At 63.8% G+C, this 56357-nt stretch carries 58 protein-coding genes, 1 pseudogene and 1 riboswitch; of the genes and pseudogenes, 52 read left to right on the top strand and 7 right to left on the bottom strand.

The features are described 5' to 3' along the window. Nucleotides 1-428: 428 nt before the first annotated feature. The 4 genes and pseudogenes from FJ979_RS17130 (at nt 429) to FJ979_RS17115 (ending at nt 2916) form a co-directional block, all read left to right on the top strand. Nucleotides 429-809, top strand: a complete 381-nt coding sequence (locus tag FJ979_RS17130; RefSeq protein ID WP_140582350.1) for a hypothetical protein — start codon at nt 429-431, stop codon at nt 807-809. Then, nucleotides 802-1197 carry a hypothetical protein gene (locus tag FJ979_RS17125; RefSeq protein WP_140582347.1) on the top strand — a complete coding sequence of 132 codons (396 nt, stop codon included), beginning with the start codon at nt 802-804 and terminating at the stop codon, nt 1195-1197. Before FJ979_RS17130 ends, FJ979_RS17125 begins: the two co-directional genes overlap by 8 nt. Beyond that, nucleotides 1154-1813: pseudogene (locus FJ979_RS17120) on the top strand (terminase family protein); the annotation flags it as partial. The gene FJ979_RS17125 and the pseudogene FJ979_RS17120, both read left to right, overlap by 44 nt. Nucleotides 1814-2160: 347 nt before the next feature. Continuing rightward, nucleotides 2161-2916 (top strand): terminase family protein, encoded by a 756-nt coding sequence (locus tag FJ979_RS17115; protein WP_140582344.1) that lies wholly within the window; start codon nt 2161-2163, stop codon nt 2914-2916. A 100-nt stretch (nt 2917-3016) separates the two neighbouring features. Here FJ979_RS17115 and FJ979_RS17110 read toward each other — a convergent pair whose 3' ends face one another. After that, nucleotides 3017-3388, bottom strand: a complete 372-nt coding sequence (locus FJ979_RS17110; RefSeq protein WP_140516300.1) for a nuclear transport factor 2 family protein — start codon at nt 3386-3388, stop codon at nt 3017-3019. 150 nt (nt 3389-3538) lie between these two features. Between FJ979_RS17110 and FJ979_RS17105 the strand changes: the two genes are divergently transcribed. Beyond that, entirely contained in the window at nt 3539-4108 is a 570-nt protein-coding gene (locus FJ979_RS17105) for a hypothetical protein (protein ID WP_140582342.1), read from the top strand. Nucleotides 4109-4345: 237 nt separating this feature from the next. On the opposite strand, the gene FJ979_RS17100 is transcribed toward FJ979_RS17105, so the two are convergent. Next, nucleotides 4346-4960, bottom strand: a complete 615-nt coding sequence (locus FJ979_RS17100) for a methyltransferase domain-containing protein (RefSeq protein WP_224519113.1) — start codon at nt 4958-4960, stop codon at nt 4346-4348. Nucleotides 4961-5219: 259 nt separating this feature from the next. On the opposite strand from FJ979_RS17100, the gene FJ979_RS17095 reads away from it, so the two are divergent. Next, complete coding sequence (locus tag FJ979_RS17095) at nt 5220-6998, top strand: portal protein (RefSeq protein ID WP_140582340.1); 1779 nt, start codon at nt 5220-5222, stop codon at nt 6996-6998. Next, the gene (locus FJ979_RS17090; RefSeq protein WP_140582339.1) at nt 6995-7318 is read left to right on the top strand and encodes a hypothetical protein; all 324 of its coding nucleotides are present in this window, start codon (nt 6995-6997) and stop codon (nt 7316-7318) included. The genes FJ979_RS17095 and FJ979_RS17090 overlap by 4 nt, the downstream gene beginning before the upstream one ends. Before the next feature lie 259 nt (nt 7319-7577). Here the strand turns inward: FJ979_RS17090 and FJ979_RS17085 are convergent, their stop codons facing one another. Continuing rightward, complete coding sequence (locus FJ979_RS17085) at nt 7578-7892, bottom strand: YMGG-like glycine zipper-containing protein (RefSeq protein ID WP_140521524.1); 315 nt, start codon at nt 7890-7892, stop codon at nt 7578-7580. Nucleotides 7893-8196: 304 nt separating this feature from the next. Here FJ979_RS17085 and FJ979_RS17080 point away from each other — a divergent pair, with 304 nt between their 5' ends. The 12 genes from FJ979_RS17080 to FJ979_RS17025 all read left to right on the top strand — a co-directional run bounded on the left by FJ979_RS17080 (nt 8197) and on the right by FJ979_RS17025 (nt 22526). Further along, nucleotides 8197-9108 (top strand): hypothetical protein, encoded by a 912-nt coding sequence (locus FJ979_RS17080; protein ID WP_140582336.1) that lies wholly within the window; start codon nt 8197-8199, stop codon nt 9106-9108. Nucleotides 9109-9153: 45 nt separating this feature from the next. Further along, nucleotides 9154-10143 (top strand): Coat protein, encoded by a 990-nt coding sequence (locus FJ979_RS17075; RefSeq protein WP_140515933.1) that lies wholly within the window; start codon nt 9154-9156, stop codon nt 10141-10143. A gap of 177 nt (nt 10144-10320) precedes the next feature. Beyond that, complete coding sequence (locus FJ979_RS17070; protein ID WP_140582333.1) at nt 10321-10932, top strand: hypothetical protein; 612 nt, start codon at nt 10321-10323, stop codon at nt 10930-10932. Next, nucleotides 10932-13388 (top strand): hypothetical protein, encoded by a 2457-nt coding sequence (locus FJ979_RS17065; protein WP_140582329.1) that lies wholly within the window; start codon nt 10932-10934, stop codon nt 13386-13388. The genes FJ979_RS17070 and FJ979_RS17065 overlap by 1 nt, the downstream gene beginning before the upstream one ends. 292 nt (nt 13389-13680) lie before the next feature. Next, complete coding sequence (locus tag FJ979_RS17060; RefSeq protein ID WP_140582327.1) at nt 13681-14334, top strand: hypothetical protein; 654 nt, start codon at nt 13681-13683, stop codon at nt 14332-14334. Between the two features lie 2 nt (nt 14335-14336). Beyond that, on the top strand, nt 14337-14840 hold the full coding sequence (locus FJ979_RS17055; protein ID WP_140582324.1) for a hypothetical protein: 504 nt from the start codon (nt 14337-14339) through the stop codon (nt 14838-14840). Then, the gene (locus FJ979_RS32570; RefSeq protein WP_181168638.1) at nt 14840-17368 is read left to right on the top strand and encodes a hypothetical protein; all 2529 of its coding nucleotides are present in this window, start codon (nt 14840-14842) and stop codon (nt 17366-17368) included. The genes FJ979_RS17055 and FJ979_RS32570 overlap by 1 nt, the downstream gene beginning before the upstream one ends. Nucleotides 17369-17424: 56 nt before the next feature. Next, nucleotides 17425-17802, top strand: a complete 378-nt coding sequence (locus FJ979_RS17045; protein WP_224519111.1) for a hypothetical protein — start codon at nt 17425-17427, stop codon at nt 17800-17802. 297 nt (nt 17803-18099) lie between these two features. Continuing rightward, nucleotides 18100-18573 (top strand): hypothetical protein, encoded by a 474-nt coding sequence (locus tag FJ979_RS17040; protein ID WP_140499943.1) that lies wholly within the window; start codon nt 18100-18102, stop codon nt 18571-18573. A 28-nt stretch (nt 18574-18601) separates the two neighbouring features. Beyond that, the gene (locus FJ979_RS17035; protein ID WP_140582322.1) at nt 18602-18787 is read left to right on the top strand and encodes a hypothetical protein; all 186 of its coding nucleotides are present in this window, start codon (nt 18602-18604) and stop codon (nt 18785-18787) included. Nucleotides 18788-19199: 412 nt separating this feature from the next. Continuing rightward, nucleotides 19200-19391 (top strand): hypothetical protein, encoded by a 192-nt coding sequence (locus tag FJ979_RS17030; protein ID WP_140582320.1) that lies wholly within the window; start codon nt 19200-19202, stop codon nt 19389-19391. 561 nt (nt 19392-19952) lie between these two features. Further along, the gene (locus FJ979_RS17025) at nt 19953-22526 is read left to right on the top strand and encodes a hypothetical protein (RefSeq protein ID WP_140582317.1); all 2574 of its coding nucleotides are present in this window, start codon (nt 19953-19955) and stop codon (nt 22524-22526) included. A 181-nt stretch (nt 22527-22707) separates the two neighbouring features. On the opposite strand, the gene FJ979_RS17020 is transcribed toward FJ979_RS17025, so the two are convergent. Continuing rightward, a complete protein-coding gene (locus tag FJ979_RS17020; RefSeq protein ID WP_140582315.1) occupies nt 22708-23535 on the bottom strand; it encodes a class I SAM-dependent methyltransferase in 828 nt (275 codons plus the stop codon). Between the two features lie 184 nt (nt 23536-23719). Here FJ979_RS17020 and FJ979_RS17015 point away from each other — a divergent pair, with 184 nt between their 5' ends. The 6 genes from FJ979_RS17015 (at nt 23720) to msrA (ending at nt 26194) form a co-directional block, all read left to right on the top strand. Further along, the gene (locus FJ979_RS17015) at nt 23720-24457 is read left to right on the top strand and encodes a glycoside hydrolase family 108 protein (protein ID WP_181168639.1); all 738 of its coding nucleotides are present in this window, start codon (nt 23720-23722) and stop codon (nt 24455-24457) included. A gap of 2 nt (nt 24458-24459) precedes the next feature. Next, nucleotides 24460-24660, top strand: a complete 201-nt coding sequence (locus FJ979_RS17010) for a hypothetical protein (protein ID WP_140499933.1) — start codon at nt 24460-24462, stop codon at nt 24658-24660. Next, nucleotides 24657-24896: an ABC transporter permease gene (locus FJ979_RS17005; protein ID WP_140561069.1), complete on the top strand. Its 240-nt coding sequence runs from the start codon at nt 24657-24659 to the stop codon at nt 24894-24896. The genes FJ979_RS17010 and FJ979_RS17005 overlap by 4 nt, the downstream gene beginning before the upstream one ends. Next, the gene (locus tag FJ979_RS17000; protein WP_140561068.1) at nt 24881-25081 is read left to right on the top strand and encodes a hypothetical protein; all 201 of its coding nucleotides are present in this window, start codon (nt 24881-24883) and stop codon (nt 25079-25081) included. The genes FJ979_RS17005 and FJ979_RS17000 overlap by 16 nt, the downstream gene beginning before the upstream one ends. Nucleotides 25082-25181: 100 nt before the next feature. After that, nucleotides 25182-25493 carry a hypothetical protein gene (locus FJ979_RS16995; protein ID WP_140561129.1) on the top strand — a complete coding sequence of 104 codons (312 nt, stop codon included), beginning with the start codon at nt 25182-25184 and terminating at the stop codon, nt 25491-25493. Between the two features lie 182 nt (nt 25494-25675). Beyond that, on the top strand, nt 25676-26194 hold the full coding sequence (gene msrA / locus FJ979_RS16990; RefSeq protein ID WP_140582312.1) for a peptide-methionine (S)-S-oxide reductase MsrA: 519 nt from the start codon (nt 25676-25678) through the stop codon (nt 26192-26194). A 139-nt stretch (nt 26195-26333) separates the two neighbouring features. Here msrA and FJ979_RS16985 read toward each other — a convergent pair whose 3' ends face one another. Beyond that, entirely contained in the window at nt 26334-26651 is a 318-nt protein-coding gene (locus tag FJ979_RS16985; protein ID WP_140515911.1) for a hypothetical protein, read from the bottom strand. A gap of 218 nt (nt 26652-26869) precedes the next feature. Further along, nucleotides 26870-26983: riboswitch (TPP riboswitch) on the top strand. Here FJ979_RS16985 and FJ979_RS16980 point away from each other — a divergent pair. The 4 genes from FJ979_RS16980 to FJ979_RS16965 all read left to right on the top strand — a co-directional run bounded on the left by FJ979_RS16980 (nt 26974) and on the right by FJ979_RS16965 (nt 30215). Continuing rightward, nucleotides 26974-27582, top strand: coding sequence for a YkoF family thiamine/hydroxymethylpyrimidine-binding protein (locus FJ979_RS16980; protein ID WP_140561066.1), 609 nt, complete (start codon nt 26974-26976; stop codon nt 27580-27582). (Overlaps the previous riboswitch by 10 nt.) 35 nt (nt 27583-27617) lie before the next feature. Continuing rightward, on the top strand, nt 27618-28436 hold the full coding sequence (locus FJ979_RS16975; RefSeq protein ID WP_224684792.1) for an ABC transporter permease: 819 nt from the start codon (nt 27618-27620) through the stop codon (nt 28434-28436). Next, the gene (locus FJ979_RS16970) at nt 28433-29200 is read left to right on the top strand and encodes an ABC transporter ATP-binding protein (protein WP_140500163.1); all 768 of its coding nucleotides are present in this window, start codon (nt 28433-28435) and stop codon (nt 29198-29200) included. The genes FJ979_RS16975 and FJ979_RS16970 overlap by 4 nt, the downstream gene beginning before the upstream one ends. Continuing rightward, nucleotides 29193-30215, top strand: a complete 1023-nt coding sequence (locus FJ979_RS16965) for an ABC transporter substrate-binding protein (RefSeq protein WP_140582309.1) — start codon at nt 29193-29195, stop codon at nt 30213-30215. The genes FJ979_RS16970 and FJ979_RS16965 overlap by 8 nt, the downstream gene beginning before the upstream one ends. Nucleotides 30216-30382: 167 nt before the next feature. Here FJ979_RS16965 and FJ979_RS16960 read toward each other — a convergent pair whose 3' ends face one another. Then, nucleotides 30383-32785 (bottom strand): tetratricopeptide repeat protein, encoded by a 2403-nt coding sequence (locus tag FJ979_RS16960; RefSeq protein WP_140582306.1) that lies wholly within the window; start codon nt 32783-32785, stop codon nt 30383-30385. Nucleotides 32786-33209: 424 nt separating this feature from the next. On the opposite strand from FJ979_RS16960, the gene FJ979_RS16950 reads away from it, so the two are divergent. The 16 genes from FJ979_RS16950 to FJ979_RS16875 all read left to right on the top strand — a co-directional run bounded on the left by FJ979_RS16950 (nt 33210) and on the right by FJ979_RS16875 (nt 47892). Further along, on the top strand, nt 33210-33374 hold the full coding sequence (locus FJ979_RS16950; protein ID WP_023757858.1) for a DUF3309 family protein: 165 nt from the start codon (nt 33210-33212) through the stop codon (nt 33372-33374). 479 nt (nt 33375-33853) lie between these two features. Next, nucleotides 33854-34579 (top strand): GntR family transcriptional regulator, encoded by a 726-nt coding sequence (locus tag FJ979_RS16945; RefSeq protein WP_140499919.1) that lies wholly within the window; start codon nt 33854-33856, stop codon nt 34577-34579. A gap of 3 nt (nt 34580-34582) precedes the next feature. Then, nucleotides 34583-35635 carry an ADP-ribosylglycohydrolase family protein gene (locus tag FJ979_RS16940; protein ID WP_140499917.1) on the top strand — a complete coding sequence of 351 codons (1053 nt, stop codon included), beginning with the start codon at nt 34583-34585 and terminating at the stop codon, nt 35633-35635. Continuing rightward, nucleotides 35632-36615: a PfkB family carbohydrate kinase gene (locus FJ979_RS16935; protein ID WP_140521544.1), complete on the top strand. Its 984-nt coding sequence runs from the start codon at nt 35632-35634 to the stop codon at nt 36613-36615. The genes FJ979_RS16940 and FJ979_RS16935 overlap by 4 nt, the downstream gene beginning before the upstream one ends. 39 nt (nt 36616-36654) lie before the next feature. Further along, nucleotides 36655-37716 (top strand): ABC transporter substrate-binding protein, encoded by a 1062-nt coding sequence (locus tag FJ979_RS16930; RefSeq protein ID WP_140499914.1) that lies wholly within the window; start codon nt 36655-36657, stop codon nt 37714-37716. A gap of 65 nt (nt 37717-37781) precedes the next feature. Beyond that, entirely contained in the window at nt 37782-38651 is an 870-nt protein-coding gene (locus FJ979_RS16925) for an ABC transporter permease (RefSeq protein WP_140499913.1), read from the top strand. After that, nucleotides 38651-39439, top strand: a complete 789-nt coding sequence (locus tag FJ979_RS16920; RefSeq protein WP_140499911.1) for an ABC transporter permease — start codon at nt 38651-38653, stop codon at nt 39437-39439. The genes FJ979_RS16925 and FJ979_RS16920 overlap by 1 nt, the downstream gene beginning before the upstream one ends. Further along, entirely contained in the window at nt 39439-40503 is a 1065-nt protein-coding gene (locus FJ979_RS16915; RefSeq protein WP_140582303.1) for an ABC transporter ATP-binding protein, read from the top strand. The genes FJ979_RS16920 and FJ979_RS16915 overlap by 1 nt, the downstream gene beginning before the upstream one ends. A gap of 58 nt (nt 40504-40561) precedes the next feature. Then, a complete protein-coding gene (locus FJ979_RS16910) occupies nt 40562-41812 on the top strand; it encodes an aconitase X (RefSeq protein ID WP_140582300.1) in 1251 nt (416 codons plus the stop codon). Continuing rightward, the gene (locus tag FJ979_RS16905; protein ID WP_140521548.1) at nt 41809-42255 is read left to right on the top strand and encodes a DUF126 domain-containing protein; all 447 of its coding nucleotides are present in this window, start codon (nt 41809-41811) and stop codon (nt 42253-42255) included. Before FJ979_RS16910 ends, FJ979_RS16905 begins: the two co-directional genes overlap by 4 nt. Nucleotides 42256-42501: 246 nt before the next feature. Further along, on the top strand, nt 42502-43098 hold the full coding sequence (locus FJ979_RS16900) for a thioredoxin family protein (protein ID WP_140515885.1): 597 nt from the start codon (nt 42502-42504) through the stop codon (nt 43096-43098). A 27-nt stretch (nt 43099-43125) separates the two neighbouring features. After that, nucleotides 43126-44751, top strand: a complete 1626-nt coding sequence (locus FJ979_RS16895; protein WP_140582297.1) for an FAD-binding protein — start codon at nt 43126-43128, stop codon at nt 44749-44751. Then, nucleotides 44748-45074 (top strand): ferredoxin family protein, encoded by a 327-nt coding sequence (locus FJ979_RS16890; protein ID WP_140582294.1) that lies wholly within the window; start codon nt 44748-44750, stop codon nt 45072-45074. The genes FJ979_RS16895 and FJ979_RS16890 overlap by 4 nt, the downstream gene beginning before the upstream one ends. A gap of 13 nt (nt 45075-45087) precedes the next feature. Next, the gene (locus FJ979_RS16885; protein WP_140499899.1) at nt 45088-45924 is read left to right on the top strand and encodes an ABC transporter ATP-binding protein; all 837 of its coding nucleotides are present in this window, start codon (nt 45088-45090) and stop codon (nt 45922-45924) included. 12 nt (nt 45925-45936) lie between these two features. Continuing rightward, nucleotides 45937-46836: an ABC transporter permease gene (locus tag FJ979_RS16880; protein WP_140582292.1), complete on the top strand. Its 900-nt coding sequence runs from the start codon at nt 45937-45939 to the stop codon at nt 46834-46836. Nucleotides 46837-46872: 36 nt separating this feature from the next. Beyond that, entirely contained in the window at nt 46873-47892 is a 1020-nt protein-coding gene (locus FJ979_RS16875; RefSeq protein ID WP_140582289.1) for an aliphatic sulfonate ABC transporter substrate-binding protein, read from the top strand. A gap of 51 nt (nt 47893-47943) precedes the next feature. On the opposite strand, the gene FJ979_RS16870 is transcribed toward FJ979_RS16875, so the two are convergent. Further along, entirely contained in the window at nt 47944-48972 is a 1029-nt protein-coding gene (locus FJ979_RS16870; RefSeq protein ID WP_140557930.1) for a LacI family DNA-binding transcriptional regulator, read from the bottom strand. 459 nt (nt 48973-49431) lie between these two features. Between FJ979_RS16870 and FJ979_RS16865 the strand changes: the two genes are divergently transcribed. From FJ979_RS16865 to FJ979_RS16835, 7 genes are all read left to right on the top strand, one after another. After that, nucleotides 49432-50529, top strand: a complete 1098-nt coding sequence (locus tag FJ979_RS16865) for a Gfo/Idh/MocA family oxidoreductase (RefSeq protein WP_140582286.1) — start codon at nt 49432-49434, stop codon at nt 50527-50529. A 42-nt stretch (nt 50530-50571) separates the two neighbouring features. After that, nucleotides 50572-51486, top strand: a complete 915-nt coding sequence (locus tag FJ979_RS16860) for a sugar phosphate isomerase/epimerase (RefSeq protein ID WP_140567567.1) — start codon at nt 50572-50574, stop codon at nt 51484-51486. 55 nt (nt 51487-51541) lie between these two features. Beyond that, a complete protein-coding gene (locus FJ979_RS16855) occupies nt 51542-52486 on the top strand; it encodes a substrate-binding domain-containing protein (protein WP_140561048.1) in 945 nt (314 codons plus the stop codon). A 43-nt stretch (nt 52487-52529) separates the two neighbouring features. Next, the gene (locus FJ979_RS16850) at nt 52530-53549 is read left to right on the top strand and encodes an ABC transporter permease (RefSeq protein WP_181168640.1); all 1020 of its coding nucleotides are present in this window, start codon (nt 52530-52532) and stop codon (nt 53547-53549) included. A 2-nt stretch (nt 53550-53551) separates the two neighbouring features. After that, entirely contained in the window at nt 53552-54328 is a 777-nt protein-coding gene (locus FJ979_RS16845; RefSeq protein WP_140499887.1) for an ATP-binding cassette domain-containing protein, read from the top strand. Nucleotides 54329-54332: 4 nt separating this feature from the next. Next, nucleotides 54333-55514 (top strand): aldose 1-epimerase family protein, encoded by a 1182-nt coding sequence (locus tag FJ979_RS16840; protein ID WP_140515871.1) that lies wholly within the window; start codon nt 54333-54335, stop codon nt 55512-55514. An 85-nt stretch (nt 55515-55599) separates the two neighbouring features. Then, nucleotides 55600-56357, top strand: a 758-nt coding sequence (locus FJ979_RS16835; protein WP_140582672.1) for a fatty acid desaturase, incomplete at its 3' end; no start/stop codon positions are given.

Genomic DNA, 56357 nt, shown 5'->3' with positions numbered 1-56357 from the left:
TCATTAGTTGGGCTGATCCTGTTCGCCCATGCCGTGAAGGCGTGCATTCGCTGCGCGGGGATGCCTAAAGCCGATAAGGAATTTTTTCCTAAAAGCTGTTGACGGGGTGAAGGCAACTATGCTATGTTTTTATCTATGGTGCTGAGTTGCGCCGATGACCCGCCGCCGAGGCGGGTTTTGTGTTTTTGGTTTTGCTTTTCTCCTCGAATGATGGCGCTCTACGGCGCCCCCCTCTGGCCTGCCGGCCATCTCCCCCACGGGTGGGGAGATCGGCTGTTGTCCCGGCTTTCGCCAATCGCCAACGTTGTAGAAAAAAGCGAGGCGCCGAAGCTGCGATCTTCCCCCTCGTGGGGGAGATGTCCGGCAGGACAGAGGGGGCGCGAAGGAATGCGACGTTTCGAACCTGACGATTATCCGCGAGAAATCCCATGCCACGCTATGCCACCATCATCACCGGGGATGACGGCCTTGAGGTCGTCAGCGCCATTGGCGAATTCGAGGGTGCGGCGCCGCAGACGCGGCTCGGCCGGATCGAGCAGGTCGCAACCGGCGTGCTGATCGGCATGGTGCGGGACGCGGCCGGCGGCTTCGCTTTCCCGCAGGCGACAATTCATAGCGGCGCCATCGGCCTCGCCATGGCGGGCCTGAAGGATCTGCCGGGCGTCGCAAAACCTGCCCGGCGGCCGAAGGGCGCCAGGAACGTCAGGAGGAAATCCACCCGCTCGAAGAAGAAGCGGGTCCGGTCGGTCAAGTCCGTGCCGTCGAAGGCCAAGGCCGGCGATGCCGAGGCGGTGACGGGCCATGGCTGACGAGACCGCCGCAGTGCCGGCGCGCGGCAAGGGGCGCAAGCCGGCCGCCGGCCGGAGCGCAAGCCCGGAGGCCGCGCCGGAGACCCGCCGCAAACGCCCGAAGAAAACGCTGGGCGACGACTTTCTCGCCGCCGTGCGCGCCGATTTCCGCGCTCATGGCCCCGGCGTCATCGCCGAAGTGCGGGCCGACAAGCCTGACCAGTATTTGAAGATCGTGCTTTCGGTGCTGCCCAAGGATTTCGATGTCGCCGTCAACCATCTGGATGCCTTGAGCGATGAAGAGATCCGCAGCCGCATCCGCGCGCTCGAAGCCGCGGTCAAACCGTTCCTCGAAGACATCGCCGATGGCGGCGAGGGCGGAATATCTGGCGCTGCTGGCGGAGCTTGACCGCAGGCGCCGTACCAACCAGCTTGCCGCCTACCGGCCCTATGCCAGGCAGGCGGCGTTTCACGCGGCAGGCGCCGCCAACCGCGAGCGGCTGTTCATGGCCGGCAACCAGCTCGGCAAGACCCGCGCTGGCGGCGCCGAATGGGCCATGCACCTGACGGGCCGCTATCCCGGGTGGTGGCAAGGCAAGATTTTCGATGCGCCGGTGCGGCTGTGGGCCGCCGGCGTCACCGGCGAGGGCACGCGCGACAATCCGCAGCGCGTGCTGGTCGGCCCGCCGCAGCAGCAGGCGCAATGGGGCACCGGCATGATCCCGGCCGATGCCATCGTCGACACCATGATGGGCCGCGGCGCGCCGGGCGCGCTCGACAGCGTCGTGGTGCGCCATGGCGGCGGCGGCGATGTTCAGGCCGGCGAGAGCGTGCTGTCGTTCAAGAGTTTCGAGAAAGGCCGCGAGAAATGGCAGGGCGAAACGCTGCACGGCGTCTGGTTCGACGAGGAACCGCCGCTCGACATCTATTCCGAGGGCCTGACCCGCACCAACGCCACCGGCGGCATCACCATCGTCACCTTCACGCCGCTGCTCGGCATGTCCGATGTGGTGCTGCTGTTTTTGTCGGCGGCGGAGGTGGAGGGGATGGGGAAGGGGTGATGGAGAAGAAACTGATTGGGGACGAGCGGCATCGCACTTGGCGCTTGCTCGCCTTCGTCGGCGCTGCCCCTCATCCGGCTGCCGCCACCTTCTCCCCGTAATGACGGGGAGAAGGGAGCTGGCCGCAATCTCGGCGCCGATTCTTGAACGTTCGCGATTGGCGAAACCGTCGACAACAGCACCCCTCTCCCCGTCACTATACGGGGAGAGGATGCCGGCAGGCAGGTGAGGGGCGGCGCGACGTTGGTCCGAAAAACGTAGCCTTCACAAGACGCTACATCGATTATCTCGAAAGTGATTCAGGATCCCCCATGTCCCGTCACGTCACCTTCATGACCATAGACGACGCCGAGCATTATTCGCCCGAGGAGCGCGCGGCGATCGTTGCCGCCTATCCCGCGCATGAGCGCGAGGCTCGCGCCCGGGGCATTCCGGTGCTAGGGTCCGGCCGCATCTTTCCGGTGGCGGAGGAGCTGATTGCCTGCGCGCCGTTCCGGCTGCCGCGCTACTGGCCGCGCATCGGGGCGCTCGATTTCGGCTGGGACCACCCTTCCGCCGCGGTCGAGCTCGCCTGGGATACAGAGGCCGACGTCGTCTATGTCGCCAAGGCAGTGCGGGCCTCGCAGCAGACGCCCGCCATGCAGGCGCTGACCCTGAAACCCTGGGGCGAATGGCTGCCCTGGGCGTGGCCGCGCGACGGCCGCCGCGAAACGCTGGAAGGGGCGGGCACCGCGCTCGCCAAGCAATATGCCGCGCATGGGCTCAACATGCTGACCCGCCACGCGCAATTCCTCGACGGCTCTGTCTCGGTCGAGGCCGGGCTGATGGAGATGCTCGACCGCATGCAATCCGGCCGCTTCAAGGTGTTTTCGACGCTTGTCCCCTGGTTCGAGGAGTTCCGGCTCTACCATCGCAAGGACGGCCAGGTGGTGAAACTGCGCGACGATTTGATGGCGGCGACGCGCTACGGCGTGATGATGCTGCGCGAGGCGATGGTGGATCCGGCGGAGTTCAGGGCGGCGAGGCGGGCGAAGGGGCAGAGCGATCCGCTGGGGGCGTTCAGGTGAGGGCGGAGGGCTCTTCGGAGCGTCGCGGCAGCGCAATTCCCGCTGGAGGAAACGGGCGCTCCGGCGCCGGCCCATGACCCTCGCTGCGATGTCCCTGCGCCTACTCCAGGATTTTCCAATATGAGTCCTTGCGGATCACCTTGCCGTCGCGAAACGTGTAGAAGTCGCAACCTCGGACCTCCTTTTTCTCCCCCTCGCGTGTGGTGCCGGTGAGCGTCCATTTCGAGATGCCGGTATCGGCGGTCGAATCCACAAAATGTTCGGCGTTGCCGTAGTGGACATCGGGCAAGCCTTCAAAGCGTGTCGCCAGTGCTTTCCGTACGTTTGCCTTGCCCTCGAAACGAGAACCCCAGGGCTTGCCTCCCCTCGGCATCTCCAGAATGCAGTCGTCGGAAAAGAACGCCATGATCCGATCGAGATCGTGCGCGTTGAAGGCCTCGCATAGCTGCGTCAGCGTCGATCGAATGTCCATTCGCCCGTCTCCCTTCAATTGGATGACCGATGTCTTTGCTCCCGCATTCGATGGTCGAAGTAGGTCACCGGAGAGGAGACCGGTCAAGGCGTGAATTTTTCACGCTGCACTCACACAGATGAACCTTATCCCCCGGGCTCTGGCATCCGCATGACCCTCCGCATCATCCCCGCGACCCTGCGCGATCTCTCCTATATCGCCGCCAATTTGCGGCCCGAGGATCGCGCCGAGATCGATTGCCAGCTCGACTACTGGTCGCCGGCGCTGCTGGCGCTCACCGCGCTGCAAGGGTTTGCCTATGTGGCCGAGCTCGGCGGCAATCCGGAGGCGGGCTTCGGTGCGGCCGAGCAGCGGAGCGGGCTTTGGATCGCCTGGAGCTGGGGCACGCGCCGCATGAAGCGTTGCGTGCCCGGCATCACCGGATTTTTTCACACTGTGCTCGGGCCGCAGATTTCCGCCCGCGGCGCCTGGCGGGTCGAGGCGCGGGCGCTGGCCGGCAATGAACTGGCGCTGCGCTGGCTTGCGCGGCTGGGCGCCACGCAGCGCTGCCTGCTGCCCGGATATGGCCGGAACGGCGAAGATTTTTTCCTCTACGACTGGACAAGAGAAGGCTGGAACCATGTGTCTGTTTCAAAAACCACCGGAACTGAAGCCGCTGCCGGCAGTGCCGACGGCGCAGGACAAGGACGTGCAGGCGCGCGAAGCAGCACTTCGGGCTGAGCTCGAACAACGCCAGGGCACGGCCAGCACCATCAAGACCGATCTGGCGCCCGGCAGCCTCGCCGGCCAGCGCCGCGTGCTTTTGGGGATGTGACCATGACCGCGATGAAGCGCAGTTTTCGCCGGCGCGTGCTGGACTGGTGGTACTGGAGGCGGCATGCAAGGTTGGTGAAGCGGCGTGGCGGGTGAACGCTGCCAATCTCCCCCACGAGGGGGGAGATTGGCAGCTTCCACCGCTCACCCCTTCTTCGCGAATGCCCAGACCATCATCGGGTATTCCTCGTCGTTGCTGAGGTCCCGCCACAGGCCGTAGGCGCGGACCGGGCCGCCTATGTGGGCGCGGGCGCAGGCCTTGTTGCCCCAGCCGAACGCCTGGACGTTGTCCTCGGCGAAGCCGCCATCGACCATCAACTGCTTCAGGCCGGCCGGCGTCCACCTGTTGTAGTCGTGCGGCCTGGCGTGGACGCGAAACAGGAAGGGCGTCGCCACCATCGCCCAGCCGCCCTCGCGGGTCATGGCGTGGATGTTCCGCGCCGCCGCCTGCGGCCGCTGCACATGTTCCAGCACCTGGTCGGCGATGACGATGGAATATTGTTCGTCGGTGCGATCCTTGCAGATGTCGAAATCGGGGAAGTCGACCGAGCGATAGTTGGGGCACATCGCCTTCCAGTAGCGATTCCAGCCGGGCGAGATCTCGATCACGTCGCGCGATTTGCGGTTGGCGGCCGTCAGGAAGGTGGTGAAGGCCTCGATCTGGCGGATGCGCAGCCAGTTGCGGGAATCATAGCCGATGAGCCGTTTAACGGTACGTTTGCTCTGGTTCTTCAGGGCGGCAAGGCTTGTCGTCGTCACATCGACCTCCTGCAAAACCCCGCCGCGAGACGTTCCTAGACCAAGAACCGTGCAAAAGAATGACATCGTCGGCTGAAGCTGCCGATCTCCCCCCTTGAGGGGGAGATGTCGCCGGAGGCGACAGAGGGGGTCGCCTCGCATGAAGCGCTAACCTCCTTCTGTTGCAGAAGGCCGAACCCGGTCGATCCGACCCCCTCTGGCCGCTTTGCGGCCATCTCCCCCTCAAGGGGGGAGATCCCCCAGTTTTAACGAGGCCCCCATGACCAGCGATTCCCGTGCCCGCGATATTCTTTCCCGCCAGTCCGAACTCGAGAGCGAGCGCGCCGCCTACGAGCCCGTATGGGAGGCGGTGGCGGAGTTCTGCGATCCCGATGCGCCCGATATCCCCTCCGGGCGCGGCGCCCGCCGCGGCGACAGCCAGGCCGAGCGGCAGGAGCGGCGCGGCGCCCGCGTCTATGCCAACACCATCAACTCGGCCGCCAACCGGCTGGCCGCCGGCTTGGAAAGCCTGATCATCCCGCAGTCGGAGAAATGGCACGGGCTGACCACCGCCGAGATGGACGACGAGGAGACCGACGAGGAAAAGGAATGGGCGGAAAACCTGCGCGACTTCCTGTTTTCGCTGCGCTACTCCGCCAATTCCAATTTCGTGCCGGCGACGCAAGCCTGCCTGCGCAATGTCGTGCGCTACGGTCCGGCCTATCTCTATGCCGAGGAAGGGTTCGGTTCGACGCTGATCCGCTACGCCTCGATCCCGGTGGTGGAAGGCTATCTCTCGCGCAACCGCTGGGGCCAGGTCGACATCTTCCACCGCCGCTACGAACGCACCGCGCGCCAGGCGGCGCAGCTGCTCGGCTACGAAAAACTGCCGGCGCGCATCAGGACGCTGGTCGACGATCCCGCCAAATGCGAGGAGAAGATCGCGCTCATCCAGTGCATCCAGCCGCGTGACGAGCGCCGCATGTACCGCTCGGGCGGAAGCTATCGCTATCTCGACGCCGCCTTTGCCTCCTACCATGTCATCGAGGACGAGGAGGAGATCGTGCGCGAGAGCGGGTTTCGCACCTTCCCGGTATCGGCCTTCAACTGGCGCCGTTACGAGGGCGACGCCTATGGCATCTCGCCGACCATCGAAGCCTTGACGACCGTGCGCGAGGAAAACGCGGTCCGCCGCTCGGGCCTGCGCGCGCTCCAGCAGATCACCGATCCGCCGACGGCATCGAAGGCCAGGCTCGACTACGTGCCGGTGCTCGATCCGGGCGAGAATTATCCGGGCCTCATCGACGACAATGGCAGGCCGCTGATCGCGCCGATCACCACCGGGCAGAACCCGAGCTACGCCTTCGACTATGCGGCGAGCCGGGCTGAGGAAATCCGCGACATGATGTTCGTCAGCCTGTTCCAGACGCTGGTGCAGAACCCGCAGATGACCGCCACCGAGGCGCTGATCCGCCAGGAGGAGAAGGGCGCGCTGCTCGGACCGTCGGGCTCGATCATCCAGGCGGGCTTTGCCACCAATCTCGACCGCGAGCTCGGCATATTGGAGGACAAGGGTCTCTATGACGAGGACAGCCGGTTCCTGCCGCCGGCGAGCCTGGCGGGCAAGGCGGTGCGGCCGACCTTCACCGGTCCGCTCGATGTCTTGCGCCGCTCGGCGGAAGCGCGCGACACCATCCAGCTGGTGACCACGGCCATGCAGATGGCGCAGTTCGACCCTGATGTGATGGACAATATCGACAGCGACGAGGCGCTCAAGATCGTGCAGAGCGCCGGCCGCAGCCCGCAGCGCATCTTCCGCCGCAAGGATGAGGTGGCGGGCCTGCGCGACGCGAGGGCCAAGGCCAGCCAGGCGCAGGCCGGCATGGCGGCGATCGCCACCGCCGGCAAGGTGGCCAAGGATACCGTGCCGGCGGCCGTGCAGGCGCGCGACAGCGGCCTGCTTGAAGGCCTGCAAGGCATGCTGCAGGGCGGCACCGCCGATGGGCCGGCACCTGATGCCGGCGCCCAGGGCGCGATGCCGGCCGGACAGCGCGCATGAGCCGCAAACGCTTCGCCCACGCGTCGCAAAGCGGCGGCCCGGCCAAAGCACGCGAGGCGCTGGTCAAGGCGTATCTGCGCGTGTTCTCCGGCGAGGACGGCGAAATGGTGCTGGCCGATCTCGCGGCGACGGTCGGCTATTTCAGGCGCCCGTCATACGGCGAATGGATGGCGCGGACCAGAACGCCCAACGGCTTCGAGCTGCACAGCGCGCTCAGCAACGCGCGCGCCGAAGTGGTGCAGCACATTATGGGGTTCCTGACGATGGACGAGGCGCAGCTCGTGGCGCTGGAAAAGGCGGCACGGGAGGAGGAGAGGTGAGGCGCTGAAGCGCCGATCTCCCCCCTTGTGGGGGAGATGCCCGGCAGGGCAGAGGGGGGCGCTGTCCCGCCGGCCTTGCCGTGTTCATCGCACGGCGATCAAATCACGAGCGGTCGCTCAAGCCGGGCCCTAGACGACAAACATATGGCCATGTTCAAAGTTCGGCGGCGACCGAGGTCGGCGCTCTACGGCGCCCCCCTCTGTCCTGCCGGACATCTCCCCCACGAGGGGGGAGATCGGCGGTCTGGCCGCCGGTGATTCAATAATTGCCGTTGTAGTACCGGTCGTCGCAAGGCGCGGTGTAGATGCGGCCGTAGCGGTCCTGGTAGCGGCAGAGCTGGTCGCCGCGGCGCTGCGGGGTGGTGGCCGAGCCGACGACGGCGCCGAGCAAGGCGCCGCTGGCCGCGCCGATGACCGTGCTCTTGGTGTTGCCGCCGATGGCCTGGCCGACGAGGGCGCCGCCGGCGCCGCCGATCAGCGCACCGGTTCCGGCCCGCTGCTGGCCTTCCGTCTGCGCGCAGCCCGCCAGCGCGGCGATCATCAAAACGGCGGCAGTTGTTTTGTGAAGGTTCATGTGACGTCTCCCTTAAAGATTTGAAATCCCTATCGATCGTCCCGTGCGGCCGCATTGCGGCGGAACGGCGGCACAGGCTGTCACGATATAAGACATGGTTTCTCGGGCGTTGATGAACCGGGAGGCGAAACACCTCTTTCGAACAAGGCGCTAGCGCCGATGCCTGTCAAAATGATTCAGCCTGAGCGGTCCCGGCCGTGTCTGGCCGCCCTTCCTGCCGCGTAGACCGCTCCTCTCCCTCACACAAGGACGATTGGCGGCGCCACCAGTTCACTTCCAACCTAACCCTCAAAAGGAACATCACATGACAGATCTGGCAGATGCCGGGTCCGTGGCTGCCTCGTCGCAGCCGGCGGGCAACCCGGAACGGCCTCCGGCAGGCGCGGATAACGGGTCCGCCGGGCTTGCCGGCAAAAGTTGGTTTGACGGTCTTTCCGAAGGCAACCGCAAGCTTGCTGAAGCCAAGGGCTGGACCAAGCCTGAAAGCCTCGATCGGGTTTTCACATCCTATGCGGAGCTGGAGCGGCGGCAGGGCGAAAGCCTGCGCGTTCCAGCCAGGGACGCGCCTAAGGAAGACTGGGACAAATTCCATGCCCGGCTGCCCGAGGCGATGCGTCCGCTGACATCGCCCGAAAAGGTCGAATACCGGCGGCCCGACGGCCTGCCGGAAACCTTCGCCTATTCGGACGAACTCGCCCAGGCGTCCAAGGCCTGGGCGGTCGAAGCCGGCGCCACGCCGAAGATCGCCCAAGCCTATCATGACAGGTTCGTCGGCTACATGGCCGAGCAGGCGGCGGCTCAGCAGGCAGCGCTCGCCCGCTCGGTCGAAGCCACCCATGACGACCTCGTCAAGGATTGGGGGCCTACCGACAGCGATGGCTTTCGCCAGAAGTTGGAGGTGGCCAACCGGGCGATGAAGAAGCTCGGCCTCGTCGATGCCTACAAGCAGAAGGGCATCCTTCTGCCCGACGGCGCCCTGACCGATCCGCAGATCGCCAGGGCCTTCCAGGCGATCGGCGAGGCGATGTTCCGCGAAGACACGATCGACGCCGACGCGGCGCCGCGGGGGCAAAACCCCTTCCGGCGCAACGCCGCCGGCGAGCGCAACGTTTCGGCCATTTCAGCCCTTGTCAAAAGCGACCCTCAACGCGCCCGGCGGCTGGCCAGGGAAGCGGGCGAAAACCCGGATCTCTGGATGCCGAACAACCCGCTCTGATCCCGACGCATCAGCCGCCGATCAATCTCTCAAAGGAAAGACAAAATGGCAGACGCCTATACCCGTATCGCGGACGCGATCGTTCCGTCCGTTTATGCCCAATACGCTTTCGAGGAGCACGTCCAGTCGCTCGAAATCTACCAGGCCGGCATCCTGTTTTCCGATCCGGCCATCTCCTCGAAACTGTCGATGGGCGGCCGTTCCGTCGACATGCCCGGCTGGAAGGACCTCGGCAACGATCCGTCCGAGCCGGTCAATGACGACCCGGCCGATTCCATCGAGATGAAGAAGATCGGCTCGCGCCGCGAGGTCGCCGCCCGCAATGTCCGCGCCCAGGCGTGGGGCGTTCCCGACCTGACCTCCATCCTGGCGGGCGACGATCCGCAGAAGCTGATCGTCAAGCGGCAGACCGAGTACTGGCAGCGCGCCAACAAGCTGACCCTCATCGGCATGCTCAAGGGCGTCGTCGCCGACAATCTGGCCAATGACGGCGGCGACCTGGTGCGCGCCACCGGCGCCTCCATCGTCGACACCGACATCATCGAGGCGGCCTACCTGATGGGCGACCGCGCCGACAAGTTCCGCACCCTCTGGATTCATTCCAAGCAGATGAAAGCGCTGAAGCTCGCCGACCTCATCGACTATGTGCCGTCCTCGCAGCAGGGCGGGCCGCTCATCCCCTATTACATGGGGCTGCGCTGCGTGGTCGACGACGACATCCCGCAGGCGGCGGGCGTCTACACCGCGTTCATGTTCAAGGACAAGGCGATCCTGTGGAACGAGCTGCCCGTGAACACCGAAGGCGGGCCGCTCGAGTTCGACCGCAAGCCGCGCCAGGGCCATGGCGGCGGGGTGACGGAAATGGTCGGCCGCCGGCATTTCGTGCCGCATGTGCCGGGCACCCGCTTCCTCGACGCCTCCACCGCCGGCGAATTCGCCACCGACGCGGAGCTGGCGCTGGCGGCGAACTGGGACCGCACCGCGTCGAGCGTCAAGACCATGACGTTCATCGCTCTGAAGACGACCGAGGCATAGGGTTTCGTCTCCCGGGAGGTGGGCCAGGCCCACCTCCTTCCTGCGAGCGCCGGCGCTTGAACATTGACGCCAACCGTCGATGCCGGCGCTGCCCCTCATTGCCCTGCCGGGCATTTCTCCCCGTGAACGGGGAGAAAGACGCACTTCCCCCAATCACAACCCACGGAGGCCTTACCCATGGCCATAACCCCGACCGACATCGCCAATATGGCGCTGGCCGTCCTCGACGAGGCGCCGATCGACAGCCTTGACGAGGACATCAAGGCCGCGCGCTTGCTCAACATGCATTTCGACCTGACCCGCGAGGCCGAGTTGACGAAATACGCCTGGGTGTTCGCCATCCTTTCGGCATCCCTGGCCGGCAGCGATACCGGTTTCGGCGATTGCACGCTGAACTGGGTCTATGAACTCCCCGTCGATTGCCTTCGCCCGCTGCCGCTGACCCACAATGGCGAGCCGGACGGCATCGCGATCTCGTGGCGGCAGGAGGCGGGGCTGGTCTACAGCGACCGGGCGGGACCGCTCACCATCCGCTATGTCGCGAACCTCACCGACCCCAACGACTGGGACGCGCCGTTCACCGAAGTGCTGGTGGCGGCACTCGCCATCAAGATCGCGCATCCGCTGACGCACAAGGCCGGCATGATCGACATTGCCCGTTCGGCCTACGACCGCGCGCTGGACGCCGCCTTCACCGCGCAGGCCATCCAGCGCGGCGGACGGCTTTCGACATCGAGTTGGGCGCGGCAGCGCGGCGACAGCCGGTTTTATGCGGGGGCCATGCGCTGATGGCGACGCTCTATCCGGTCCAGGACGTCTTCACCCGCGGCGAGATCTCGCCACGCCTGCACGCGCGCGCCTCGCTTGATCTCTACCGCGCGGCGCTGTCGAAATGCGAAAACTTCGTCACCCTGCCGCATGGCGGCATCCGCAAGCGCGGCGGCACCTGTTTCGTCGGCGAAGTCAAGACGTCCGCCAAGGCGACGCGGGCGATCCCGTTCATCTTCTCGGCCGACCAGGCCTACATGCTGGAGTTCGGCAATCTTTACATCCGCGTCTACGCCTATGGCGCGCGTGTCGGCACGGTCGAGGTGGCCTCGCCCTATCTTGAAGCCGACCTGTTCGATCTCGACTATGTGCAGTCCGCGGACCAGATGTGGATTTCCCACAGGGACTATCCGCTCAAGGTGCTGACGCGCACCGCCCATACGGCATGGGCGCTCGACGACTACGCGATCGACGACGGGCCCTATGACGACATCAACGATACGCCGACCACGCTGACGCCCGCGGACTATGGGGCGCTGACGCCGAAGATGACGTCGAACACCGCGCCTTCCGGCACGGTCTCAGGCATGGGCGGGGCAGGGGACGCCTTCCAGCTTTTCGACAAGGCGACAGAGACGGACAGCGGCATCGCCGGTGCCACCAACGGCTCGGTCACCTACCAGCTTGCCGGTGGCGCGCAGGCCATCGTCGAAAACTACTATCTGACCGCACGCACCGGCGGAACGGTCGACCGCACGCCGACAATCTGGGTGCTTGAAGGATCGAATGACGGCGCGACATGGGTGACGCTCGACAGCCGCACCGGCGAGACCGGCTGGTCGGGCGGCGAAACCCGCTACTATGAATTCCTGAACAAGCTGGCGTTCGAGTATCACCGCTTTACGTGGAAGGCGATCAACGGCGCTTCGGACAGCGCGTTTTCCGAACTGAACCTCAACCGGGCGGCGGCCAGCCAGACCCCGTTCGACCTCACGGCGTCATCGACCGCCGGCATCAATGGCGGCGCCGGCTTCCAGGCTTCTGACGTCGGCCGGGCCATTCGCCTGCTAGCGTCCGATGGCCGCTGGCGCTGGGCCAAGATCACCAGCCGCACCAGCGCCACGGCGGTGAAAGTCCAACTGCATGGATTTGCCCTGCCGGACCTCAGCCCGATATCCCGCTGGCGCCTGGGCACGCTCGTGCCGGGGAAATATGTCGAAAGCGGATCGCTCTACGAGGAGCGCCTGGCCTTCAGCCGCAAGTTTTCCGTCTACGCCTCGGCAACGGGGGATTTCAACAATTTCGCATTGGGCGAGAAGGATGACGACGCGCTGGAATTCCTCCAGGCCGGCGGCGGCCAGGCGAACGACATCACGTGGATCGCGGAATCGGACGGCGCGCTGCTGATCGGGACGCTCGGCGGCATCCGCGCACTCTCCGGCTCCGGCATCGACGAGGCATTGACGCCCTCCTCGTTCAAGAACCGGCGCTCGCGCACGTCGGGCTGTGCCCGCATCCGCCCCGTCGATGCAGGCCAGTCGTTCCTCTATGTCACGCGCTCGCGCCGCTCGATCGCCGAGTTGACGCAGGCTTCGACCGGCCGCTTCACCTCCGACGATATCGGCCAGATCTCCGAGCATATCGCAAAGCGTGGCGTGGTCGAGCTGGCGTTCCAGACCGACCCCGACCCGATGCTCTGGTTTCCGCTCGATAATGGCGAGCTCGGCGGCTACACCCACCAGCCCTCGCAGGAGGTGCGCGGCATGCACCGCCACCGCCTCGGCGGTACCGTCGCCGGTTCCGGCTGGGCGGCCGTCGAAAGCGCTGTGGTGACGCCCGGCCAGGATGGCGTCGACGACATCTGGCTGATCGTCAGGCGGACCATCGGCGGCGTGACCAGGCGCTATATCGAGATCATGACGGCGCCGTTCGAATATGGGGCGCTGGAGGACGCCTTCCAGGTCGATTGCGGCCTGACCTATTCGGGCGCCGCCGTCAACACCGTGTCCGGGCTTGCCCATCTCAACGGCGAAAAGGTCGACGTGCTGGCCGGCGGCAAGGTCTATCGCGGGCTGCCGGTCGCCTCCGGCCAGGTGACGCTGCCCGGCGGCGCCGTCGCGGCCAGATGGCAGGCCGGGCTTGCGTTCCAGTCGCAGGCCGACACGCTGGAGCTCGACGTCGCCGGCCGGGACGGCTCGATCCTCGGGCGGCGCAAGAAGGTGGCGGGTGTCATCCTGTCCCTGCTCGAGACCGACACGACAGGGCTTCAGGTGCAGTCGCTGATCCGCGGCCGCTGGGAAAGCGTGCGCATGCCCTCCCTCGTCGCGCCCGACGGCAAGGCAAGCCTGTTCACCGGCAATGTCGAGGTGCCCATCGACGACAGCTGGGAAGGGCAGGGCCGGGTGCGGATCCGCCACGTCAACCCGACGCCCTGCACGATAAGGGCATTTACGCCAGTGTTCGACGCCGAGCCGTAGGGCGAGCTGGCGTTCCTCGCCCCCGCGAGGCGGGGGAGAGGTGGCCGCGAAGCGGTCGGAGAGGGGGCCTTCGTAAGGCGCAGGCGCTTCTGCCGGAGAGTCCGGCACAGCTCGGCGCCATCCCCTCTCCGTCTCGGCTTCGCCGAGCCACCTCGCCCCACTTGGTGGGGCGAAGAACCCAGGCTGAATCAACGCCGCAATCCTTCGCGCGTCCCTCTGCCCTGCCAATCTCCTCCACAAGGGGGGAGATCGGCGCTCCACCGCCTCCAGCCCACCACAAGGAACCCATCCCGTGACCACATCCCCCCATGCCGAACAGCTCGGCAGGGCGCGGACGGCTGCCGAATATGCTGCCGTCCTCGCCTTGCTCGATGCCGACCTCAATGATGCGATCGCCCGCCGGCGCGGCTGCGAACAGGCCGAGGACCGCGCCGTTTTCGGCGACGGCGATCTCTCCGCCGCGCGCATCGCGCTGGACGACTGCAACGACGTCGTCGCGCTGCTGGAGAAGATCATCGCGGCAGCGGACAAATGCCGTGCCGCGGCCGCCGCGGCAGAGGCGCGCGCCGCCGTCGAGGCGCTGGGCGGGCAAGCGAAAGCCAAGGCGGAGGTACTGACCGAGCGCTGGCGCGCCGTGCGCCGCCTGGTCGAGCTGTTGCGCCAGGAACTGTTCGAGGCCGATGCGCTCGCCCGCGCGCTCGCCACCGCCAACGGCCTCTTCGACGCCGCCGGCATGCCCGACCTGAAGGTGAACCTGGCCGTTGCCCGCCGCGCCGCCATGGCCGGGCCGCGCGCGGCGGCGCCGGCGCGCCTCAGCCGCCCGGCAATCCAGGCCGACAGGCTGCTTCTGTCGTTCACCAACCCCGGCGGCGCGCTCGACCCGCGACCGGCGCTCGGCGCGCGGGCGGCCAGGAAAACTCCCATTGCCGCATCCCAGCGAGGCTGACCATGTGCACATTAGCCCTTCTCGGCACGGCCATCTCGGTGGGTGGCGCATTGATCGAAGGCCGGCAGCAAAACCAGGCGGCCGGTTACCAGGCCAAGGCCTACGGGCAGCAGGCGCAGGCCGATGCGCAGAGTGCCGCCTTCGAACAGAGCCAGGAGCGCCACAGGCAGGATCTGCTGCTTTCGGAGGCGCGGGCCCGGGCGGGCGCCTCCGGCGTCGGCCTATCGGGCTCGCCGGCCGAGGTGCTGGCGGCCAATGCCAGGCAAGGCCAGCTCGACCTGAAGGCGATCCAGTACGGCTCGGCGCTGCGCCGCAACACTCTCGACAGCCAGGCGGCGCTCGCGCGCTACTCCGGCAGGCAGGCCGCGGCGGCGTCGATCTTCAAGGCCGGCGGCAGCCTCGTGTCCGGGCTCTCCCGTCTCTACGACCCGACCAAGGCCGTGACCTTCGGCAAGGGCGCCTTCCCGCCGGCGCCGGGCGGCGCCTTCACGGGAGGGCTCTACTGATGGCGACGATTCCTCTCCAGCTTGCCCAGCGCCGGCTCGAGGCCGGCAATGGCGTTTCCTATCCCGAGGGGTCGCCGGCCGGCAGGGCGATGCAGGATCTTGGCGACGAGCTCTCGGCCGTCGCCGAGCGCTACCGGCAGATGAAGGAGCGGCAGGAAGCGTTCGACGCGGAGCTGGCGCGCCGCCGGTTCGCCGAGCGCATCGCGCAGGCGGAAGACGAGGTGGCGGCGAATGCGCCGGCCGACGGCAGCGGCCTGCACGATGCGATGTATGGCGAGGTCGACCCGCGCAGCGGGCAGGTGGTCAAGCCCGGCCTGTTCGACACGCTGTTCGATGAGGCTCTGCCTGACATACCGGAGAGCCAGCGCGCCGCTTTCGCCAGGCAGAAGGAGCCGATGCGCGCGGCCGGCTCGCCGCGCATGGCACAGCGGCAGCAAGAGCAGCGCGATGAGTATGAGCTGGCGGAGTGGGCGAAGGTCGACACCATGTCCACCAGCTCCATCGCAAAAGGCGACCCGAACGACATCGGAGCTTTCGAGGCGATCCGGCAGAACGGGTCCGATCTGATCGCCAAGATCGGAAACCCGGTTATCAGGCAAGCGGCGGAAGTGGCCTGGCGCAGCAACACGGCCAAGGCACTGGTTCAGGCGATGATCGCCCAGGATCCGAAGCGGGCCGCCGAGATGTTGGGCGGGGCGCCGGCAGACTCTTCCAGCAGCGATGCCTCCGACGTTAGCTGGATCCGTCTTGCCGGCAGTTCAGATACGGCGGCAGCGAAAGGCAATCGTGTTGGCAAGCTCGCGCCGGATGAAATTGTGGCACAAGCATTTGGGGAAGACATTCCACAAGACGACCGGCCGGCGCTGCTCCAACAGGCGCAGGCGGCTCACGCTTCTCAGCAAGTTGAGATGCGCACCCGTATTGGCCTCGCCGAACAGAACGCACCTAGGGCGATCAGGGACACTGGCAGCTATTCGGGCCCGACCTTCACGCCAGAACAGTTCGTGGGGCTCTATGGGGCGACGGAAGGGTTCAGGCGTTTTCAGGCTCTCCATCAAGCGCTTGATGTCAGTCGCCAGTTCCACGGCATGCGCACAATGTCCAATGACGCCGTACAGGCCATGGTCAAAGAGTCTGCGCCCAAGGCCGATAGTGCGACGCCAGAAGAGGATCGGGCGCGTTATGATGCAATAGCCGCCGCGGCGGACCTGACATTTCAAGCGAGGCGAGGCGATCCGGGCGGTTATGTACGCAAGACATTCGCGGCCCTCGACGCAGCTTGGAATAATCTTTCGAAGCCGGAGGACTATCAGACCGCGATCGTTGGCTCGATTGCCGCCCAACAGCAGTTGGGCCTCAACCCCGTCCAGCCGTTGCCGAATTCTGTGGCAAAAGGCGTTGTAGGGAAATTTAAAGACGAAGCTCACCCGCCCAAATCTCAGCAGACAGAGCTGCGCAATGTGCTTGCCGCTCTGCCGAATCAAGAGGCGCTTGAAGCGGTGCTTGGCCATCTTTTGCAGGCCAGTGCGTCGCAAGCAGACAACGATGCCGCGAACAGCTCGCTTCGGGCAGCAGGCGTCGACCCGATGGGCGTGCTCGACTTGCAGAACACCGTCCAGTCGGGATGGTCGGTACCAACTGGGTACGCAACCAACCGGTACCTGACGGCTCGAGAGCGGTTAGGGAACCTAATAGCTGGCGATAGTGAACCGGGAAGTCTGTGGCGGTTCGCCGCGCAAAAGCTTGTAGGCTCTGAGGGCCTCGGCAATGACGGTATTTCGGTAGCCGACTTCACACCTGTCGTGGGAGCTTCGTTGGCGCTCGACGAAGCCCTGAATGCCGCCCTGGATGGAAACTACAGCGATGCAGTGCTCGACGCCTTAGGTACCTTTCCCGGCGAAAAGTTGGTGGGTGAGGTTTTCCAGGGCGCCAAAAGTATTGCCAAGCCCTGGGTCGAGAGCTCTTCCGTATTTTCGAAGCGATCGGCTGAACTTGCCAAAGGCGGCGAGATACTTGTTCGTGGCGTCGACGCCGAAACCCTTCGATCCCAACAAGCCATTGCTCGGTCGGTCTCTCGGCAGTCTCGACGCCGTAGAACGCGATCCGGTGAGATATCCGAAAGTGCTTTTGAAGCTGCAATGCTGGCTTCTCTGCTTTCTAGGGACGCCTCCATGATTAAATATGCCGGTGCAAAGGTTGGATGGACGAAATCAAAAAACTACCGAAAAACGTTCTTTAAAGCGAATCCCGCACTCAACGAGGGAGATTATGTTGTTCATCATAGTGTCGAGCAAAACGTTCTTGATAGATACCCAGGGCTTTTTGCAAGTGAAGAGATACATTCACTCGAAAATCTCCGTGGTGTCCGAAAGGAATTCGACGTGAATTTGCATTTAAAAGTGATTCGAGCCGAGTGGGATGAATTCTATAAGACGCACATAACGGCAACCCGGCAGCAAGTGCTTGACTACGCAACTGAGTTAGACAAGAAATATGGGCATCTGTTCGACCCACCGATAGGTGAATAATGCGATATTATGAAGTTAGGCCTGACGTGGCTGGTGGGCTGGGTGAGAACACTGTTATGGACACCAGCGTCCATCCGCCTGCCGTGAGCAAGCTCCACTATCAGGTTGAGGGATGGTTCGGCGACGCGCTTGTCACCACTTTTCCTTGTTTCCTGGTGACGGAAGAAGCCAAGCGCGGATTGCTCGATATTGGCATCTCCGGCGCTACATTCGCTCCTGCCGAAGTGACCAAATCCGAAAATTTTCTGGAGCTGCAGCCCGATGTCGAGCTCCCTCCGTTTGTTTGGCTCAAGGTGGACGGTAGAGCAGGTCACGACGACTTCGGCGTCAATCAGAAACTGAACCTCGTGATATCGGAGCGCGCCTTCGATGTGCTTGATGAACTGGGACTTCCTTCCGCATCCATCCAACGGTTCGACGTCGGCAATAAGTAGTGGGGTCGCCCGCGTCGTTGCCGACGAACGTTAAAGCGCCTCGGATAAGTGTCGAGTTAATCATGACGATCAATGCCAAATCCAATTTTGAGCAGCGTCACACATCTGCCTTCGGTTTAATGTCAGCCGGGCTCGACGAAAAGATCTTATCGTCGCCAATGGTGGGCTAGATCACGTATCAAATATTAAGCCTCGTACCAGGGAAGAGCACATAAGGCTCCACATGGAAGCCGGCGATTTTCAGCGCTGGGCTAGGAGACGATGGCTGCGGACTAAGATAAGTAGTGGAGAGAAACTGTGAGCAAAATTACCCCGGATCTCGGTAAAGTAAGCCGTCTTCCTCTACCAGCAGACGACCCAGGTGCAGATGATGACCTTGACAGCGCCCTTCTGGAAGCTCGTGAATATATCAAATCATACGACTGGGTAAGGAGAATCGAAGGCGAGTATTTCGGATATGGTGCCGAAGGGATAATATACATTTTTCTCTTCGAGATTTCACCCGGGAAACCAGATGTGCCACGATGGATATGGGTGCTCGTCGGTGATGTACCCCCAGCGTACATGCCCGGTGACGATTTGGAGACCCCGTACGAGGCGCTGGACGGATATATCGGTGCAATGGATGAGTGGGTTGAAGCTGCGCGGCAAGGGAAGTCCGTGGCGAAGCTCATTCCCGTTAATGTCCCGGCGAATCCCGCCAACGCCGAGATGTTGAGTGGACGGCTTAAATTCCTCGACGAAAAGATTCTGCCGCTGCTTCAAGAATGATGTCTCGGCAAGCAGAAGAGCCTAAGATATGGATAAATGGAAGTTCGAAGGTCCAGAAAATTTGGTCGTCATATCGACCCGAAAAATATTTGGTGGTGGCGGCTGGGTTGCCTACGCCTCACATGATGCCGATGATGAGTCGTGGCAATTCTACGGAGATGAAGCTGAAGTTGATCAAGGCGACCTAATTTGGTGGGTTTGGCCGAAGTGGTAGAGCTTGATAATACGGTTGCACAATTGGCAGATTTGCCAGTGGGTTGGCATGCTCGGCGCGATACAAAGACCTCACCATGGAGGCGGAGCAAAATGCCCGACGAATTTCCGGAACTGAAGGAGAGCTAGTTCCGTCATCCAAATTCCTGGTGGGGTGAATTTCTGGCCAGTCGGCGCCCGATGGCCGAAGAATACAATTTTAAGCAAATGTTTCCGGATTGGTCTATTCTGTTACCTGGCGGCAGTTCAGGTGCAATACAGCGGAAACACCCACGGAACACCTTGGCATTAGGGCTGCCAGTGCACTTCGATGGCGCAGCTGGCAGCTCTGCGATGTGTAATATTAGCTAGGCGTAAACTTTGGCATGTTCGTTGCACCTTACCCCTTGAGGGGGCCACAGGGGTTGGAACCGATGTATCGAAATGACACAGAACTGTTCGCGCGGGCGAACGAGCGGGGCATTACGATCTATCAACGCTCGAAAACGGTGTGGATCGCGGCGGGAAGCTACCGGGACCGCGACTATGCGGTGAAGGGGCGGACACCCGCCCTTGCGCTCGCCTTGTGGAAGGAGGCCACCAGATACAGCGGGTCGGGACTTTAGAGCCTGTCCTTGCCGTCTGGATGAAGCCTCAAAGGCGATCTAGACGCCCGCTACGCGACAGAACATCTGCAAAGCCGTCAGGGCGCGGGCCTCGGTCGGCTCTTCGCCTCCTGCCTGTGAATCCGCCGGCGCCGTCACCGCTCCAACGGATTTGTACCGGGAAGCGAACGGCCTTTCTTCTGCCGTGCGGTTGTCGTTTGCAGCGACGACAATCGCGGATTTTTTCATCGGAAATCACACCTTGTGGAAGCGCTGCGACATTGACGCTCCCATAGCACAAGCCACCGCAGTGCGCGGGTGTTAACACGGCAGCCAGTCCGGGAGCAAGCCGGCATTGCTGCTTATTCAGGAAGTGCGTGCCCAAGGACAGAAAACCGACCGCTGAATTGTCTCTCGCCTAGCTGAGCGGCCGTGACCAAATTTCTCAAGGAAGAACCTGAACGACCGTGGCGCCGTGGCCGCACGGGCCAGCGCTTATCCCCTCCGAACCCGTCGCCACGCCGCAAACCAACCCGAATTCCAAGCCTCGCTTTCGCGGGGCTTTTTTATGGAGCAAGCCTCATGGCCCGACCCGCAACTGCCGCCGTTCGTCTTCTGACGGGCGAGCGCGAACCCGTGCGCCTGGCGACGACGGCAAATCTGGAGACGGTCATCGTCGACGGCGTTGCCTGGATCCTCGGCCTGAAGACGATCGACGGGGTTTTGACCGCCGTCGGCGACCGGGTATTGGTCAAGAACCAGTCGGACGCCCGGCTGAACGGCATCTATACGGCGAGCGAGGGCTACTGGTACCGCGCGGCCGACGCCCGCACCGCGCGCACGATGCAGAAGGGAACGACCGTTCACGTGCAGGAGGGGGTTGTTTCGGGTGGCTTGGTCTACGCTTTCCAGACCCTAAACCCGGTGATCGGCACGAGCGACATCGTAATCTCCTACTATCTGTCGGATGATCCGCTCGGGGATATCGGCGGAGCGCTGGCGGCAGTCATCCACATCGCGGAACTCGCGCGCGACCTGGCCCAGCAATATGCCGCCGACGCCGCGCAGGTTTCGGGCGTCAACGTGCCGATCTACGCATCCGTGGCGACAGCATCGGGCTCGACGATCGCTGCCGGCGTCAAGAGCATCAGGACCCAATTCTACGCCCCGGTCTTCACGACCCCGGCAACCCTGGTGGGCGGCGCCAACTATGCCCGCATGTCGCGCGCGGCGATCACCGCCGGCGGCTACCCGGCGCTGGCCTATTTCCGCTCCGCCGACCGCTTCATGCCGGACGGGACGACCGATGCGGTCAATGGCGGGTTTTGGGTGTTGAATGAAAGCGTCGCCACCGCCACGATGTTTGGCGCCCGTGAAGGCCTTGCCGACAACGCGCTTGCGTTAAACGCGCTCGGCTCCTATTGCCGGATTACCAAGGCCGTGCTCGTCCTGCCTGCCGTAGCAACATACTACGCCGTTGGCTCTTCTATCGACTGGCGCGACATCAGCGAGATCAATGGCAAGGGGGCGCTGATACGCGGTGCTTTCGACGGCCTTTCGGCGGTCCGCATCGGTGGGACCGGAACCAATGTTTTGCGCGGCGCAAAGATCTGGTTGGAAGTCCAGAATACACCAGACAAATCTGTTGTCGCCAACACGCGAGGCATTCACTTCGGCGGCATGGCTGAGAGCAAGCTCTGGCTTGCTGCCCGTGGTTATGACGAAGGGCTCTATTTCGACGGCCTGGCGGCAAATACAAATTGGGTAAGCAACGAATTCAACATCATCACTCTCTACAACAACGGCTCCCATGTGCATTGCGATCTGGCTGGCGCGAGCTATTTCGTAAACAACCAGTTCCGCGGTGGAACCTGGTACGTCGGCACCAACCAGAAAGCGGCGGGTCGCGGGACCTTCAAGCTGACGCTCGCCGGGACCGCTGCCGTTGAAGAGGTGTTGATCGACAGCCCTCAAATCGGCATTGATGGCGGCTCGGCCGGCGTCGGCCATGCAGCTTTCATCTGCGCCGCGCTCGGCAGCACCAGCAACCTGACCACCGTGTTTTTCAAGAATGCGCGCATCGAAACTTACAGCGCCTTCACCAACACACTTGCCCTCGTCAACGTGCCATCCGCGACTGGCTTCGCCTCCTTCAACATTGATCTTTTGAGCGCGTCAGGCATCGATGACGCGAACATCCTTTCGCCTGATCTGAAGCGCCTGTTTGTCTCGCTGCGAGATATGTCGAATAGGCCGACTGGCGGGGCCAACTTGGTGAGGCGCTTTCAGGGCGAGCGGTTCTTTCCGGTGCAGGCCGAGGGCCGCATCACGGTACCTGGCGTCGTTTTGTACGACAGCGCGACCGGCGGTTATGCAGCTCCATCGCCCTTCCTGACCAATGGTGTCACGGCGCGCACGTCGCGGGCCAACGGCGACGGCCAACTTGTGGTGTCAAGCTCGGGCCAGGCTGTCGGCCACATCTACAAAAAAGCCAACACCACACAGCACGCGTTCCTCAACTTCCTTAACGGTTCGCGCGCCATTACGGTCATCTGTTTCGACGCCTCTGGCACCGTGATGTCAGGCAATGCCCCGTACTATGCAAAAGGCAGCAACGGCCAGTCAATCGCTCGGACCGGTGCATCGGTTTATGAATTTTCGACCAACTGGCTGTGGATACACCCATCTGTCGCCTCATTCTTCGTTGGGGCGTCCGGATGGATTGGCGCAACGATCATTGAAAGTATCGATTTTGAACAAGGCTTCGCTGCGCCCATCCTGCGATTGCGTGATCAAGAGACCGACATCAGCCGGCTTTGCTATAGCTTCCTTATGGAAAGCTATCTTCCCGTTGGAGCGACCATCGAGCGGGCACAATTTGGTGGATATCGAAATACATTCCTATTGAAGACCACCATCTCCACCGCCGCCATTTCCGGTGCCACCACGATTGGCATAGCAAGCGTCGCGGGAATCACGGCTGGCGACCGTATTGGAATCGAACTTGACACTGTGATTACCGGAGCAGAGCTCCAATGGCACCACACAACTGTGAACGGCGCACCTTCGGGTAACACGGTGACACTGACCAATGCCTTGCCGGCAGCAGCCGCTGCCGGCCGCGCGGTCAGGCTCAATCGCTGGGTGGCGCGCTAGGTCGGTTTCTTGCGCAGGATTAGCAATGCTTCGTCGCCATCGGGAAGTACTGCACCTTCAGGTAGTCATCGGCCGCCATGGGGCGGGGTGTCGATGTTCCGGCGCATGCCGAGATAAAGCCTGCGGGCGATATTTCTGAGCAAGGTCTCGCCTCCGATGGTTTATCCGGGCTGTCGTCTCGTCACCGCCTGATGCCCCAGGCATAGGTTCTTTGCTTGGACGCGTTCAGACGGCGCACCTCGTACCGGCCCTGCCGCTCGATCTCGGCGACCGCTTCGACCACGCCATCGAAGGACCCTGGCGTGACGTCGTCGAATACGACCATGTCGCCCTCGCGCTGAACGCCCGAAACGCAGCGATGCTCGGCCAGCACGTTCTTCCTGGTGTGCTGCGCGTCGATGAAGGCGAAGTGGATCCGGTTCACGCCGACCCTGGGCAATTGAAGGAGTGAATCGCCTTGCAGGAAAATGATCCGGTCGGCCAGCGGCTGCCACGGCCGAAGCAGTTCGGCGCGCGACTTCCTGCCGTCATGGTCGTCGATGCAATTCCAGTAGAAGCGATGATGGTGCGGCAGGACGTCGAGCGTGACGACATGCCCGCAGGCGCCGGCATCGGCGAGCGCCTTGGCCATGCAGATCGCGGAGAAACCACGCGCGGTGCCGGTCTCGACGACGGTGGTGAACGGCCTTGGGCTGTCGGCCAGCTGGCGGCGAAGAAGACTGTAGAGCACCCGCCCGTGCGGGTAGGCGAGCGCGCTGGTCTTGATGGTGATCTGGGTGTGGAGGGCCAGTTCGTCGAGCCAGTCGCGATCGACGGCAAAGCCGGTTTCGGCCTCGAGCCTGTCGATCTCAGGGAATGAGACGCGCCGGGTGGCTTCGAACAGCCTCAGATATTCCTTTTTCGAGGCACGCGGCGCCGAGCCCAGCGGGTCGACGTTCCAGCGGCGATCGATGGCGGCCGACAGGCTGTTGAAGGCCAGGCGCCGCGCGGCGCCAACAAAGTCTCTCATCCCAGACCTGTTCGTCCCAAAATTGTATTTTTTCTAACCATGCGCCGGCCGGCGCGCAAGGCGACCTCCGGTTTTGACGCACTGCAAGTAGGCACCGAGGCGCGCGCAACGGCGACTATCCGCACCCCTGTGCTGCCGGCGATCACCCACTCACCTCATCCACCAAGAAATCGAAAGGGATATCATGGACCGCAATTTTACGCGGGCGCTTGCGCTCGTCCTCAAATCCGAAGGCGGCTGGTCGGACAATCCGGCCGATCCGGGCGGCGCCACCATGAAGGGCGTCACGCTCGCCAATTTCCGCCGCTACGTGAAGGCGGATGCCGCCAAGGCGGATCTCAGGAAGATCAGCGATGCCCAGCTCGCCACGGTGTACCGCCGCTTCTACTGGGATGCGGTGGCTGGCGCCGAGTTGCCCGACGGCGTGGACTACGCGGTGTTCGACTATGCCGTGAACAGTGGGCCAAGCAGGGCGGCGAAATATCTTCAAGCAGTGGTCGGCACCGCCCAGGACGGCCGCATCGGGCCCGAGACGCTCGCGGCCGTCGGTTCCCGACCGGCCGCCGTCGTCATCGACAATCTCTGCGATGCCCGCCTGGATTTCCTGAAGCGGCTTCCGACCTGGCCGACTTTCGGCAAAGGCTGGTCGAGCCGGGTCGGATCCGTCCGCGCACAGGCGCTGCTGCTGACGGCTGTCGGGGCAGGCGAGGCATCGGCCACGCGGCCAGATCCTGCGCCGACCGCTGCTGCGGCGGCGCCGGGCGGCGCTGCTGCCACAGGTGCCGTCGAACCGGTCGCGGCGGCGCCTGCCGGCGCCAACATCCCAGCCGCCGCCAAGGCGGGCGGGATCATTGTCGCGTGCCTGCTCGTCGCCTACGCCGCCTGGCACCACGTCGCCGCCGCCTTGCAAGGAATGTTCTGATCATGGCCACGACAACCCAGCCGACCATCCGTCCGACCAACAAGCTGACGGCCGCGACCATCGCCGCCGCCGCCGTTTCGATTTCGGGCGTCTTCGTACGCAATGTCTGGCCGTCCTGGTACGATGCCGAGACATGGGCCACGCTGCTGCCGTTGGCCGTCTTTGCCGTCGGCTATCTCGTCAAGGACGCGCCAAACCAATGAGCGCGCTCCTCTCCTTCCTGCTCAGCAATTCGACCGTTTTCGGCATCGGCGCGGCCATCATCGCTGCGTTTGGCTGGGGTGTTCGCCAGCGGCTTGCCGGGGAACGCGCCGAACGCAGCCGGCAGGCTGCGGCCGAGGCGGCGGCGCGCGACGTCGCCGATCAGGTTGACAACGATATCGGCGCGCTGCCCGCCGCCACTGCCCGAAAGGAGCTCAGGTCATGGGCAAGGGATTGATTGTCGCAGCGGCCGCAGCACTTGTCGCGGTAGCCGGCTGCACCACCGTCACCGGCGGATTTTGCGCGGTCTCGAGCCCGATGCGCTTGTCCGCATCCGCCGTTGCAGCGCTGTCGGATGCGGAAGTCCGGATGCTGCTGGCGCACAACCGCAAGGGCGAGAAACTGTGCGGGTGGAAACCATGACGATCGTATTGCCGCTCGATTCGGGCCCTGCTGCCCCGGGACTGCTCATCTTCGGTGCCGGATCGGTCATTCTGTTTCCTGATCGCGAGACAATGAAATGATGCATGATATTTTCGACCTGCTCGGCATCAAGGTGCCGGTGGTGGTCGCCGGCCTTTCCGGCGGCATATTGCGCGCGCTGTCGCGCCACCGCTACAAACCGCGCGAGATGGTGGCCTCGCCGATCTGCGGCGCGCTAGCCGCCGCCTATCTGACGCTGCCCGTGGTCCAGTATTCCCGCGCCATGGGCCTGCCGATGGCCAATGACGACACCACGACGCTGGCGGCCGCATTCCTCATCGGCGTCTGCGCGATGTGGATCTCGGATATCGTATTCGAGGTCGTGGTGCGCAGGTTCAAGCCTGGGGAGTGACGCCGCGCGTCCGTGGTGATCGGCAGCAGGACGCGCCCGTCGACTGGACGAAGCCGACGACAATGCCCATCTATGGGAAATCCTGGAGCGGCTGTCATAGCGCCGGGCCTCCAGTTTTATCGTGCGCAATTCCGACGGAAACGGCTACAACCTTTCCCGGAGTTGCTTTGGGGAGATTTGATATGGCGACTTCAAGCGAACGCGCGGTGCTTGCCGGCGGCTGTTTCTGGGGCATGCAGGATCTGATCCGACGCATCCCGGGCGTCCTGTCCACGCGCGTCGGCTACAGCGGCGGCGACGTGCCTGATGCCACCTACCGAAACCATGGCACCCATGCCGAAGCCATCGAGATCAATTTCGATCCCGCCAGTGTGAGCTACCGTACGCTGCTGGAGTTCTTCTTCCAGATTCATGATCCGACGACACGCAACCGCCAGGGCAACGATGTGGGGATGAGCTACCGTTCGGCGATCTACTACACCACCGATGAGCAGAAGCGCGTCGCCGAAGACACTATCGCCGACGTCGACGCCTCGGACCTGTGGCCCGGCAAGGTGGTCACCGAGGTGGCTCCGGCCGGCGCGTTCTGGGAAGCCGAACCCGAGCATCAGGACTATCTGCAGAAATACCCGAACGGCTACACCTGTCATTTCGTCAGGCCGGGCTGGAAGCTGCCGGTTCGCGAAGAGGCTGTTTCGTAGACGGCGCCCGAACCGAGACGAAGGCCGATGGCGGTTTACGTCTCAGGCGCCTGCCTGTTCGGCGAGGGTGAAACATAAAGAGACGGAAACGCCACGGAACAGACGCCCCGTGGCGTTCTCCAGCAGTTTCGGCGAATGGCTACTTGCCGCAATGCTTGTCATTGACGGTCGGCGAAGCGGTGCCCGGAGCGGTGTGGCTGGCATCCGGCTGAGCACCTTGTGGGCTGGCCGGACAGTTCCGGTCCGCGTTCGAATTCATGCCGTCGGGCATGACGGTCGTGCTGCCGGTCGTGCCAGGATCCACCGTGTTCGGCGATGCCGGCGTGTTCGGGTCGACCGTGACCGACTGGCCGCTGCCGGGCCCATTATTGGCGCCGTTTCCGCCAGCACTTTGCGCCATCGCCGAAGTCGCGAGACCAATGGTAAGAGCCGAAGCTGCGAGGATTTTCATGAGCATGGTTTGTCTCCATTTCTGTGAAGTCTTCGCTCGTTTCCACGAAGTTCGTCGCGTTTGCGACTATAGGGACAACCACTCGTCGTGGCTAAGGTTCCGGACAAATTTCCCTCAAGACCGGGCCCGACGGAACCGCCCATAAATCAGGCCTGGCGCTATGCATTTCCGGCGATGGTCCTGAAAAAACAGCTTTCATAGCCGCCCGATTGGTGCTTTAACGCGTCCATCCACAGGGGTGCTCCGTACGGTCGGGGCTGAGACGGGGGTGGCAAGCCCACAGACCCTAGAAGCTGATCTGGGTAATACCAGCGGAGCGAGGCGGGCGATGTTTTCAGGCGCACAGATTTCCCTATATCCCATGTCCGGCGATTTTGTCGGCGTCATCCTTGGCGCGCTCGGGGCACTGGACCCCTATCGTGATCGACTGCGGATCGAGACCGACGATATCTCGACCTTGCTTGTCGGGCCGCCCGAGGTGCTGTTTCCTGCCATGCGCGACCTGTTCGTGGCGGCAGCGCGCAGCGGCAAGCATTGCGTGCTTTCGGCCGCCATCTCGCGCGGCTGCCCGGGCGAGCCGGACGATCCGATCTGCCGCTCCGACGCGTTTGGCGGACCTGCCGGGCCGCTCGGCCCGCGCAAGGAAGCCGCTATCGCCGCCGTGCGCGGCGTGGCCGTCACCGGCCAGCCGGCGGCGGCGCAGTTCTCGCTTTACGTCATGGGCACCGGCGACCACATGGACGAGATCTATGGCTGCATCGACTTCCTGAAGCAGTCGGGCGTATATGAGCGCTCCAAGCATTTCTGCACAAAGTTGCGCGGCGACGCAGGCGCCATTTTTACCGCACTCAACGAGGCCTTTTGCCGCTTCGGGCCGGGTGCCGGTCACGTAACGCTCGACGTCACCGTCTCGGCCAACAGCCCCACCGCCGTCTGACGGCGCGCCCCGCGCCATCCGCTCCGGGTACCTGCGTGTCCTCCCTGTCCGCCCCTTCGCGTCCGATCGTGGACCTCATCGCCAGAACCGCTCCGGCGATGCTTTCGGTGGGGCTGCTGCTAGCCGCGTGGGAACTCTATGCGCGCTTTGGTGGCATCAAGCCGACAATCCTCCCGGCGCCATCGCGCGTCTTCGCTCAGGCAATGCTCAACCGGCACGCGCTGGCCGATAACGCCGTGCCAACCCTCCGTGCCACGCTCGCAGGCTTTGCCTGTTCGCTCGGCGGTGCCTTTGCGATGTCGATATTGATCGACTTCTCCCAGCCATTGCGGCGCGCCCTTTTTCCGGTCTTCGTGGTCAGCCAGACCTTGCCGCTGGTGGCGATTGCACCGCTGGTGGTGCTGTGGTTCGGCTTTGGGCTGATGCCCAAGATCATGCTGGTGGCGCTGGTCACCTTCTTTCCGATGTTGGTGGCTTTGGCCGAAGGATATGAGGCGACGGAGGCTGAGATCGGCCAAATGCTGCGCGCCATGGGGGCAGGGCGCTGGCGTGTCTTCGTCCTGGCGCGGCTGCCCTCGGCGCTGCCCTACTTCTTCGCCGGTGTCAGGATCTCGATCACCTATGCTGTCGTGGGCGCCATCTTCGCCGAATATGCGGGCGCGGCGAAGGGCCTCGGCATCTACATGCTCAACGCCAAGAACAACTTCCGCCCGGACCTGGTGCTGGCCGCCGTCGCCGTCAGCGCCGTGCTGACGCTCGTCCTGTTCGGGCTGACGATGCTGGTCCAGCGCCTTGCCATGCCATGGGAACGGACCGCCGGCGGGCGGGCCGCAGGAAAGGGGCCGTGGCGATGAACCGGCTCGAACTGCGACATGTGCGCAAGGCCTTCGAAGGACTCGACGTGCTTGCCGACATTTCGCTCAGCGTCGGCGCCGGCGAATTCGTCTCCATTCTGGGCCCCTCCGGCGCCGGCAAGTCGACGCTGTTCCAGCTTCTGACCGGCGCGCTTCACGGCGAGGGCGAGATATTCTTCGACGGCAAGCCGCTCGATGACCACGGCCGGCATTTCGCTTTCATGCCGCAGCGCGACGCGTTGATGCCTTGGCGGCGCATTCTTGACAACGCCACGCTCGGGCTTGAGGTGCAAGGTGTCAGGCGCAAGGCTGCCCGCGCTCGCGTTGCTCCGCTGTTCGAGGAATTCGGGCTTGCCGGTTTCGAACGGCATTTTCCGGCGCAGCTTTCCGGCGGCATGCGCCAGCGCGCGGCCTTGCTGCGCACCGTGGTGCAGGAACGCGATATGCTGCTGCTCGACGAGCCGTTCGGCGCACTCGATGCGCTGACCCGCGCCGCCATGCAACGCTGGTTGGAACAGATGTGGCGGCGCCACTGCTGGACGGCGCTGCTGATCACCCACGACGTGCGCGAAGCTGTGTTCCTGTCCGACCGCATCTATGTGCTTTCGGCGCGGCCGGCGCGCGTCGTCGCTGAGATCACCGTGCCGCTGCCGCGTCCACGCGAACTGGCCGGCGGCGCTGCACGGCAGGCCGGCACCCTCGAAGCCGAGATCCTCGACATCCTCCTCAACCCGAGCCACCAGAAGGACACGGACCATGACTGACCTGACGCGCCGGCAAGCCTTGCTGCTCACTGCCGCTGCCGGCCTTCCCCTTGTAGCCCGGCCAGGCCGATCTCTTGCCCAGGCGGCCGCCCGGAAAGTAACGGTGGCGCTGGACTGGACGGTCAACACCAACCATATCGGCCTGTTCGTCGCTCGCGACAAAGGGTTTTACAGCGAGGCCGGCCTCGAGGTCGACATCCTGCCCTACAGCGATACCGGTGCAGGCACGCTGGTTGCCAACCGCGTTGCCGATTTCGGCATCAACGGCTCCATCGGCCTCTTCACCCAGAAAACCGCCGGCGCCGATCTCAAGGCGGTCTATGCCGTGGTGCAGTCCGAAACCGGACGGCTGGTGTTCAATGCAGCGCGTGACGAGATCAAAACCCCCAGGGATCTTGACGGCCTGACCTATGGCGGTTTCGGCAGTGCCTGGGAAAACGCGCTGATCTCGACCATCATCCGTCACGATGGCGGCAAGGGGGCTTTCGAAACGGTGACGCTCGGCACGTCCGCCTATGAGGCGCTGGCCAACGGTTCGGTCGACTTCACGTTGGAGGTCTCGACCTGGGAAGGCGTCGAGGCAGAACTGAAAGGCGTCAAACAGCGAAGCTTCGTCTATGCCGACTACGGCGTGCCCGACGAGCACACCACGCTGATCTCCTCTAGCGATGCGTATCTGCGTGCAAATCCGGAATTGGCGTCAGGCTTCATACGGGCAACGCGGCGCGGCTACCAGTTCACCGTCGATCATCCCGAAGAAGCGGCCACACTGCTGATCGCCGCCAACAAGGACGCCCTGACCAATCCGGCATTGATCCACGCCTCGCTGAACACGCTGATCGACGGGCACTATCTGCGCCGGCAAAACGGCGCCATAGGCAGCATGGACCCGGCCAAGATGGAAGCGATCGGTTCCTATCTCTTCGCCGCCGGCATCCTCCGGAACGGGGACGGCGAGCCCGTTGCCCGGCAACCGGATTTTGGCAACTATTTCAGTAACTTCTATCTGGGGTAGGGATCAAACCGCATCGGGCGCCAGCGCTGCTCAAGCTGATTGCCTTTCGTCAGTCTCGTCAGAGCTGCGCCCAAGGCCAACCTTTAAGGCAATAAAGCACAGAGCGGCGACTGCCATTACGCCCAAACCACTCCAACGCAAAATCCGCGCCCTCCCGAAAAGCCCGTCTAATCTACCCCGAGGCTCAGTGCCTTCTTGCGATCGGCCTGAGCACGCTTGCGGTTGCCCTTGGCTTCCCACGCCCGGCTCCGCGCCTCGTAGGCGGTTGCGAAATCCGGCTTGAGCCTTATCGCCTGGCTGAAATCCGCGATGGCCCCTTCATAGTCCGCTCTGCTGGTTCGGATCACGCCTCGACCGAAATAGCCAAAGGGGTTCTTGTGATCGAGGCTGATGGCCTTTTCGAAATCGCGCAGCGCGGCGACGTCCTCGTGCCCTCCCATCCATAGGAGGCCTCGATCGGCATAGACCCTTGCGTCCGCGGGGTTGAGATTGATGGCCTTTTCGAAGTCGGCAAACGCCCCGTCGTAGTTTTCCTGGAACCTGAGGTTCTGGCCGCGACTGTAGTAGGTCTCGGCTATCTTCGGATTGATCGCGATCGCCTGCGTGTAATCGGCAACAGCATGAGCATAATCGTTCTTCGCCTCCCAAGCCATGGCCCGGGCCAGATAGGCGTCATGAAATGCCGGGACCAGTGCGATCGCCTTGCCATACAGGGCTATGGCGCCGTCATAGTCATTTTTCTCATACAGCCTCCGACCCTTGGCGAAAAGCGCCTTGGCGGCCGAATCAGTATCGCTCGGTGCGGCCGAACCGGCGGCTGAACTGGCGGTGGCCGCCGCCGAGCTGACGGCGCCGAGCGTGGCGGCCGCCATATCGCCCTGTCCCTTCGCAGCCACAGCCGCCTTACGGGCGACCGCGTAATCGCGATTGTCGGGATCGAGCTTGATCGCCTGGCCGAAGTCGGCGATTGCCTCGTCATAGTCCTTCATGTCAGCACGCGCCATGCCGCGCCCATAATAGCTGGCGTCGTCTTTCGGATCGATCTCGATGGCTATCGAATAGGCGGCAATCGCGCGCCCCGCGTCGCCCTTGGCGTGCCAGGCCATGCCGATGCAGAAGTAGGCGTCGCGCGCCTTTGGATCGAGTGTTGAAGCCCGGCTGCAATCGGCAAGAGCGCTTTCGGCATCGCCTGACGTGATCTTGGCGAGGCCCCGGCGAGAATGAGCCGCAGCAAAATTGGGGGCGAGCTGGATGACCGTGTCGTAATCGGCGATCGCTTGCTCGTAAACGCGTTTGGCGGCCTGGGCCTTGCCGCGGCCGTAATAGGCGAACCGGTTGTTCGGATCGAGCGCAATCGCTTTGTTGTAGGCGCCGATCGCCTGATCGTACTTGCCCATGTCCAGGAAGGCATCGCCGCCAAGGATCGCTTCGAGGGCGCGCGGATCGGTCGCCTCCAGAACCCTTGCGGCCAGCGTGTCTTGGGTGGCAGTGATATCCGGAACGACGGCTCGCTGCTTTTGCTGTTGGGTGTCCGGCAACGGTGCCGGCTTGCTTTGGTCGGCGGCAAGCTGAGCGCCGCAGCTTCCTGCCCGCGTCGGATCAAGCTCGATGGCGCGCAGGCAATCCGCCGCCGCTCCGGCGCTGTCTCCCTTGAGTGTCCTTGCGCGGCTGCGCCCGAGATAGGCGTCCGCATTGTCGGGATCGAGGCTGATCGCCTTGTCGAAATCGAGAAGCGCGCCCTCGAGGCCATACTTCGACAGCCGCATCCCCGCACGCTCGATCAAGGTCTTTGCGGCTGCGCGATTGCTGGTCGTATCCTTGGCGGCGGATAAGTTCTCGCCGGGCGCCTGTTCAGCATCGTCATCGGTGACAGTGGGATCGAACTCACTCTCGGCGGCGCGGGCGATACCGCGTTTGACATTGGCCAATATGTTGTTGGGATCGATACGGACCGCCTCGTCATACTCGGCCAGGGCCTGTTTCGGGTCGCCCATCCTGTCCCAGGCGATGCCCAGGCCCGCATGCGCCTTGCCATTCTGAGGGTCCGCCTCGATTGCCTGTTGGAAATCGATGATGGCCGCGTCGGTCTTGCCCTTGTGCAGGAAGGCGAGGCCACGGTTGCTGTAGGCATCGCTGGAGGACGGCTCCAGGCTGATGGCGATGTTGAAGTCCGCGATCGCACGGTCGTCGTCTCCATTGCTGAACCAGTCGGCGCCGCGGTTGAGATACGCGGAAGCGTCGTTCGGATCGAGCGCGATCGCCTCGCTGTAGTCGGCGATCGATCGGTCGTATTGCTTCTGGTCGCCGAGAGCGACGCCCCTTTGGAAATAGGCTGTGGCGCGGCTGCGCGCTGGCTCTGCGGCGTCCTCCGCAATCGCGGAGCAGGCAACAATGCGCTTGTCCGACTCGATGTCCTCGCCGAAGCAGGTTGCATAATCCTTCTCGGCTGCGAGCGCAGGCGTGTTCCGGGCGAGAGCGGCGCCAAGCCCGGCTGAGGGCCACCGGTCGGGCGCAAGGCTTGTCAGCGCGATCGCGGCGGCGAGGAGCCCCGCATCCTTCCACCTCATCATATCGCTGGTCCCCCCAAAACTTTAATCCGCCTTGGCAGCTAGGTTCCCTACTGTTCCTTATTTGTTCCAGAAATGCAAGCATGAATTGCAAATCCGCTCTCACAGATCTGACGATGCAAGATCGAGATAAGTCGAAGTGGATCCGATCTTGACGCTCAACCGCCTGTTTTTGCTGTCGGCTTTATCCTTCTACAATCTCGCCGTTTACGCCGTAGTCACGTTCCTTCAGCTTTATTCGTATCCTGCGCGTCGGCCGGTCGGAAAGCCCCGCCATTGCGGCAGGACTGCTGCACGAATTGCGCCGTCGCCTTCTCGACGTCATGCATTAGGTGGAACGCGAACGCGTTCAAAGCGTTGTCTGTGAGCAACATTCTCAACCCAGAAGTGCCGAACCGGCGCGCAAGTGCCTGCGGGAGTGGAAGCCATGAGTCTTGGAACCATCCTTATCATCATCCTTATCCTCGCCCTGCTCGGCGGCTTCAGTGGCCTCGGCGGCGGTCCGTTCTACGGAACCGGTTATTATGGTGGCGGCGGGCTGGGGCTTGTGTTGCTGATCGTCATTATTCTGGTCGTGCTCGGACGCATCTAAAGCGCGTCGTGCACGTCGTTCTCACAAGGCGAGAGCCGCTTTTGGGCGACATGCATTGTTTGGGCGACATGCATTGGTCGCTGATCGCGATCCCGTGACCAATGTCGATGCCGGTGCGCACCGGATCGTGATGCGGGCAAACAGGCTTGTGATCGGGCCTCTGGCGAAACTCCCGTAAGGTGATTTCGGTCCACACCCCCCGTGGAAAGCAAGAGGAGAGGTCCCACCCCTTGTCCTCCTCCAAGGCCCGCCCGGGTTCCCGGAGCGGGCTTTCGTTCTTCTGCCGGTAGGGTCACCGCAGCAGGATCGCGACACGGTGCGACGCGTCCAGCACTGGGGAAATTCCTTCTTCGTTGCCGCCTGCGGCCGGCGGATCGTCGAAAGCAGTGCATCGGGGCACATGACCCGTCCCATTGACAAGTCCGCTATACGAGGAGAGATTAAACAGGACTAGACAGGTTCACTATACAGGTACGAATATGAAGCGGAGCGCGATCAAACTGTCTCCCGGCACGGGCAAGCCCGAGCAGATCGCCACCGTTCTGGAATACGAGATCCGCTCCGGCGTGCTGGGTTTCGGCGACCGTCTGCAAAGCGAAAACGAACTCGTGCAGCGTTTCTCCGTCAGCCGCAACACGGTGCGCAAAGGCTTGGAGGAACTTTCCAGCCGCGGATTGATCACCACAAAGGTCGGTATCGGCTCCTTCGTCACCTTTGACGGCAAGCCGGTCGATGATGCGATCGGCTGGTCGCGCGCGCTGGCCAATGCCGGCGCCAACGCCGAAACGCGGACGCTGCGGCTGGAGGTGATCGAAGACCACGACCTTGCCGTGCTGTTAGGCGTCGAAAGTCCGCTCTTCATCGCCGTCGACCGGGTCCGCACCAATGCCAGCGACGGCCATGCCATCTCCATCGAACGCAGCCGCCTGCCGCTGTCGCCAGAGCTGGAGGACGTGCCTCTGCGGGGCTTGCGCGAAGGCTCGCTGCACCAGACGCTACGCGAAGCGGGGCTTGTACCCGACCATGGCGAGGAGTGGGTCGACATCGAGATGTTGAACGCCCATGACGCCGCTATCCTCGGGTGCCCGCAAGGCACACCCTTCCTGCGCGGCCGTCGCCTGACGCGTGCGGCCGATGAGCGGCCGGTCGAATATGTCACCAGCCTGCTCAATCCCGCCCATTTCGCGCTGCATATGAGGTTCTGAGCGATGCCGGAGAACGAGCTTGAGATGGACCGCGCCATGGGTGCGCTCGTCGGCGGGGCGCTGGGCGACGCGCTCGGCATGCCGACGCAGCTTCTGTCGCCTCAGCGCATCGCCGAACTCTACGGCCATGTCGAGGATTTCGTCTCGCCCTTTGCCGATCATCCGGTGTCGAAAGGGCTGCCGGCCGGGACTATCACCGACGATACCGAGCAGGCGCTGCTGCTCGGCCGCATCCTGGTTGCCTCAGGCGACCGCTTCGACCATGCGCGCTGGGTCAACGCGCTGCTCGACTGGGAGCGCGAGGTCAAGGCGCGCGGCAGCTACGACCTTTTGGGACCGTCGACCAAGCGCGCCATCGACGCCATCAACAAGGGCGTGCCAGCCGAGGAGGCTGGGCGCGGCGGCGACACCAATGGCGCGGCCATGCGCATCGCGCCGCTCGGCATCATGATGCAGCCGGAGCCGCTGGATGCGCTCGTCGACAAGGTGGCCGAAACCTGCCGGGCGACACACAACACCTCGATCGCCATTGCCTCCGCCGCGGCGGTCGCGGCCGCCGTCAGCCGCGGCATCGCCGGCGGCGACTGGCGCGCCGCGTCCGACAGCGCCGTCGCGGCGGCGAGGCGGGGGGCGACACACGGCCACTGGGTGACCGGCGGCGACATCGCCGCGCGCGTCGCCTGGGCGCAGGATCTGATCCGCGGCAAGGCGCCACGAGACGCGGTCCGGCTGATCACCGATCTGGTCGGCACCGGCGTTGCCAGCCAGGAGTCCGTTCCGGCCGCTTTTGCTGTGCTGGAGGTCGCCGGCGGCGATGCTTGGCAAGCGGCGGTCATCAGCGCCAATCTCGGCGGCGACACCGACACGATCGGCGCCATCGCCGCAGGCATGGCCGGCGCCTGCACCGGCCTTTCACGATTGCCGCAGGACCGCATCGCCCGCCTCAAAGGCTTTGACATGGCGGGCGTTCGTGCGCTCGCCGCCGATCTCGTCGCAGCGCGGACCTCGCACAGTCGCCTGGAGCAGGCCGGCCCCGGCAAGGACGCGGCGGCATGAGCGCGCGTCTCGTCCATATCGGCAGCGCGGTGGTCGACTATGTCTACCGTATCGATGCCTTGCCGGCGCCGGGCACGGAGAAGACGGCTTCGAGCTATGCGCAGGTCGCCGGTGGCGGTTTCAACATGATGGTCGCGGCAATCCGCACCGGGATGAAGGTGGTATTCGCAGGCCAACTCGGCAGCGGACCCAATGGCGACTTCCTGCGCGCCGCCTTCGCCGTCGAAGATATCAACATTCTGACGCAGCCTTCGCCTCTGATGGATAGCGGCAACTGCGTCGCCATGATCTCCAGCGATGCCGAACGCACCTTCGTGTCGTGGCCGGGGGCGGAGAGCGTGCTCAGCCTCGACATGATGGCTCCGGTGCTGGTCTCGACCGAGGATTGGGTGTTCACGTCAGGCTATACGCTGAGCTATCCCGGCAGCCGCGACGCGCTCACCGACTGGATCGAGACGCTGCCGGCGGACATTCCACTTGTCTTCGACCCGACGCCGGTCGTTTCGGACATTTCGCGCGCCACCCTGTCGCGGGTGCTCGCCCGCACGACCTGGCTGAGCTGCAATACGACGGAAGCCGCCGACATTGCCGGCCCGGGCGATGCCGACGCCCTTGCGGCGCGATTGCTTGCCGATCATTGTCCCAAGGCCGACGGCGTCGTCATCCGCTGCGGCGCCAGGGGCTGCCATATCCGACTGGCGGACGGTTCCGCCGGGACCATTCCCGGTTTCAAGGTGGCGGCGGTCGATACCAACGGCGCCGGCGACACTCATATTGGCGCCTTCGTAAGTGCGCTCGCGCGCGGCATGCTGCCTTTCGAGGCGGCGCGCTACGCCAATGCGGCGGCGGCCATTTCGGTCACTCGCCATGGCGGTTCATCCGCGCCCACAGACGCGGAGATCCGGACTTTCCTGAGCCATGCCGACGGTGGCTCGACCGGCGCGCGAGGCCAGAACCGGAAGGCCCATCAGACAGCCTGATTAAGCCCGGGAAGCGGGCAAACAAAAGAAGGAACGAACATGCGCATGCCTGACTTTACTGCCCTGCTGACGGCGACGGCCGTCTTCACCTCCGCACTTACTTTTGCCGCCAAGGCCGATGAAGTGCACGTGCTCAACTGGAAGGGCTACGGCGCCGACGAGCCATGGGCGATCGCCGCCTTCGAGAAGGCGACCGGCCATAAGGTGGTCAACGACTTCTTCAATTCCGAACAGGAAATGCTGACCAAGATCCGCACCAATCCCGGCCTCTATGACGTCGTCATGATCAACGCCGCCTTCAACGACCAGGCGATGGCTGAAAAGCTGATCCAGCCGATCGACACCTCCAAGCTGCCCAACTATGCCGATATCAGCAAGGACAAGGCGAACTCGCCGATGCTCGACCATGACGGCAAGGTCTATGGCGTGCCGTGGGTGTGGGGCCTGACCGCCCTTGCCATCAACGAAAAGTCCTTCGACAAGCCGCCGACGTCGATCGCCGAAATGTGGAATCCCGCCCACAAGGGCCGCGTCGTCATCCGCGACGACGCCGTCGAGGCGGTGCAGTTCGGCGCCATCGCGACGGGCCAGAACATCAACGACATCAAGGATATGGACGCGGTCAAGACGAAGCTCACCTCGCTGATGCCGCAGATCAAGACCTTCTGGAGCTCGGAGAACGACTGGAACCAGATGGTGGCTTCCAACCAGATCGACATCGGCACCTATTGGAGCGGTTCGGCCGACCGCGCCAAGACGCATTTCAAGCTGCCGGTCTCGCTCGTGATCCCGCAGGAAGGCGCCGTCGCCTGGCTGGACGCCTTCTCCATCCCGGTCGGCTCCAAGAATGTCGCGGGCGCCGAAGCCTTCATCAATTACATGATCGATCCGAAATTCTATGTCGAATGGGTCACCAAGGTCGGTGCACCGGTGTCGGCCAACACCAAGGCGGTGGAAGCGTTGCCCGAGGATTCGTTCAACCGCAAGGTGATGGGTGATCCCACAGTCGCCAAGCGCATCCAGTTCCAGGCTCCGATCACCGATGCGCAGCGCGAAGCTTATCTTACGCTCTGGCAGCAGCTCAAGGTCGACGTGAAGTAAAACCCGCGCCAGGGCCAGCCGGCGTTCGCGCCGGTTGGTCCTTCCAATCCGGGGAGGAGGATAGCATGGCAGCAGAGGGTGCGGTCGCAGTGCGCGGCGGGCTGAGGTCGGCACTGCCGCTGCTGGCGCCCGCCTATCTCTGGCTGACGGTGGCGATCTTCCTGCCGTTGTCGGCCATGGTGTTCTTCTCGTTCATGACCGACCTGCCGCTGACGGGAAAGCCGTGGGCGTTCACGCTTGGCAACTACGCCGCCTTCTTCTCGCAGAACCTTTACCTGACGCTGCTGCTCGCCTCGCTGCGCCTCGGCCTCGAGGTGACCTTGTGGTGCATCGTCATCGGCTATCCCGCGGCTTATGTACTGGCCAAGGTGCTGAAGGGGCGCAGCCGCGAGGCGATCTTCCTGCTCGTCATCCTGCCGTTCTGGTCGAACGGGCTGGTGCGCATCTTCTCCTGGGCGATGGTTTTGCGCGAAGGCGGCATTCTCGACACCGCGCTCAACGCTGTGCTGCCATTCAAGATCAACATCGACCTCATGTATTCCTATCCGGCGATCATCATCGGACTGGTGCACTCCTATGTGCCCTACATGGTGCTGACCTGCTATCTCACTTTGCAGGCGATCGACGATTCATTGCTCGAGGCCGGACGCTCGCTCGGCGCCTCGCGGCTGCAGGTGCTGAAGCGGGTCATTGTCCCGCTATCGATGCCGGGCCTGGTGGCGGGCGCGGCCCTCATATTCGTGCCCGTCGTCGGCTCCTTCATGGAGCCGCGGATCCTCGGCGGCCGCAGCGGCACCTTTTACGGCACGGTGATCGAGGACCAGTTCGTCGCCGTGTTCAACTGGCCGCTGGGGGCCGCACTCTCCTTCATTCTGCTGGCCGTCGTGCTGATCATTCTGGCGCTGGCCGCACCGGTGCTGCGGAGGGTGGCGTGATGGCGACGACGCGTATCCTGGAGTGGCTCGGCCGCCTCTATATCGCGGTGCTGCTCGCCTTCCTGTATTTGCCCATCATTATCATGGCGCTGATGTCGTTCAACGTCTCGCCATTCTACCAGCTGCCATTCGAGTGGACGACGGAATGGTACGCCTCGCTGTGGCAGAACGACCAGCTCATCGCCGCCACCTGGAACAGCATCGAGATCGCCGTCATCACCACGGTCATCTCGACCGTGCTCGGCTCGGCGGCGTCCCTGGCGCTCTACCGCAATGAATTCCGCGGCAAGAAATTCCTGCAGGCGCTGTTGTTCCCACCGATCGCCATTCCCTGGCTGATCACCGGCACGGCGATGCTGATCTTCTTCTTCGGCATCGGCATTGGACGCGGCCTGTTCGCCATCCTGCTCGGCCATGTCGCGCTGGCGCTGCCCTATGTCATCGTCGTCGTCTCGGCCCGGCTGCAAACCTTCGCGCCGGAGCTGGAAGAGGCGGCACGCTCGCTCGGGGCCAATCAGTGGCAGGTGACGAACCGGGTTACGCTGCCGTGGATCATGCCGGGTGTGATCGCGGGCGGCTTGTTTGCGTTCGCCGTGTCGTTCGACCAGTTCGTGGTGTCCTACTTCCTGGCGACGCCGGGGCAGACGACGCTGCCGGTCGAGATCTACGCCGCGATCCGCAAGGGTTTCACGCCCGAGATCAACGCGGTCTCCACCATCATCATCGTGGTGTCGATGGCGCTGATGCTGCTCACAGCGCGCTTCTTCAAATTCGGCGGAGAGAAATAATGGCGGGCGTCCAGGTATCAAACGTCTCGCGCAGCTTCGGCGCGCACAAGGCGTTGGACGACGTCTCGATCGATTTCGTCGATGGCGGCTTCTACGCGCTGCTTGGGCCATCAGGCAGCGGCAAGACCACGCTGCTCAGGCAAATCGCCGGCTTCGATTTTCCCGACAGCGGCCGCATCGCCATCGGCGGCGAGAGCGTCGAGCGGGTACCGGTCGAGAAGCGGCGCATCGGCATGGTGTTCCAGAACTACGCGCTGTTCCCCAATATGAGCGTCGCCGACAATGTCGCCTTCGGCCTGTCGGTGCGCGGCGAGGCCAAGGCGGTGATTGCCACCGAGGTGCAACGCGCGCTCGACCTCGTTCAGCTCGGCTCGCTCGGCGGTCGCAAGCCGCATCAGCTCTCCGGCGGCCAGCGCCAGCGGGTCGCGCTGGCGCGCGCCATCGTCACCAAGCCACGCGTGCTTTTGCTCGACGAGCCGCTCGGCGCGCTCGACAAGGCGCTGCGCGTCGACATGCAAATCGAGCTCAAGCGCATCCAGCGCGAGATCGGCATCACAACCATTTTCGTCACCCACGACCAGGAAGAGGCGCTGACGATGAGCGACCGCATCGGTATCTTGCGCTATGGCCGGCTGGTGCAGGAAGGGCCGCCGGAGGAGATCTACGACAGGCCGAAAAGCGAATTCGCCGCCATCTTCCTCGGGGATGCCAACATCTTTCGCGGCGATACCACCGGCAACGGCATCCGCTTGGCGGACGGCACGACGATCGCCGCCGGGGCCGGCGCCAGGCTTGCCGCCGGCGCAAAGGCAAGCTGCGCCGTGCGTCCGGAGCGTATTCGGATTGCCTTGGATGCCGGAACTTCGGACGGCGATGCCAACATACTGAAGGGCCAGGTTTGCAAACGCATCTTCGCCGGCAACAACAGCACCTACTTTGTCGAGCGTGCCGGCCAGACGCTGAAGGTCATCGTCCAGAACACCGGCGCTGACAGGCTGGCGGAAGGTCAGCATGTCGTACTACGCTGGTCCCCGCAGAGCACGGTGTTGATCCCTGCGGGGTAGTTCACTGAACTGCTGGCGTTCCTTCGCGCCATAAGATCGAGTAGGGGCCAGAGCGGCAATGACGTTGGAATTGACTGCCGAGGACCAATCCATGCTCGACGGCGAGCAAGGGCCGTCGGCGGCCGCGGCCATGAAGATCCTCGTCGCCTTTTCCAAAGCCGTCGGAGCGGACAGCCTCCTCGACATTGCCGGCGCCCATATCGATGGCTGCCTCTACCATGGCACGGCAGGGCTCGATTTCGTCGAACGGCTGGTCGAGGGCGGCGGCCGCGTGCAGGTGCCGACGACGCTCAATGTCGGCTCATTCGATCTCATCCATCCCGGCATGGTGAAGATGCCGGCGGCGGAGGAAGCGCCGGCGCGGCGGCTGATGAAGGCGCATATCGAGCTCGGCTGCCAGGCGACCTTCACCTGTGCGCCCTACCAGACGCGGTTCCGGCCAGGTTTCGGGCAGCAGATCGCCTGGGGCGAATCCAACGCCATCGTGTTTGCAAATTCGGTGATCGGCGCGCGCACCAACCGCTATGGCGATTTCATCGACCTGTGCTGCGCCATGACGGGCCGCGCGCCGGCCTGGGGCCTGCATCTGAGCGAGAACCGGCGCGGCCGCATCCTGTTCGAGCTGGACTTTGCTGAGCCAGAGCCGAGCGACGCCCTGTTCGTCGGCGTCGGACTGATCATCGGGCAACCCAGCGGCGATCGCGTTCCGGTTGTCACAGGTCTGCCACGGCCGCGCGACGAGGACCAGCTGAAGGCGCTGGGCGCGGCAGCAGCGACTACCGGCGCCGTGGCGCTGTTCCATGCGGTCGGCATCACGCCCGAAGCGGGAACGCTCGACGAGGCGTTCCATGGTCAAGCGCCGGAAGAGACGATCCGCATCACGCGCGCCGATATCGATCATGCACTCGCCAAGCTGTCGCGCGTACCCGACGGGGCGCCGCTGGCGGCCGTGTCGCTGGGCACTCCGCATTTCTCGCATGCGGAATGGATGCGCCTGCTACCCTTGCTGCGTGCCATCGCGCCGGGCAGGGGCATCCCGATCTATGTCAACACCGGTCGCGCGACGCTGACGCGATTGCAGGAGGAGGGCGCGCTTGATGGCACACAGGCGTTCGGCCTGATCCCCGTCGCCGACACCTGCACCTATGTCACTGCGATTCTGGAACGGCTCGACGGCGTGGTGATGACCAATTCCGGCAAATGGGCGCATTACGCTCCGGGCAATATCGGCGTGACGGTTGCGTTCGCGGATATGGCGGATTGCATCCGCTCCGCCGCGGTGGGGCATGTCGTGCGGGGCGCGTCATGACCGCGCCGGTGGAACCGGGCGTCGTCCAGCGATCCGGCACCTTCCAACTGGCCGGGAGTGCCGAGGGTCGGGCGTTGGTATTCTCGCAACCGCTGAGCTTCTGGGGCGGCGTTGATGCCACGACAGGCGACATAACGGATCACTCGCATCCTGGCCTCGGCCAGAACGTCGCCGGGAAAATCCTGATCATGCCGAGCGGGCGCGGCTCCTCGTCCTCATCCTCGGTGCTGGCCGAGGCAATCCGCAGGGGCACGGCGCCGGCCGGCATCCTCCTGGAACGGCCTGACCCGATCCTGGCAGTGGGCGCCATCGTCGCGGAATTTCTCTACGGGATCAGCATGCCGCTGGTGGTCTGCGAGATTGACGGCATTGTTTCCGGCGAGCGGATCGCGATCGATGTCGGCGGGGACAGGGCAATTGTCCGCAAGGAAACCGTTTCCTGACCAAGCTCGACGCGGACGACGAAGGCAGTGGGCGCTTCGCTCCCCGCCAAATCTCATTTCTTTCAAAACGGCCTTCCGTTCGAACAAACTTTTCGCCCGGCCCGAAACATTGGCAGGATATTCCAAGCGGCGCGGTTGACCGGAGGCGGGTTGTCTAGCCTATAATTCTACTAAATTCATAGACTAACTTCGTCCGGCGCTGCACGGCATGGACCGTCTGAGCGGCAGCAAGAAGGGAGCGCATCAATGCCGAAGACAGAATCCAACTCGATCGAGCTTGGCACCAAAGCGGCCGATTTCCTGCTGCCCGACGCCCAAGGCGTGCTGCACCGGCTCGGCGATTTCGATGCAAAGCCCGCCTTGCTCGTCGCCTTCATCTCCAACCGCTGCCCTTTCGTCGTGCTGATCCGCGAGCAGCTTGCCGCTTTCGCCAGGGAATATGCGGGCAAGGGGCTGCAAGTGGTGGCCATCAATGCCAACGACCATGAGGCGCATCCCGAAGAGACGCTGGCCCGCATCGGCGAGGAAGTGGAGAAATTCGGCTATTCCTTCCCCTATCTCAAGGATGCCTCGCAGCAGACGGCGAAAGCCTATGGCGCGGCCTGTACACCCGACTTCTTCCTGTTCGGCGCCGACCGGCGGCTTGCCTATCATGGCCAGTTCGACGATGCGCGGCCGGGCAATGGCAAGGCGGTGACGGGTAACGACCTGCGCGCGGCGGTCGACGCGGTGCTGGAGGGCGGCAGGCCCGCCGCCGGCCAGGTGCCGTCGATCGGCTGCAACATCAAATGGAGCGCCGGCAATGAGCCGGCGTGGTTCTCGGGCGCTGCGCGCGCTGCTTAGCGCCTCGCACTCCTTCGCAGAGCATCCATGTCCATGTCTCAAAGATCCGCGTCCGACAGGCTGCAACTCCAGACCGACGTGCTCGTGCTGGGCGGAGGCCCGTCCGCAGCCTGGGCGGCGGTCGCCGCTGCCGAAAGCGGCGCGCAGGTGGTGCTGGCCGACAAGGGCTATCTCGGCACCAGCGGCGCCACCGCGCCGTCCAATACGGGTACCTGGTGCGTACCGCCGGGCGACAACAGGCATGCGGTGGTCGAGCGACGCTGGCAGCGCACCGGCGAGCTTGCGGACCAGCGCTGGATGCTGCGCTGCGTCGACACGGCCTATCGCAACCTGCTCAGGCTTTCCGAGTGGGGCTATCCGTTCCCGAGCGAGGATGACGGCCGGCTCTACATCGCCAATCTGCGCGGGCCCGACTACATGCGCTTCATGCGCCGCCGTGTGCTTCTGGCTGGTGTTACCGTGCTCGATCATCATCCGGCGCTGGAACTCCTGTCGGATGGCGATGCCGTCGTAGGCGCGGCCGGTATCGGCCGGCAGGCCGGCCAGGACTGGCGCGTCGACGCCAACGCAGTGGTGCTGGCGACCGGCGGCTGCGCTTTCCGTGAGCGCATCCTCGGCGGGACTGGACTGACCGGCGACGGCTATCTGATGGCGGCGGAGGCCGGTGCCAGCCTGTCGGGCATGGAGTTTACCGGCAAATACACGTTGGCGCCCTTTGGGTCTTCGCTGAACAAGGGGCTGCCGTTCCGCTGGGCCTCATTCCATCGCGAGGATGGATCGCCGATCCTGGGCCCTGCCGGTAAGCCGCTGCGCAACGGCATCGGCGACCGCGAGGACGAGGTGGCGCGCGCATTGATCGGGGGACCGGTCTATGCGCGGCTCGATCAGGCGGAGCCGGCGCTGCAAGGCTGGTTGCGCCAAGGGCAGCCGAACTGCTTCGTGCCTTATGACCGCGCCGGTGTCGATCCATTCACCGAGCTGTTCCGCATCACCCTGCGCGCCGAAGGCACGGTACGCGGTACCGGCGGCATCGACATCGTCTCCGACGACTGCGCCACCGGCGTGCCCGGCCTCTATGTCGCAGGCGACGCCGCCAGCCGCGAGATCATGACCGGAGCGGTATCGGGCGGCGGCGCCGTCAATTCCTCCTGGGCGCTGGCCAGCGGCTGGTGGGCGGGCAAGGGCGCCTCGACCCATTCGAAGCGTCGCGGCGGCAGGGCGTTCCGCGACACCGTTGAACCACTCGGTCAGGCCGGCCTGCGCCCGGCGGCCTCGCCGCGTGCCGACATCGCTGCGGGCGAGGTCATCGAGGCGGTGCGCAACGAGGTGACGCCGCTCGACAAAAATTTCTTCCGCAACGGCGAGAGCTTGGAGAAAAGCCGGGGGCGGCTGGAGAGTGTCTGGCGCGACGTGCGCGACCATCTGCGGGGCGAAGGGGTGGACCGGGTCCGCGCGCGCGAGGCGGCGTCGATCGCCGCCGCGGGGCGCTGGTCGGTGGCGGCCGCGCTGCATCGGACAGAAAGCCGCGGCATGCATCGGCGCACCGATCTGCAGGGCAAGAACCCGGCCCTCGCGCATCGGCTGGTCATCACCGGCGTCGACGACTTCCGCATTGCCGGGGCGCCGGAGCGCCTGGCGGAGCTGGCGTCATGATCGAGATCGTCTCGGCCGCGCGCTGCGTCGAATGCGACATCTGCGTCAAGGTGTGCCCGACCAATGTGTTCGACGCTACCAAGAACGGCGCGCCTGTGATCGCCCGTCAGGACGACTGCCAGACCTGCTTTCTCTGTGAAATCTACTGCCCGACCGACGCGCTTTACGTGGCCGAGTTCGCCGAGGGGCCGACCGGCATCACGGAAGCGCAGGTCGAGGCACGTCAACTGTTCGGCGGCTACGCCCGCGCGCTCGGCTGGAAGCGCGGCAAGGCCGGCGGCTCTGAATTCGACCCGACGCACCGCATCCGCGTGGCGCAATAGGAAGCGACAGGACATGGACCGCATCGTCGTCAGCGATATCAAGAAGACCTTTCTGCTCAAGCCGGGGCAGTTCGTCACCGTCGACGGCGAGGAGACCGACCGCGTCACCGTGCTCGACGGCGTCGATCTTTCGATCCGCAAAGGCGAGTTCATCACTTTGGTCGGCCCGAGCGGCTCGGGCAAATCTGTGCTGCTCGACATCATCGGCGGGCTGACGCAGGCGAGCGGCGGCGATGTCCAGCTCGACGGCCGGCGCATCACCAGGCCGGATCCTAAGACCGGCTATGTCTTCCAACAATATGCGCTGTTTCCCTGGCGCACGGCGCTGGCCAACATCGAATACGCGCTGGAGGTGCGTGGCGTCGCCAAGGCCGAGCGCACGGTGACGGCGCGCCATTTGTTATCGTTGTTCGGTCTTGCCGGTTTTGAGGACCGTTTCCCCAACCAGCTCTCCGGGGGCATGCAGCAGCGCGTGGCGATCGCTCGCGCCTTGGCGAGCAACCCGGAAGTGCTTTTGATGGATGAACCCTTCGCCGCACTCGACCAGCAGACGCGCGAGCTCCTGCAGGGCGAGTTGCTGCGGATCTGGGGCAAGATCAAGACAACAGTGATCTTCGTTACCCATTCGATCGACGAGGCAATCTTCCTCGCTGACCGCGTGGTGGTGATGACGGCGCGGCCGGGCGCGGTGAAGGAGATCATAGACATCGACCTGCCACGGCCGCGCGACGGGGACATCCGCGCCAGCGCCGGATTCAACGGATATCGCGGCCGCGTCTGGGACGCGCTGCGCGATGAGGTCAACAAGGCGCAAAAGGACTGGACGCTGTCGCCAGCCTTCAGTCATTGAGGAGGTAGAGCCATGGCTTATCTTACCGAAAAGTTCGGCCCTGCCGGCGCTCTTCATCTGTTTGCCGGCGCCGGCGAGACGGCGGCCGCCGCAAGAGTCCCGGCCATCACCGCCCACAGTGCCAAGGTCCGGCGCAAAGGGACGAGCCACGGGACTTTCCTTTACGGCTTGCCGCTGCTCGGCCTGTTCTTTCTCGTGTGGGAAATCGCGCCACGGCTCGGCTGGCTGAACCGCATCTTCTTTCCGCCGCTGAGCGAGGTGCTGGTCGCTTGGTGGAACCTGCTCGCCTCGGGCGTTCTGGTCGAACATATCGGCATCAGCCTGCAGCGCGCTGCGATCGGCTTCGCTCTCGGCGTGGTGGTGGCCATTCCGCTCGGCCTGCTGATGGGGCGCTACTCGCTGTTCGAGAAGGTCTCTGACCTGCTTGTGCAGACGCTGCGCAACACCTCGCAATTCGCGCTGCTTCCGGTGTTCATCCTTTTGCTCGGCATCGGCGAGGAATCGAAGGTGGCGATCACCTTCTACTCCTCGGTCTTCTTTCTGCTGGTCAACACGATCAGCGGCGTCAAGTCGGTCGATCCGCTGCTGATCAAGGCGGCGCGCTCGATGGGTACGTCCGACTTCGACCTGTTCCGGAAGGTTATCCTGCCGGCCAGCATCCCCTCTGTTGTCGCCGGCGCAAGGCTGGCGGTGAAGTCGTCGCTGTTCGCGGTGATCGGCGCCGAGATGCTGGCGGCCAAATCCGGCCTCGGTTTCCTTATTCAGAACTCGCAGTTGATGATGGAAACGGCGGACATGTATGCCGGCATCCTGACGCTGACCGTCATCGGGCTCACCGTCAACTATTTGCTCGTCTGGTTCGAGCGCTGGGCGACCGCCTGGAAAGGCCAGTCCGAGTCCTCGCTCATCTGAGCCGTTCACTCATTCCAATCAGCAAGGATTTTCCTCATGTCCAACATTGCATTCGACGGATTTCGCCGGCTGTTCCTGAAGGGCGCCATTGCCGTCGTCATCGGCCTTGGCGGCATGCCCGCCTTCGCGCAGGACAAGCCCGAATTCATCCGCATCGGCAGCACCGCGCCGGGGCACCTCAAATTCGTCCTCGCACAGAAGGACGGCTGGTGGGAAAAGGAGTTCGCCAAGGACGGCATCAAGGTCGAACTTGTCACCTTCAATGGCGGCTCCGAGGCGACGACGGCGCTTGCGACAGGCGCCATCGAATTCACCTATACTGGCAACAATCCCGCGTTGCGCGTCGCCGCCTCCGGCGCCGATGTCAAGCTGATTGGCCTGTCGAGCTATGTGCGGTCGGGCGGCTCGTATATCGTGGTCAAATCCGACTCTCCACTGAAGACGCTGCAGGACCTCAAAGGCAAGAAGGTCGCCTATCTCACCGGTACGGTGCGGCACTCGAATTTCAGCAAGGCGCTGAACAGCGTCGGCCTGACGACCGGTGATGTCGAGGGATTGAACCTGCCTTTCGAGGCATCCGGCCCGGCACTGCTGCGCGGCGACATCGACGCCCTCGTCGAAACGGATTCGACCGCGGCCAAGCTGGTCGACACCGGCGAGGCACGGGTGCTCTTCGACACCAGCACCCATCCGGAATGGAACGTGCCGAACGTTATTTCGGTCAACGGTGCCTTCGCGGCGAAATATCCCGACCTGGTCAAGCGGCTGCTGAAGGTCGACATCGAGATTTCGCGCTGGGCCGATGCCCATCCCGACGAGACGATCAAGACATTCGTCGAGGCGACCAAGTCGTCGGAGAAATCGGTACGCAAGACCTATGCGGACGGCGTTTTCCACCAGGATCCGAGGCTGACCGACGATGCGATCGAGGCGCTCAAGGGCGAAGAGAAATTCATGGCCGGTGCCGGGCTTTTGAAGGGCTCGATCGACTACGGCAAATGGATCGACAAGAGCTTTGTCGACGCGGCCGGCGCGGAAGTCGCAGCCGTCCAGTAGCGGGCGTGCTGAACGGGCAGGGGTTCCGGCGCCGCTCCATTTCAGAGAGTGTCAGATCTCCGGGATGTTCTCCTTGAAGATCACCTGGAGCCTCGGCTGGTGCAATTCGTAAGGCAGTCTCCGGACCGCGTGGGTCAAGGTGTTGAGCGCTTCGCGCGCTTCGACGCGCGGGTTCTGGTCGATGACCGCGTCGAGCGTGCCGTCGAGCAGAAGCTCCTTGGTGCCTTCGGTTACCTCATGGCCGAGGAAAACCATCGATATCGCACGGCCGCGCTCCTTGAGCGCGCGGGCAATGCCGGTGTTGCCCGCGCCGACATTGTAGATCGCGGCCAGGTCGGGGTGCCGCTCCAGAAGGGCTGATGCCTCCGAATAGGCCTTTTCGCGGTCGTCAAGCATCTCGCGCATTTCGACGATCTCCAGATTGGGCGATTCCTCGGCCAATATGTGCCGGAATCCCATCTCGCGTTCCTCATGGCCGCGATAGGAGAGCGAGCCGGCGAACAGCGCCACCTTGCCAGGACGTTCCGACCCCATGAAACGGTTGAGCAAATAGCCCGCCAGCCGCCCGGCGGCGCGGTTGTCGATGCCGATATACGCGACCCTTGGCACATGCAGGATGTCGGAGGCGATGGTCACCACCTTGACGTCGTTGGCCGACAGCGAGCGGATCGCCTCGCGCACCGTCGGATGGTCGAGCGCGATGACGCCGACGCCCTGAGTCTGGCCGCGCAGATCCTGCAAAAGGCGTGCGAGCCGGTCGGGATTGAAGCCCTCTATGGTGGCGATGTGGACATCGAGATCCGGCCGCGCCAAGGCTTGGGCTTCGATGTGGCGATGCAGCATCTTGATGAAGGAATTGGTGCCGGCCGGCAGCGCGAAGTCGAGCCGGATGACATCGCCGGACAAGGGCTTGAGAGGTGCCCCGTTCGCGCCTTCGGCGATGTAGCCAAGACGCTGCGCCATTTCGAGCACGATTTCGCGCGTGCGCGCCCGCACCCCCGGACGGTTGTTGAGAACACGGTCGACGGTGGCGGCGGAAACGCCGGCTTCCCGGGCTATGTCAGTCAGGGTGGAACGCACCGTCTTTCATCTCCTCAATGCATCAGGATCACGCAATGCCGACCGCCGGCCGGGTGGCGACTGCTCTTCGCCATCCGCGATTCTGATGGGAAATGATGTATCCGGCCTTGGCCGATGCGCAAGCCGCCGGGCTAAATCAGACCGCCCGGCAGGATCGCATCGCCGTGGGAAGATAGATTTCCCATCAAATCGAGGCATCAGGAGCGGTGTATGGATTCCGGTATGACGCATTCCTTCGCCTTTCTGCTAGATTGTGAGGTGTTTTGATTATTCATGATGTTGACAGCCTTCCGTGACTGCCGTCAATATCCCTCATGGGCTCGTGAAGGAAACATTGGCCCCGAGGGAGGGAATTCCAATGCCTGATCCGATCCGCATGCCGCGGCTCCGGTTGCCAGCATCTGGAGGCGCGTTGGCGAGATGACGACGGCCGCGAAGACAGAATTCTGGGAGGAAGACATGGCAGGCAAAGGCTTCGAGCCGGACGTGAAGGTTCGCACCAGCGAATTCAAGATCGGCTGCGTCGGCGCCGGCATGATCATGGCTGAATGCCATCTCGCGGCCTATAAGGAAGCAGGCTTTCCTGTCGTGGCGATCGCTTCGCGTACAAGGGCGAATGCGCAGAAGGTCGCCACGCGCTGGGGCATTCCGACCGTCCACGACACGCCGGAACGACTAATCGAGGATCCGCAAGTCGAGATCATCGACCTGGCTTTCCCACCGGACCAGCAGCCGGCGCTGATCCGCCACGCGCTGAAGCAGAAGCACATCAAGGCGATCCTGGCGCAGAAGCCGCTGGCGCTGTCGGTCGAGGAAGCGGTGAAGCTGCGCGACGAGGCGGCGAAGGCGGGCAAGATCCTCTCGGTCAACCAGAACATGCGCTACGACCAGTCGATGCGCGTGCTGAAGCAGATCATCGACAGCGGCGCGCTCGGCGACGTCGTCTTCGCGCAGATCGACATGCATGCGATCCCGCACTGGCAAGGCTTCCTCGAGGAGTACGACCGGCTGACGCTTGCCAACATGAGCGTGCATCATCTCGACGTGCTGCGTTTCCTGTTCGGCGATCCCGATGAGATCACCACGCTGACGCGCAAGGATCCGCGCACGACTTTCGAACACACCGACGGCATCACCGTCTCGACGCTGCGCTTCCCGTCCGGCGTGCTCGCCGTGTCGCTGGAGGATGTCTGGTCCGGTCCGCGGCAAGAAGGCTACAAGGACGACCAGCACATCAACTGGCGCGTCGACGGCACCAAGGGCGTCGCCAAGGGCACGATCGGCTGGCCGACCGGTGCGGCCTCGACGCTCACCTATGCCTCGGCCGAGACAACGGATGGCGAGTGGGTCAGCCCAAGCTGGGACACGATGTGGTTCCCGCATGCTTTCATCGGCGTGATGGAACAACTCCAGCACGCCGTGAAGACAGGCACGCCACCGGCGCTTTCCGTCGCCGACAACGTCAAGACCATGGCGCTGGTAGAGGCGGGCTATCGCTCGATCGCTTCGGGCCGCACGGTCAAGCTTTCCGAAATCTCGACAAACCCGATCAATTGAAATCACTGGTAACTGAATCGCTTACAGGGAGGAATTCACACCATGATGCAGGCAGGTATTTTCACGGGCTATTTCCCGTACGGCCTCGAAGAGACGGCGAAGAAGATCCGCGGGCTCGGTTTCAACACGGTGCAGCTCGATCTGCATTTCAGGGATATCGACCTGTCGGCCGGGCAGATCACCAAAGACAAGGCCAAGACCGTGCGCGATGTCTTCCGCGACCACAACCTGCCGGTCTGCTGCGTGTCGGGCTACACCAACATCATCCATCCCGACAAGGCAGAGCGCGACAAGCGCGTCGGCTACCTCAAGGAAATCATCCGCAACGCCCGCCATTTCGGCTCGCCCTACGTGATCTCGGAAACCGGCACCTACAACACCGAATCCGACTGGGTGCACCACCCCAAGAACAAGACCGAGGAGGGGTTCGAGGAATGCCGCAAGGTGATCGCTGATCTTGCGCAAACCGCCTATGACCATGGCGCGGTCTTCCTGCTCGAAACCTATGTCAACAACGTCGTCGGCTCGGTCGAGGAAACGGTCAAGATGTTCGCGCAGGTCGACCATCCCGGCCTGGGCCTCTTGATGGACCCGACCAACTACTTCGAGACGCACAACATCGACAGGATGGACCAGATCCTGAACCAGGTGTTCGACACGTTGACGGACAAAATCAAGATAGCGCATGCCAAGGACGTCAAGCGCTCGGGCAGCGACAAGTCGGAAAAGCACGCCGACATCGGCGATGAGGATGCCATGGAAAGCCACACCTTCCGCGGCGTCGGCGAGATCGAACTGCCGGCGCCCGGCCTCGGCTCGCTCAACTACGACCTTTATCTTCAGCGGCTTGCCGAGAAGCACCCGAACATTCCGGTCATCATCGAGCACCTGTCGGAAGACGACGTGCCGCGCGCCAAGACATTCCTCGACGGGAAGTTCCGCGCCAACGGCCTGTGACGGCCGGCCGCGCCGCCTGTGCATGGCGGCACGGCTCCAAACAAGGAGGAAAGCAATGTTGAAATTTGCATTGAAATTGGCGGCCGCCGCGACTGTGCTTGCCGGCATCGCGTTCGGGTCGGCCGCGCAGGCACAGGACGGCCAGAAGACCTTTTATCTGCTGTCGCATGGCGGTCCGTCGGACGCTTTCTGGATCGACTGGAACGCCGGCGCTACCAAGGCCTGCGACCAGCTCAAGGTGACCTGCAAGATCTCCTTCAGCGGCGGCGACATGGCGGCGCAGAAGGAAGCCTTCAATTCCGCGCTTGCCGCCAAGCCCGACGGCATTGCCACCACCTCGGCGCAGCCCGGCCTGTGGACCGAGGAGGTCAAGGCCGCGAAGGCCGCCGGCATCCCGATCGTGTTCTTCAACACCGACGACCCGGCGACGGGGCGGCAGGCCTATGTCGGCGCCGACCTGAAGGAGGCAGGGGCGATCTGGGCAAAGTATCTTGTCGACCACAAGATGGTGAAGCAGGGCGACAAGGTCTTCCTGCCGGTCGAAGTCCCCGGCGCCAGCTATCAGCAGCTCGAGACCGAAGGCATCGCCAGCGTCTTTGATCCGCTCGGCATCAAGTACGACGTGGTTGATTGCGGCACCGATCCGGCCGGCATCATCGCCAAGATGACCGACTATATGGTTGCCAACAATCCGCCGGCGATCATCGCGCTCGGCGATTCCGTGGCGGCCAGCGTCAAGCGGGTCTTCGACGGCGCCGGCGTGCCGGCCGGCAAGATCCCGGTCGTCGGCTGGGGCAATTCGAAGGAGACAGCGCAAGCCGTCAAGGACGGTTTCGTCAACGCGGCCGCCTGGCAGTACCCATCGGCACAGGGCTTCATGCCGGTGGCGCTGCTCGGGCTTGCCGCCTCGGGCGAGCCGATCGGCTACGACATCCATACCTTCGGTCTCTACGACGCCTCGAGCGTCGAGCCGATCCTCAAACTCTACGACAAGAAGTGAAGATGGACGCCCGCCGCGCCGGCGGCGGGCGCCTGCAAACAGCATGGTTCAGAACGTCATGGCAGTCACCGCGGAAGAGGGCGCAACAAGCGCCAGGAGCAGGTCGAGGCTGATGCGCTCGCCGCAATTTTCCTCGTTCATCATCCTCGTCGTCCTTCTCGTGGTGTTCGCGGTCGCGGACGGCAATTTCCTGTCGCCGCTCAACATCTCCAACATGATGGCGTTCCTGCCCGAGCTCGGCATCATCGCGCTCGGCATGACGCTGCTTTTGACGGCCGGCGAGTTCGACCTGTCGGTCGGTGCCGTATTCGGCCTGGCGCCGGTGATCGTGATGCTTCTGGTGCAGAACGGCGGGGTGGATATCGGCGTCGCCCTTCTGGCTGGACTTTTACTGTGCATCGCGATCGGGGCGATCAACGGGGTGATCGTCACCAAGATCGGCATCTCGTCGTTCCTGGTGACCCTGTCCATGCTGCTGATCGTGCGCGGCGCGGCCCTCTACATCACCCAGGGTTTCCCGCTGAAGTCGTGGGACCAGCCTGGCTTCTTCGTGACGCTGCTTGCCGGCAGCTTCAATATCGGCTCGTTCCGCTTCTACACCTCGCTGTGGTGGTTCGTCGGCCTGTCCCTGCTCGCAATCTACGTCCTGCGCTATGCCAAGCTCGGCAACTGGATCAGCGCCATCGGTTCCAACCGCAACGCGGCGGTGGCGCGCGGCGTGCCGGCGGACGCCGTCAAGATCTGGCTGTTCATCGCCACCTCGGTGCTGGCCGGGCTTGCCGGCATGATCAGCGCCTTTCGTATTTCGGCCGCATCGCCGGTGGCCGGCACAGGCTATGAGCTCGAAGTGATCGCCATGGTGGTGGTTGGCGGCACGGCGCTGACCGGCGGACGCGGCACCATCCTGGGCACCATCGTCGGCGCGCTGATGCTGCGCGCCATCCGCAACGGCATCGTGCTCGTCGGCGTGCCCGGCCTCGCCTACAACATCTTCGTCGGCATGATCATCCTCGCCATGCTCATCCTGCATGCTTTGCTGCAGAAAAACGCGGCAAGGAGCTGACGATGATGCAAGAAGTGCTTCGGCTGCAGAACCTGCAAAAATCCTTCGGCAGCGTGCGCGCGCTGAAGAATGCCTCGCTAACGCTGAGAGAAGGCGAGATAGTGGCCCTGCTCGGCGACAATGGCGCCGGCAAATCGACGCTGATCAAGGCGATCTCCGGCGTCTTCCCGGTCGATCGCGGTGACATCTATGTGCGTGGGCAGAAGGTTTCGATCCGCTCGACGCGCGACGCGATGGATCTCGGCATCGAGACCATCCACCAGGATACGTCGCTGGCGCCGGATCTCAGTATCGCGCGCAACCTCTTCCTCGGCCGCGAACCGGTCAATTTCAAATGGTTGGGCGTGTTTGCGCCGCTCGATCTCGCCAAGCTGCGCGATGCTGCCTCCTCCCTGCTGAAGCGCGTCGGCATCTCGAAGAAACTCGACGCCGACGCGCTGGTCTCAACGCTGTCGGGCGGCGAGCGCCAGTCGATCGCCATTTCGCGGGCCATGCAGTTCGCCGCCAAGGTGATTATCCTCGACGAGCCGACCAACAATCTCGGCGTCGAGGAAACCCATGGCGTGCTGCGCTTCGTCAAGGAGATGCGTCAGGCCGGCCATTCGGTGCTGCTCATCACCCACAACATCCATCACGTGTTCGAGGTTGCCGACCGCATCATCGTCATGCGCCGCGGCGAGATCGTTGCCGAGCAGACGGTCGCCGATACCGATCTGCTGACCGTGGAAAGCATCATCACCGGCGCCGACCTGTCGGCTCTGATGAAGAGGGCGCAGTGACGGCATGGTAGAGCTTTACGGCAAGACGCTCTCGCGCCGGCAGGTCTCGGAACGCTCCGGCATGCTGTCGCAGTTCGCCGGCGTGCGGCTGATGACGCTCGGCGACGGGGTGGAGCGCGGTATCCGCATGCTGGAGTTCCGCACCGGCTCCGGCCTGCGCTTCACCGCACTCGTCGACCGCGCGCTCGACATCGCCGATTGCGACTTCAAGGGCCAGGCGATCGGCTGGCACTCGCCGGGCGGTTTTCGTAACCCCGGTCTTCACGACTATGAGGGGGAAGGGGGGCTGGCCTGGGCACGCTCCTTTTCCGGTTTGCTGGTCACCTGCGGCCTCGACCATATACTGGGTCGGGAAGAGGTGCCGGCCGAGAACTACAACTATCCCGGCAAGAAGACCGTGATCCATTCGCTGCATGGCCGTGTCGGCACCATCCCGGCACGGCTGACCGGCTACGGTGAGGCGTGGGACGGCGACCGCTGCGTGCTGTGGGCGGAAGGCATCGTGCAGCAATCGGCGGTGTTCGGCGAGGATCTGCATCTGATCCGGCGGATCGAGGCGGATGTCGGCGGCAACGAGATCCGGCTGTCCGACCGCGTCGTGAACCATGGCTTCAATCGCACGCCGCATATGTATTTCTACCATGTGAATGTCAGTCATCCCCTGCTTGACGAGGGCTCGCGCTACCTCGCGCCAATCCGCGACGTGGTTTGGGCCGGCCATGCCGGCGAGCGCTATGAGGCGCAGAAGGTCGGCTACCGCACCGTGCCGGAACCGCGAATGGGGTTCAGCGAACAGGTCTGGCAGCATGAAATGGACGCCGATGGAAAGGGCGAGGTACCAGTGGCGGTGGTCAACGACCGGCTCGGCCTCGGCTTCGAAATGGTGACGCGGAAAGACCAGCTGCCTTGCGCCTATCAATGGCAGAATTTCCAGGCCGGACAGTATGCGCTGGGTATCGAGCCATCGACGCATCATGTGCTCGGCGATCTCGCCGCGCGCGAACGCGGCGAGATGATCTGGCTGGAGCATGACGAAGGCCGCGCCTACGATGCCGTGTTCCGGGTCCTGGACGGCAGGGAAGCTATCGCCGGCGCCGAAGACAGGATTGCGGCAATCGCCCGCCAGCCCGAACAGGATTATCCTCGGCCCTCCGGCAATTTCCGGAGACTGGCGGGCCCGGCATGAGCGCGACATGTATTCAAAGCAAGCCCTCCGGCCGGCGGGCCGGATTGCGAGCGGTGCGAGAAGTTTGGAGGCCCGTGTGAAGACGATGGCAAAAAAGCGGGATTACAGCCTGGTCGGTGAAAGCACCAGGGCCGCGATCGAGACCGGCCTGGCCTCCGCCGAATGGTACCACACCGATGTCCCCCGCAAGGTGATGAAGGAGCTGATGCAGCGTTCCGACGGGCCGGCGATCCGCGACACCATCATCTGGATTGTTGCGATCCTGGGGTCGGCCGCCGGCATTATCTGGTTCTGGGGCTCATGGTGGGTGGTGCCGTTCCTGTTCGTCTACGGCGTGCTATACGGCTCGTCGAGTGACTCGCGCTGGCACGAATGCGGCCATGGCACGGCCTTCCGCACGCGCTGGATGAATGATGTCGTGTACCACATCGCCTCCTTCATGCTGATGCGCAATCCAGTGCAATGGCGCTGGAGCCATGCCCGCCACCACACCGACACCATCATCGTCGGCCGCGACGCCGAGATCGCCGTCATGCGGCCGCCGGACCTGTTGAAGGCGGCGCTGGCCTTCACCGGCATCCTCGATTTCCGCTATTCGCTGCCGACGCTCGTGCGTCAGGCGTTCGGCAAGCTGTCCGACGAGGAGAAGAGCTATGTTCCGGAAATGGAATGGGCAAAGGCCGTGACGGCCGCGCGGTGGCATGTTGCCGTGTACATTGCGACGATCGCTGTCGCGGTCGTCCTCAGGTCATGGATACCGGTGGTGCTGATTGGTTTGCCGCGCCTCTACGGCACCTGGCACATGGTGACCACCGGCCTGCTGCAGCATATCGGGCTGGCCGA

It is taken from the genome of Mesorhizobium sp. B1-1-6 (assembly GCF_006443035.1).
Lineage (GTDB): Bacteria > Pseudomonadota > Alphaproteobacteria > Rhizobiales > Rhizobiaceae > Mesorhizobium.
The sequence above is the reverse complement of the archived record's forward strand: the minus strand, read 5'-3'. Positions and strand labels throughout refer to the sequence as shown.

Coding starts and splice junctions, on each gene's coding strand:
- FJ979_RS17130 (WP_140582350.1), top strand. CDS start 429: ATGCCACGCTATGCCACCATCATCACCGGGGATGACGGCCTTGAGGTC.
- FJ979_RS17125 (WP_140582347.1), top strand. CDS start 802: ATGGCTGACGAGACCGCCGCAGTGCCGGCGCGCGGCAAGGGGCGCAAG.
- FJ979_RS17115 (WP_140582344.1), top strand. CDS start 2,161: ATGTCCCGTCACGTCACCTTCATGACCATAGACGACGCCGAGCATTAT.
- FJ979_RS17110 (WP_140516300.1), bottom strand. CDS start 3,388: ATGGACATTCGATCGACGCTGACGCAGCTATGCGAGGCCTTCAACGCG.
- FJ979_RS17105 (WP_140582342.1), top strand. CDS start 3,539: ATGACCCTCCGCATCATCCCCGCGACCCTGCGCGATCTCTCCTATATC.
- FJ979_RS17095 (WP_140582340.1), top strand. CDS start 5,220: ATGACCAGCGATTCCCGTGCCCGCGATATTCTTTCCCGCCAGTCCGAA.
- FJ979_RS17090 (WP_140582339.1), top strand. CDS start 6,995: ATGAGCCGCAAACGCTTCGCCCACGCGTCGCAAAGCGGCGGCCCGGCC.
- FJ979_RS17085 (WP_140521524.1), bottom strand. CDS start 7,892: ATGAACCTTCACAAAACAACTGCCGCCGTTTTGATGATCGCCGCGCTG.
- FJ979_RS17080 (WP_140582336.1), top strand. CDS start 8,197: ATGACAGATCTGGCAGATGCCGGGTCCGTGGCTGCCTCGTCGCAGCCG.
- FJ979_RS17075 (WP_140515933.1), top strand. CDS start 9,154: ATGGCAGACGCCTATACCCGTATCGCGGACGCGATCGTTCCGTCCGTT.
- FJ979_RS17070 (WP_140582333.1), top strand. CDS start 10,321: ATGGCCATAACCCCGACCGACATCGCCAATATGGCGCTGGCCGTCCTC.
- FJ979_RS17065 (WP_140582329.1), top strand. CDS start 10,932: ATGGCGACGCTCTATCCGGTCCAGGACGTCTTCACCCGCGGCGAGATC.
- FJ979_RS17055 (WP_140582324.1), top strand. CDS start 14,337: ATGTGCACATTAGCCCTTCTCGGCACGGCCATCTCGGTGGGTGGCGCA.
- FJ979_RS32570 (WP_181168638.1), top strand. CDS start 14,840: ATGGCGACGATTCCTCTCCAGCTTGCCCAGCGCCGGCTCGAGGCCGGC.
- FJ979_RS17045 (WP_224519111.1), top strand. CDS start 17,425: ATGGACACCAGCGTCCATCCGCCTGCCGTGAGCAAGCTCCACTATCAG.
- FJ979_RS17035 (WP_140582322.1), top strand. CDS start 18,602: ATGGATAAATGGAAGTTCGAAGGTCCAGAAAATTTGGTCGTCATATCG.
- FJ979_RS17030 (WP_140582320.1), top strand. CDS start 19,200: ATGTATCGAAATGACACAGAACTGTTCGCGCGGGCGAACGAGCGGGGC.
- FJ979_RS17025 (WP_140582317.1), top strand. CDS start 19,953: ATGGCCCGACCCGCAACTGCCGCCGTTCGTCTTCTGACGGGCGAGCGC.
- FJ979_RS17020 (WP_140582315.1), bottom strand. CDS start 23,535: ATGAGAGACTTTGTTGGCGCCGCGCGGCGCCTGGCCTTCAACAGCCTG.
- FJ979_RS17015 (WP_181168639.1), top strand. CDS start 23,720: ATGGACCGCAATTTTACGCGGGCGCTTGCGCTCGTCCTCAAATCCGAA.
- FJ979_RS17010 (WP_140499933.1), top strand. CDS start 24,460: ATGGCCACGACAACCCAGCCGACCATCCGTCCGACCAACAAGCTGACG.
- FJ979_RS17005 (WP_140561069.1), top strand. CDS start 24,657: ATGAGCGCGCTCCTCTCCTTCCTGCTCAGCAATTCGACCGTTTTCGGC.
- FJ979_RS17000 (WP_140561068.1), top strand. CDS start 24,881: ATGGGCAAGGGATTGATTGTCGCAGCGGCCGCAGCACTTGTCGCGGTA.
- FJ979_RS16995 (WP_140561129.1), top strand. CDS start 25,182: ATGCATGATATTTTCGACCTGCTCGGCATCAAGGTGCCGGTGGTGGTC.
- msrA (WP_140582312.1), top strand. CDS start 25,676: ATGGCGACTTCAAGCGAACGCGCGGTGCTTGCCGGCGGCTGTTTCTGG.
- FJ979_RS16985 (WP_140515911.1), bottom strand. CDS start 26,651: ATGCTCATGAAAATCCTCGCAGCTTCGGCTCTTACCATTGGTCTCGCG.
- FJ979_RS16980 (WP_140561066.1), top strand. CDS start 26,974: ATGTTTTCAGGCGCACAGATTTCCCTATATCCCATGTCCGGCGATTTT.
- FJ979_RS16970 (WP_140500163.1), top strand. CDS start 28,433: ATGAACCGGCTCGAACTGCGACATGTGCGCAAGGCCTTCGAAGGACTC.
- FJ979_RS16965 (WP_140582309.1), top strand. CDS start 29,193: ATGACTGACCTGACGCGCCGGCAAGCCTTGCTGCTCACTGCCGCTGCC.
- FJ979_RS16960 (WP_140582306.1), bottom strand. CDS start 32,785: ATGATGAGGTGGAAGGATGCGGGGCTCCTCGCCGCCGCGATCGCGCTG.
- FJ979_RS16950 (WP_023757858.1), top strand. CDS start 33,210: ATGAGTCTTGGAACCATCCTTATCATCATCCTTATCCTCGCCCTGCTC.
- FJ979_RS16945 (WP_140499919.1), top strand. CDS start 33,854: ATGAAGCGGAGCGCGATCAAACTGTCTCCCGGCACGGGCAAGCCCGAG.
- FJ979_RS16940 (WP_140499917.1), top strand. CDS start 34,583: ATGCCGGAGAACGAGCTTGAGATGGACCGCGCCATGGGTGCGCTCGTC.
- FJ979_RS16935 (WP_140521544.1), top strand. CDS start 35,632: ATGAGCGCGCGTCTCGTCCATATCGGCAGCGCGGTGGTCGACTATGTC.
- FJ979_RS16930 (WP_140499914.1), top strand. CDS start 36,655: ATGCGCATGCCTGACTTTACTGCCCTGCTGACGGCGACGGCCGTCTTC.
- FJ979_RS16925 (WP_140499913.1), top strand. CDS start 37,782: ATGGCAGCAGAGGGTGCGGTCGCAGTGCGCGGCGGGCTGAGGTCGGCA.
- FJ979_RS16920 (WP_140499911.1), top strand. CDS start 38,651: ATGGCGACGACGCGTATCCTGGAGTGGCTCGGCCGCCTCTATATCGCG.
- FJ979_RS16915 (WP_140582303.1), top strand. CDS start 39,439: ATGGCGGGCGTCCAGGTATCAAACGTCTCGCGCAGCTTCGGCGCGCAC.
- FJ979_RS16910 (WP_140582300.1), top strand. CDS start 40,562: ATGACGTTGGAATTGACTGCCGAGGACCAATCCATGCTCGACGGCGAG.
- FJ979_RS16905 (WP_140521548.1), top strand. CDS start 41,809: ATGACCGCGCCGGTGGAACCGGGCGTCGTCCAGCGATCCGGCACCTTC.
- FJ979_RS16900 (WP_140515885.1), top strand. CDS start 42,502: ATGCCGAAGACAGAATCCAACTCGATCGAGCTTGGCACCAAAGCGGCC.
- FJ979_RS16895 (WP_140582297.1), top strand. CDS start 43,126: ATGTCCATGTCTCAAAGATCCGCGTCCGACAGGCTGCAACTCCAGACC.
- FJ979_RS16890 (WP_140582294.1), top strand. CDS start 44,748: ATGATCGAGATCGTCTCGGCCGCGCGCTGCGTCGAATGCGACATCTGC.
- FJ979_RS16885 (WP_140499899.1), top strand. CDS start 45,088: ATGGACCGCATCGTCGTCAGCGATATCAAGAAGACCTTTCTGCTCAAG.
- FJ979_RS16880 (WP_140582292.1), top strand. CDS start 45,937: ATGGCTTATCTTACCGAAAAGTTCGGCCCTGCCGGCGCTCTTCATCTG.
- FJ979_RS16875 (WP_140582289.1), top strand. CDS start 46,873: ATGTCCAACATTGCATTCGACGGATTTCGCCGGCTGTTCCTGAAGGGC.
- FJ979_RS16865 (WP_140582286.1), top strand. CDS start 49,432: ATGGCAGGCAAAGGCTTCGAGCCGGACGTGAAGGTTCGCACCAGCGAA.
- FJ979_RS16860 (WP_140567567.1), top strand. CDS start 50,572: ATGATGCAGGCAGGTATTTTCACGGGCTATTTCCCGTACGGCCTCGAA.
- FJ979_RS16855 (WP_140561048.1), top strand. CDS start 51,542: ATGTTGAAATTTGCATTGAAATTGGCGGCCGCCGCGACTGTGCTTGCC.
- FJ979_RS16850 (WP_181168640.1), top strand. CDS start 52,530: ATGGTTCAGAACGTCATGGCAGTCACCGCGGAAGAGGGCGCAACAAGC.
- FJ979_RS16845 (WP_140499887.1), top strand. CDS start 53,552: ATGATGCAAGAAGTGCTTCGGCTGCAGAACCTGCAAAAATCCTTCGGC.
- FJ979_RS16840 (WP_140515871.1), top strand. CDS start 54,333: ATGGTAGAGCTTTACGGCAAGACGCTCTCGCGCCGGCAGGTCTCGGAA.